Origin of the sequence: Antrihabitans cavernicola (assembly GCF_008297975.1) — a bacterium.
Lineage (GTDB): Bacteria > Actinomycetota > Actinomycetes > Mycobacteriales > Mycobacteriaceae > Antrihabitans > Antrihabitans cavernicola.
On record NZ_VLNY01000002.1, the window covers coordinates 1 to 56229 of the forward strand.

Consider the following 56229-nt stretch of genomic DNA (forward strand, 5'->3'; position numbering starts at 1 on the left):
GCGGCCGAGTCCGAGTCCGCCGTCCCCGATTTCGGTCAAGACCCGCTGATCTACCGCCTCACCGCCGCTTTGCAGCGGTGGGTGCGTGCGCAGGACGGGACGTGCCGTTTCCCGGGGTGCACGGTCCCGGCCGGGTTGACCGATATCGATCATGGTGAACCGTTCGACCACGAATGCCCCGACGCGGGCGGGAAGTCCGTGCGGGAGAATCTGGCGTGTCTGTGTCGGAAACATCATCGGTTGAAAACGTTGGCCGACAACGGGAAATCCGGGTGGCGGGTGCGGTATCTAGCTGGTCGCATCCTGGAATGGACCTCACCGTCCGGGGAGATCCTGTGCACGCATCCGATCGGTGCGGCGTATCTGCATCCTGATGATGACATCGAACCGCATGCACCGATTCCGGTACCGACACCCGAGGTGTCCGGCGGTCTGATCTGCTGCGACGACCCGGAGTTCGCCGAGAAATTCTGGAGCGGACAACTCGACCTCACGTTGGCCGAGCAACAACAACGCTTCCTCGACGAAGTATTCGCAACACCGACACCGCCACGGCGACACAAACAACTAATTGCCGATGAGCCCGTCATCGACCTCGACGAACTCGCACCCTTCTGATTCGCGACGTCGCCAAGTCCGAGCCGACAATTTGCCCAGGCACACTGGTGTTGTGCCCGAACCACAACTGATCGACGTCCTTACACCGGCGAATCCATCCGCCACAGTGCTGGTGCTGCATGGCGGCGCATCCCGCCGCAACGCACCGCCGGTCAGCCCGACCCAACTGTCTGTGCTGCGGATGATTCCGATCGCTCGACGCATCGCTCGGGCGGGCGGCGAGCGCCTTGCAGTGTTTCGCGTGCTCAATACGATCCGCGGTTGGGACCTCGAGCGAACGCCGTTGCAGGACACCGAGTGGGCGATGCGGCGGGTCGTCGAACGGTTTGGGCCGCTGCCGATCGGGTTGGTCGGGCACTCCCTCGGTGGACGGACCGCGTTGCTGGCAGGAGCCGAACCCGGCGTCCGCACCATCGTCGCTCTCAATCCGTGGGTCTACAGCAGCGATACCGCCGACCTGACCGGGCGTCGGGTGTTGATCGTGCACGGTGACCGCGATCGAGTCGCGAGCGGCGCGAAATCGGCACGGATGACCGAGTCGCTACGACGCACGACCGATGTGGACTATGTGACAGTGCCCGGCGGCAAGCACGCGATGCTGCGTCACCACGCTGTGTACGAGCAGCTGGCCACCGACTTCGTCACGTCGACACTGTTGGGCGACGAGGTGCGCGACCACTGACGCCCAGGCGGACCGCATAGGCCACCGCACTGACGCCGAACAACGCTGCGCAGATGAGCAACCAGCGCGCGAAATAGGGCTCCTGCGTGAGACCTGTTGCGGCGAGGTAGGTTTCCTTGCCCTGCTCGATGATTCCCGGCAGGAACATCACACCGGTGAGTGCACACCCGAGCAGCGGTGTCCGGATGTAGTTGAGCGGCGACACCGGTAGCCGCGCGCGGTGGGGTAGTCGGCCGCGCACAGCCCGCAGGCCGACGGTGAGCGACCTATCCGCGATGGCGTAGAGCGGGAACAGCAACAGGTCGTGGCCGATCACTGCTGCCAGAAACCAGACACCGATCGACTGCCACCACTTGTCCGGGTTCCACAGTTCCTTCAGACCCAGCGTGGCGACGATGTAGCCGAACAACGCGAAGCACGCGATCAGCGCCAACAGATGCAGTGGGTGTTCGCCGTAGAACGACCTGGCCTTGGCTACGATTCGTCGCATCTCAGTGATCCTTGAACTCGATGGACGAGACCCACTTGGTGCAGTGCACGCCGGGCAGCGCGGGAACGATGATGCGGGCAGGAAAACCGTGGTCGAGCGACAGATCGGCGCCGTTGACCCTCAGTGCCAGTAAGGAATCCGGGTTGAGTACCTGATTGCGTTGCAGTGACGCCGCGCCGAACGGGCCGTTGCGCTCCAGCGACGTGACGCGTGCCGACTCGGGTTCGCCGCGACCCGACAGGGTGGCGAGATCGCGCAAGCGAACGCCAGTCCACGTTTCGGTGGTGGACCAGCCCTCGACGCATGCGATCGGCAGGTAGGCGGTGTGTTGCTCCATCGCGAGCAGCGCCGCCCGATCGAGCATGACAGGTTCGCCGTTGCCCCGCACCGTCAGCTGCCAACTCTCGGCGGTGTCCTGTGGCTTGATCTGTGCGGCGACGGCCGTTCGGTTGATCTGAAAGTCGTTGGGGCCGGGACCGTATCGTCTGCCGCGCGGAATCAGCAATGCCGCGTCACGCGTGAAGCCGCCGACTGTCTGACCGGCCGTGAGTATTGCCACCAGCAGCGAACCGCCGCCGACCAACGCAAGGGCGCCACGACGACTCACAGTGGGTGGTGCTGGGTCGGTAGCGACCAGTCCGTCGGCGTCGCGAGGCTCGGGCACGGTGTCCGCGAGTGAGGTGCGCATGACTGTTCGCATCGAACGCGACCGCAGGCTGGTCCACATGCGAGGGAACTTGATCGCGACATGGACCAAGAATCCCGCGATGAACACCCAGGCGCCGAAATAGTGTGCGGTGTAGAAGCTGAAGCCGAAGATGTAGTCGTACTGGATGTTCAGGATGCCGGTGACCATCTCGAAGAGGATTCCGCCGACCAGCATCAGCAACGACAGTCGCTCGAGAACCTGCGCAAGCGAGCGCGCGGGTGGCCACGTGAAGAGGCGCGGTACTACCGACCAGAGTTTGGCGAGGACGACGGGAACGATCACGAGCCCCACGCCGACGTGTAGGCCCTCGGTCAAGCGAAACAGCCAGGAAGGCTTTGTGGGCCAATCGAATACGGGAAGATGAAGCCAGCCGACATCGGCGGGGATCGACTGGTTCAGCTCGGGTCCGTATGCGATGTAGTCCAGTAATCCGGTCAGGATCACCACCGGCAGGCTGATCAGCAGAATCGCACCGAAGACCGAGGTGAGCCACGGTCCGCGCAGCGGGCTGCGCCAGGCCTTGGCGCCGTTGGCCACACCGGGCGGCGGCCGATTTTCCAGTGCACGCCACAGTGTTGCCGGAAAGCCGTAGGCGGGTTGGTCGCGAAACTCGGTGACGTCCTCGGGATCGGGCTCGGTGGTCTTGCGATCGACCATCGTGTCCTCCTCGCTTTGCGTCATCCAGTCGTCGGTTTCGGTTCGTTACAACGGTGCGCTGCATGAAATGGACTGTCAAGTCCAGAAATATTACCGATCTGTGGCCATCCGCACGTGCATCGACTTCGAATCACTTATCGGGGCGAGAACAGAACGGCGGCGGTCGCGTGTATGACCTCAGTGCGGGTCGGAAAGCCCCGTTCGTCGTGCCTGCTCGGCGCGGTGGCGCGACTATCTCGATGGACGCGCTCTACCGTCGCGCCGCCGAAGGTCTGCCGTGCTGGATTCGCGATCGTGCAGGCTCGCTCTGGGAGATGCCGCTGAATCGTTGGATCGGTGGCACCGCATCGTCGAAGCAGGATCGTCGCGCGGACGAGCAGATCTTGCTGGCCTGCCCAGGGCCGACGATCGATCTCGGTTGCGGTCCAGGTCGGTTCACCGCCGAACTGGCCAGTCGTGACACGCCCGCGCTCGGCGTCGACATGTCCGCGATGGCGGTCGAGATGACCCTGCGACGTGGCGGCGTCGCGATCCAGGAAGACATATTCATGCCACTACCGCACAGCGGTCGGTGGCAGCAGGTTCTCTTGGCGGACGGCAATATCGGCATCGGTGGTGATCCGGTCCGGGTGTTGCGCCGGGCACGTGAGCTTCTCGCTCCCCATGGCGTGGTCGTCGCAGAGATGGACGCACCAGGGTTCGGGGTGCGTCATGAAATCGTGCGGTGCGAAACCGCTCAGGCTGTCGGCGATTGGTTTCCATGGGCGCGCGTAAGTGCAAGCGCGGCTGTGGATCTCGCGAATGCTGTCGGCCTGCGCGTTGTGAACATCGTCGAGGTGGCGCAACGGAACATCGTCGAAATGGCAACCACCTGAACAGCACGCTCGTTTCGCCGCAGGAGTTGCGGTGAAAGTTTCTTCGAGAGGATCGAACATGCCGGATCTGAAGCCATTCTTCAAGAATGTGCAATCGCACTACGACCTGTCCGACGAGTTCTTCGCGCTGTTCCTCGACCCGTCGCGCACATACAGCTGCGCGTATTTCGAGCGTGAGGACATGTCGTTGGAGGAGGCTCAGCTCGCCAAGATCGATCTCTCGCTCGGCAAGTGCCAGCTGGAACCAGGGATGACGCTCCTGGATGTCGGCTGCGGCTGGGGTGCGACCATGCGACGTGCGGTGGAGAAGTACGACGTCAACGTCATCGGTCTGACGTTGAGCGAACATCAGCAGGAGTACGCCCAGAACATGTTGAACACGTTGCCGGGCAAGCGCACTGCAGAAGTACGGCTGGCAGGCTGGGAACAATTCGACGAGCCGGTCGATCGGATCGTCAGCATCGGTGCTTTCGAGCATTTCCGTAGGGAGCGCTACGTTGCGTTCTTCGAGAAATGTCAGAAGATTCTGCCGGCCGACGGCCGAATGCTGTTGCACACCATCATCGGTTACGGTCGGCTGCTACGTCAGATGGGTATCCCGGTCGGGTTGGAAGACATCCGATTCGCTCGCTTCATACTGACCGAAATCTTCCCGGGCGGGCATCTTCCGCTGCCCTCGGTGGTCCCGGAGCATGCCGTCGCTGCAGGCTTTCAGGTCGAGAAGATTCAAGCGTTGCAACCGCATTACGCACGCACGCTCGACTGTTGGGCTGCGGCACTGGAACAGCACAAGGTGGAAGCTGTCGAGATCACGTCGGAGGAGAACTACGAGCGCTACATGAAGTATCTGACCGGCTGTGCCGATCGATTCCGCAGCGGCCACATCGATGTCATGCAGTTCACCCTCGTCAAGTGACGCGGCCGTAGGTCAGTCGTCGCAGCACCGATTCGGCGGGGCCGCGGATCGAGCGACGATCCATCCAGGCGGCCGCGCCGACCGACACCAGCCAGATCGCCAGTCCGATGACGAGGGCGTTCACGGTGCGACTGCCCCAGCGGTTGCCGAGGTCGAGGGTGTACGGCGCGAGTAGGACAAGCCACGCGATCGATTGAAAGAGATACCCGGACAACGATCTTCGCCCGAGCGACGCGAAGGTTCGCGTGAGTCTGCCGACTGGGCGGCGGCTGATCGCGATCGTGATGAGGCCGAACAGCGCTGCATAGCCCGGACCGGCGAACATGCCGCTTGCGCCGTGCAGACGCAGCATCGCGTCTGCAGTCGACTGGTCCACGTGCAGCGCGCCGGCACTGAGCAGCGCAAGGGGAACGGCGCCGGCAAAACCGATACCGAGTCCCACGGCCGCGATCCACGCAAGAAGTCGCTTGTTGGCTGCGGGGTCTTCGAGCAGACGGCGGCGGGCACCCCACATGCCGAGCCAGACGATGATCACGAAGCCGAACACGGTCACCGTGTGCGGTGGCCATTCGGCGATGCGATCGCCGAACGACGCCCGATACGACTGTGCGGAAAGCGAATTCACCTGCTCGGCCGGCACTCCGGCCGATCCGGAACGGCCGGTCAGGGCGGGCACGGCGAGAACCACAACGTAAACGGTCGATATCACCCACAGCCACAGGACGATTCGGTGCACGCGCTCACTGCGCTGCAGCAGCACGATCGTCGCCACCACCCCCACCACTCCGTATGCGCCGAGGAAGTCGCCGTAGTAGAGCAGTGCGCCGTGCACCGCACCGAACACGATCAGCCAGGCGTTGCGCCGCACAACAATCGAACGGACCTGTGCAGGAGAGGCTCCCGCTTCGGACTGTCGACGTGCCATCTGAACGAGGCCGTAGCCGAACATGATCGCGAACACCGGATACGCGTGGCTGTTCACGAAAACGAACATCGCCGGTTGGATCCAGCGCTCGACGCCGGTCGGGTGTGGTTCGACGCCCGGCTGACTCGCGAACACGACACCGGCGCAGTTGGCCAGTGCGATGAACAGCAGCATGAATCCGCGCGTGAGGTCGGGTGCCAGTGCTCGCTCGGTGCGCCGAACCGGACCGCGACGTGCGCGGAGGTGGTGTGAATCGGATGCGGTCGTCACGGCATCTCCTGATGCGTCGGATTAGTATATGTATAAAACTATATAGCAGACATTAACATCGAGGCATGACCGACGACGCGATCCCGCCCGAGCTGCGCAGGCTGTGGGGGATCGGTGCCGACTCGCGTCTGGGACGGCCTGCCGAACTGGATGTGACTCGAGTGGTGACCGCGGCGGTCGACTTGGCCGATCGGGACGGGCTGGCGGGCGTCACGCTGCCGAAGGTGGCGAAGGAACTCGGCTTCACGGCGATGTCGCTCTATCGGCATGTGGGATCCAAGGACGAGCTTCTGTCACTCATGCGCGAGTACGCGATGGGGCCCGCTCCGACCATCGACGTGTCCCCGTCGGACAGGTTGTCGTGGCGTCGCGGGCTGACGCAGTGGGCGACGGCGGAGCGGCTTGTCTATCACCGTCGACCATGGCTGCCTCGACTGCCGGTGAGCGGGCCGCCGTCCGGTCCCAACCTGATCGCATGGATGGAGATCGGGCTGGCGATCCTTCGGCCGACCGGCCTCGGCTGGCACGAGAAGGTGGGTGTGATGACGCTGACATCCGGCTACGTCCGCCAGATGGCAGTGCTGTTCGACGATCTGGCGCAGGGTCGTGCGGGCACCGGGCTGAATCAATCCGAGGCCGAGCAGCGCTACGGAAGGAGCTTGGCCGCCCTCGTTTCGGCATCGACGTTTCCGGAGACATCAGAGCTGTTCGCGTCCAACACTTTCGACGCCTCCGGCGATCCGACGCGCAACGATCCGATCGCCGGCCACGACTTCGTGTTCGGCTTGAACACGATCCTCGACGGCGTCGAAGCGGCGATCGGACGGCTGGGCAACGAATAGGTCTAGATCCGTCGGCTCTCGACGTTGTCGGCGGGTCGGCACGGGTATGTTCGAAAGCGTCGTCGACCACGTCGGCGCAGCTCGTTCGTGCGGGTGAACAGAAGGGTGCAGATGGTGCGTCGTGTCCATCCACGCGGATTCGTGGCATTTGCCTGCTTGGTGTTGATGCTCTCGATCGGCGGCTGCACAGTCGGAACCGGAAAAGACGCGAGCAGTGGCGCGAAGGCATCGCCGACGAGCAGCGCGCCGCCGAAGAGCACCGCGGAGATCACGCTGACTCCCGGCTCGGACAAGCCCATCAACGTCACCGATCCGGTCTCGGCGAGCGTCACCAGCGGAACGTTCACCAAGGTCACCTTGACCAATCCGGAGGGCGTCGAGGTCAAGAGCGTCACCACCCCGGACGACCTGTCGTGGAAGATCACCGAGCCGCTGGGATACGACAAGACCTACAAGCTGCATGCGGAAGCCGTCGACGCGAAGGGCATAGCAACATCCAAGGACGCCGACGTGACGACCGTGGCGCCGAGCAACCAGACGCAGCTCTACATGGAGGACGCCAGCGGCAACTCCCTGCAGGACGGTGCCACCTACGGCGTCGGAGTCATTCCCGTTGCTCATTTCGACGAGCCGATCACCGACAGGGCCAAGGCGGAGAAGGCGATCACCATCACCACCGATCCGCCGGTGCAGGGTGCGTGGCATTGGTTCTCCGACAACAGTGCGCACTGGCGCCCCGAGAACTATTACGCGCCGGGTACCAAGGTGTCGATATCGGCCAAGTTGTACGGCGTGGATCTGGGTGGCGGCCTGTTCGGCCAATCCGACGTCGATACGTCGTTCGACATCGGTGACTCGCACATCTCCACGGCCGACGACAACACCAAGCAGGTGACCGTCACCAACAACGGCGCGGTGGAGCGGACGATGCCCACATCGATGGGCCAAGGCGGCACCGAAACCGTCAACGGGCAGACGATCTCGTTCTGGACGCCGTCCGGCACCTACACGGTGATGGGCAAGGAAAACCCGGTGATCATGGATTCCTCCACGTACGGACTGCCGATCAATTCCCGGCTGGGGTACAAGGAGAGCATCAACTGGGCGACGCGGATCAGCGGTGACGGCATCTATCTGCACCAGCTGGACTCGACGGTTTGGGCGCAGGGCAACACCGACACCTCGCACGGCTGCCTCAATCTGAACGAGGACAACGCGCAGTGGTTCTACAACTTCTCGCGAATCGGTGACGTGGTCCAGGTGATCAACACCGGCGGACCTCCGCAGGACGTGGGAAACAACGGCGACTGGGCGATGTCCTGGGCCGATTGGCAGGCTCGCGGCTAGTTCGGCTTCGCACTGTTCAGCAACTGTTTGGTTAATATCAGTGCACTGAAACCCCAGGAAGCGCTCGGGGAATTAACAGGAAGTTCGGACAAGTACCTTGTTTCGACCCGGGGGTGGGCAACCTCTTGCCCTGTCACCTCGGGTTCAGGTAACGGCAACCTTCCTCACGGTTCGGCACGGCATGCTGGTGGTCTGACGTGGTAATACGCATTTCTCGATCGGCGTAACGTCCGGCGCGCGGGAAGCGAAATGAAGTCGATGTAAAAATAGTTGAAGACCGCTGGCATGTTGCCCTCATCACCTCTACAGTCTGTTAATGCCGTCAAAAACAAGTTTGAAGTATGTTTATTGCCGGTTACTATCACTACCTGTTCCTGTTTTCTGAAGAGTTGCGCCAAACCGACAGCGTGGTCTGATTAGGCCTGGTCATGTCTTGCGATATGGGGTTGATGCACATGATCGTCGCTAGCGAGCCCGGTCTCGACGACCGAAACAACGACCGCCGTCCACTGTGGAAGGTGGCCGAATGGCCCCTTCGCTGGAAGGTAGCCGCAGTCTTGACGGTGCCGCTGATTCTTGCGGGCACGTTCGGTGGCCTGCGGGTTCAGTCGCAGCTCTCCCAGGCCGCGCAGCTGTCTGCAGCCGCCGACCACGTCGCGATCGTTGCTCCGGCGGTAGCCGTCAGCGACGCCACCGAGGGCCTGGCTCTCGCCGCGGTGTCCGGTACCAACTCCGGTCCTGCTGTTGCTGCGTTCGATGCCGCGACGGCCGCGCTGAACGCGCCGTCGAAGCGACTCGATCCATCGGCAGCCGCTGATCTCGCATCCGCTGTCGGGATGGCTGCCTCGCTGCGCAACGACGTCGGTACCGTCCCGGTTCCTGCCGCCAAGGTCACCGAACGGGTGAACTCGGTTTCCCAGAACATTGCCGCGGCCATCTCGTCGGCCATGTCGGGCATCGACGACCGATCGGTCGACACCCAACTCGACCGTCTGCGTGCCACGTTGGACGCCCGCCGGGCCCTGGAGATGCAGCGCATCCTCATTGCCGCGCCGGATGCGCAGACCGATCCGGTCGCTCGTGCCGGTGTGGTCGCCGCGACGGGTAGTGAGGTCGCGGTCCTCGATCAGCTCGCCGCCATGGACGGCACGAGTCCTGACGACATCAAGGCATTGCGTAACGAGGCAAGCACTCGACGCGCGGCATTCACGGATGCGGTCAACCCAGATCCGGTCGCGAACCTCGATCCGGCAGCGGACGCGCAGAAGTCGCAGGGAGCGAACGCCTCCGGCAAAGCCAGCGCCGATCGTTACCAGCGCATGACCAACGATTTCGTCACCCAGCTCGACGATTCCGTCCATGCGGGCGCAACGAGTCTCCGCTCGTCGGCGCTGCGCGATACGGCAATCGTGCTCGGTGCCGTGCTCGCGGCGTTCGTGCTCGCGCTGTTGGTCGCGGCGTCGCTGATCGATCCGATCCGCAAGCTGCGCCTCGGTGCCCTTCAGGTTGCCCGCCGCGGGCTGCCGCAGGAGATCGAGCGCATCCGCGACGGCAAGCCGCTGTCGCCGATCACCCCGATCGGCGTGCATTCCCACGACGAGATGGGCCAGCTCGCGCGCGCCGTCGACGACATTCACGGTCAGGCCGTTCGCCTTGCCGGTGAACAGGCCTCGCTGCGTGTGCAGATCGGCGACATGTTCGAGACGTTGTCCCGGCGCAGCCGCACCCTCGTCGAGAAGCAGCTCGCGCTGATCGAGAAGCTGGAACTCGACGAGGACGATCCGCAGCGATTGGAAAGCCTCTTCCAGCTCGACCACCTGGCGACGCGCATGCGCCGCAACGGCGACAACCTGCTGGTGCTCTCGGGCACGGCACCGCCGAAGGACTCCTTCGAGCCCATCCCGTTGGCGGACGTACTGCGTGGTGCACTCTCCGAGGTCGAGGACTACCAGCGGGTCGAGATCGGCGGCGCGCCGGACGGTGCGCTGTCCGGGAACGATGCCGCCGACGTCGTCCACCTCGCTGCCGAGCTGATCGACAACGCCCTGCGTTACTCCCCGCCGGAATCGCCGGTCTCTGTCACGGCGGCACGCGCCGTCGACGGCGGGTACCTGATCGACATCGCAGACAGCGGCATCGGCATGCACGACGAGGATCTGCAGGCTGCCAACGGCCGTCTCGCATCCGGTGGCGAGGTCACCCCCGACACCGCCCGGAGAATGGGACTGTTCGTGGTCGGTCGGCTGGCCACCCGGCACGGCATCACGGTTCGCTTGCGTCCCACCAACATCGGGGCCCCGCGTCCCGGTGTGACCGCCAGCGTGCACATCCCGGCGACGTCTATCGTTCCGGTGAAGTCCAAGCTTGCTCGCCCGACCGGTGCAGGCGCAGCGGTCAACGGCTCGTCGGTGAACAGCTCCTCGACGAACGGTTCGGAAGCGACAGACGCGCAGCCATCGGCAGCTCGACCCGCATCCATCGGAACACGGCGCGCGGCGACCCGAAACGGTTCCAGCCCAGTGCGTTCCGCGCCGCAGCCGCAGGACGACCAGCCCGTAGGTGAACCCAAGACCTCGGAGACCACGCCGATCTTCCAGCGCATGGCGTCTGAGTGGCTGCTCGATCCGAACGCCCCCAAGACCGGAGCTGCGAACAATCAGCGCTGGGCCAGTGCCGCGGACGCAGGTTGGAACGCGGCACGGTCGGCGTCTGCCGCCGGGACGGGTCCACGCACGGCGTCGGGGCTCCCGCAACGTAGGCCGGGCGCTCGCCTCGTCCCGGGTGGTGCTGCCTCTGCACCCGGCACTTCGCCGAAGCCGCAGTCGAATCCGGGAGCTGGTAAGCAGTCCGCCTCCCCGATCCGGAATGCGGAGGCGATTCGTGCGGCTCTCAACGATCACGTCAGTGGAGTTCGTGACGGACGCACCCGCGTCGGCGAAAAACGCGACCGCAACGAAGGAGCTCGGTGATGAATACCGTTACGGCAGATTCTGCATCCGACCAGGGGCTCGACTGGCTTGTCTCGAACTTTGCCGACGACGTTGCGGGCGTATCGCATTCGGTACTGGTGTCCAACGACGGACTCCTGATGGCCTCGAGCGCGCATCTTCCGCCCGAGCGCGCGCATCAGTTGGCAGCGGTGACGGCCGGGCTGGCGAGCCTGGCCACCGGCGCCGCGGACCTGCTCTGCGAGGGCGACACCGTGCGCCAGTCGGTCATCCACATGTTCAACGGCTATCTGCTGCTGATGTCGGTGGGTGACGGCTCCTGCCTCGCCGCGCTGGCGACCCGCGGCTGTGACATCCGTCAGATCGGCTACGAGATGGCCGTGCTCGTGGACAGGGTCGGTCGATCCGTGCAGGCTTCGGCCCGCACGGGGGAGAACTCGTGATGACAGATGGCCGCTGAAAAGAAGTTCGTCAAGTCGAAATCAGCTGGACTCGTCAGGCCCTACTCGCTGACGGCGGGTCGGACCAAGCCGTCTGTCGATCTTCCGATGGAAGCGGCCATCGAGGCGCTTCCACACGCGGAGCACGTCGACTGGCCGCAGGGTGATCGTCGTACCGAGATCGTCGCAATCTGCGCCACGCTGCCGTCGGTCGCCGAAGTGTCCGCTCATCTGGCATTGCCGATCGGCGTCACGCGAGTGCTGGTCAGCGATCTGGTGACCGATGGCTACCTGCGCGTCCACGCAACATTGGCCGACACCTCGACGGTGTCCGAACGACGCGAACTGATCGAGCGGGTGCTCGCCGGCCTGCGCTCCATCTAACCGACAGCTTTCTCGAGCCTCACAGACACGAAGGACCTGAAGATGAACGCGCAGACAGTTTCGGTACTGGCCGCACCGATGGACCACGCATCCATGCATCACTTCGACATGGGCATCTGGCTGCTCGGTTTGTCTTTCGTGGTCTCGGTGGTGGGATCGATCGTCGGTCTCGCGTGTACTCGACGATCGGCCGTCGCGGTCACCGACGGTGAGCGCCTTGCCTGGCTCGCCACCGCCGCACTCTCCATCGGTGGCGTCGCGATCTGGTTGATGCACTTCATCGCGATGCTCGGTTTCACCGTCCCGGGCAGTGCCGTTCGCTACGACATCGGGTGGACCATCGCGTCGGCAATCCTGTCGATCGTTGCTGTGTTCATCGGACTGATCATCGCGGGTAGGACGCTGAACTGGCTCCGACTGCTGGCCGGTGGCGTCGTGATGGGTCTTGCAGTGAACCTGATGCACTACACCGGGATGCGCGCCGTTCGGATTCAGGGCGACATCCACTATTCGACGATCCTTGTCATCGCCTCCATCGCCATCGCGGTTGTCGCGGCGACAGCCGCACTCCTGTTCACTCTCGTCCTGCAGTCCGCCATCATGCGTTTCGTCGCAGGCCTCGTGATGGGCGTCGCGGTGGTCGGCATGCACTTCACCGGAATGGCGGCAGTCGACGTCACTCTCGATTCGAGCCGTGCCGTGCCCGCTGGTTCCGAGGTGTTCGACTTCCTGTTTCCCGTCTTCGTCATCGGCTTGCTTGCGCTCGCCGGTCCGATCGCCGCGGTCATGCTGGCGCCGGACCGAAAGTCTGCCCACCTGAACGCCGAGGCCGACCGACTCGCCGCAGAGGCCGAGCGTGCGACGCAAGCGCTCGACCGGAGCCCGCTGAAAGTCTGAACGCTGAAGGTCTGAACGGTCAGACTCCCAGCCGCCAAAGTGACGTGATCTCTGCGGCGCGGGCGGCATGAAGCGGATCCGAGGTGTCGCGTGACTTGCGATGCCTCGGTGCGATATCGGACCTGCCGAGCACCGACAGGCCCGCCGCCGCGAACATCGCGAGCAGTTGGTCGCGGGTGCGCAAGCCGAGATGCTCGGCAAGATCGGACAGAATCAACCAACCCTCGCCGCCCTCGGTCAGATGTTCGGACAGCCCATCGAGGAATCCGAGCAGCATCCGACTGCCAGGGTCGTAAACCGCGAACTCGACAGGAGATGTGGGCTTCGCGGGCAGCCACGGCGGATTGCACACGACAAGGCCTGACCGCCCGGGCGGGAACAGATCGGCTTCGATCACGTCGACACGATCGGCGAAACCCAAGCGTGCCAGGTTCTCTCGCGCACAGTCGAGGGCGCGAACGTCCTGATCCGTTGCGATGACGCGCGGGATTCCCCGCTTGACGAGAACAGCCGCGAGAACTCCTGTGCCGGTACCGATGTCGAAAGCCAGGTCCGTCGACGGCAGGTCCTCCTGCCCAACCAGATCGATGTACTCGCCACGGGCGGGGGAGAAGACCCCGTAGCTCGGAAAGATCCGATCGCCGTCCAGTGCGGGGATGGCGACACCCTTCTTCCGCCACTCGTACGCACCGATCAGACCGAGCAATTCGCGAAGGGCCACAACGGATTCGGTGGTCGTGTCGCCGTACGACTGTCCGATGACTTCGCGAACATCCGGAGCTCGCGATAGAGGAACCGTGCCGTCGGGGGCGAGTGGGACAAGCAGCATTCCCAGGATTCGCGCGCGGTGATTCTGTGCTGCGCGGTGGCGGTGGAAGGTTTGTGCCGGGTCGTCCGATACGGCCTTGGCGGGTCGACGATCGATCCGCCGAGCCATCGCCGCCAAGAGCTGGCGGGCATTGTGGAAGTCACCGCGCCACAGCAGAGCCGTACCCTCGCACGCCAGCCGGTAGGCGTCGTCTGCTCGTGTTCGATCGTCTGCCACGACCACCTTGCGTGGTGGCGGCGTCGCGCTCTCGGACCGCCACAGCGCGGTGCGCTCGACATCGTCTTCGGTCCATTCGATCGTGGTCATGCTCCGAACACCTGCAATGACAACCAGAGTCCGACCACGGCGAGCACCAAGCATGCGGGGACTGTCAGCAGGCCGAGCTTCGTGAATTCGCCGATTCGTGGTTCGGCATCGTGATCACGTAATACGCGTCGCCACAGCAGTGTTGCCAGTGAGCCCGCGTACGTGAGGTTGGGCCCGATGTTGACGCCGATCAGCACCGCAAGTACCTGACCGACACCACCGCCCGCGACAAGCGGCAGCAGGACCAGAACAGCAGGCAGGTTGTTGATGAGGTTGGCGAGCACCGCTGCGACGGCGGCGAGCGCCAGCAATGCCGACAGGCTGGACCCGTCGGGCAGCAGGTGGCCGACCGCGTCGGCCAACCCGTTGTCGACGACGGCCCGCACCACGATGCCGAGGGCGAGCACGAAGAGCAGGAACGGAATCCCCGCTGAGCGCACGATGCCCGCCGGAGTGATCCGTCGTTGCGCCAGCGCTCGGCACGCGAGCACCGCTGCCCCGACCGATGCCGTCCACACCGGCTCGATGCCGACGAACGACGTGAGGACGAAACCGACGAGTGTCAGACCGAGCACGGTGAGCGTGAAGACCGGCACTTCGCGTTGCGTGACGACGGGCGTCTTGTCCGCGCCGGCAGCCAGATCGGCTGCGAAGAAGTATCGGAAGACCAGGTATTCGACCCCGATCGCCACGAACCAGGGCAGGGCCATCAGGGCGGTGAAATGGACGAACGTGATCCCGGCCGTGGTGAACGCGAGCAGGTTCGTCAGGTTGGACACCGGGAACAGCAGGGACGCCGAGTTGGCGAGGTGGGTACTGGCGTAGACGTGCGGCTTCGCCCGCGCGCCCAATCGTGCCGCCGTGGCGAACACGACCGGCGTCAACAGGACCACCGTCGCATCGAGACTGAGGACTGCCGTCGTCGCTGCGGCCGTGCCGAACACCAGTACCAACAGCCGCTGGGGGCTGCCCGCGCAGGTCCGAGCCATCAACGTGCCTGCGGCGTGGAACAGGCCCTCGGCATTGCACAGTTGAGCAAGTACCAGGATCGCGGCCAGGAAGCCGACGACCGGGGCGAGGCGAGTCGTCTCGTCGATCGCATGGCGCAGCGATATGGCTCCGGTAACGATCAGCACGATTGCCGCCGGACCGGCAACCACGATTTCTGGAATCCCGCGCGGACGAAGCACCGCACAGGCGAGCACGGCCACCAACAGCACGACCGACAGGAATTCTGCTGTTGCAGTGCTCAGCTCGAACCGCCCTCGGTCGATCCAGGCATGCACCCTCCTCGAAGGTTTTGTTCGCAAAGAAGGAATCGGCGATATTTCTCAGTGATCAGCGTACTTCCGACCGTGATTGTCCGATCTCGTACCAAATTGTCCTGATAGCCATTCTGAAATTAGCGTGGTTAACAAACTCGTTGGTGGTGTTCGCGTGTACTGGCCAGTATTGTGACGGGTTGCACCCCGCTTGGCGGTGCAGCGGTCGGGCTGGACGAGGGTGGGAAGACATTGGAACGGTTCGTAATGGGCAGCAAGCGAGCTGAGCGTGGCAAGACGGGGCGGATGCGTACCGCAGCGCTGTTGTTCGGGGCCGCCGCAATTGCGCTGGCCACTGCATTGACAGGTGCGCCTGCTTCCGCGACGCCGTTGTACCCCATTCCCGATCCGGACCCGTTCTATGCAGCGCCGCCGGATATCGCGTCGAAGGCCAACGGCACGGTGCTCGAGTATCGGCCGATGCCGCCGCTGCCACTGTTTCCTGCCGTGACGATTCAAGAAGTGAAGTTTCGTTCCACGAATTCCGAGGGACATCCGATTGCCGCCACCACGCTGGTGATGATTCCGGCAAATCAGGTACCGAACGGTCCCCTGCTGTCCTACCAGCACATCATCAATGGACTCAGTCCGAAATGTGCGCCGTCGCGGGCGCTGTACTCGAACGACCCGAACATCGTCATTCGCGAAGCGCCGATCATGAACATCGCGCTACAGCACGGCTGGACGGTCGCGCTGCCGGATCACCTCGGTCCGACCAGTGCGTACGGGGCGGCGAAGCTCGGCGGCCAGATCACCCTCGACGGCATTCGCGCGGTCCAGCACACACCTGGCCTCGGCGTGGAGAAGAGTCCTGTAGCGATGGCCGGCTACTCAGGCGGTGGCATGGCGACTGCTTGGGCAGCCGCATTGGCGCCGACCTACGCACCGGAGTTGAACATCGTCGGTGTCGCCGAGGGCGGTGTTCCGATGAACATCACCAAGATGGGTGAGCAGCTGGGCGACCGTCCGCACCCGGTGTTCGGTCTGGCCATGGCCGCGGCAATCGGGCTCGAACGCGAGTACCCGGATCGTCTTCCCTTGAGCACACAACTCAACGCGAGGGGCCTCGCGATCCGTGACGCGATGGCCAACGGCTGCACCAACGACATCCTCGCCGCCGGAGCGGGCCACAGTGCACCGGAGCTGGCGACGTCGATGCAGATGACCAAGGATCCGGCCGTGATCGCCGTCGGCAACGAGAACAGCCTGGAGCTCTACCCCGGGGTGCCCAAGGCGCCGATCTTCGAATGGCACGCACCCACCGATGCGTTGATTCCGGTGGATTCCATCGTCAACACCATTCGTCGCTATTGCGCGGCGGGCGCCACCGTGCAATCGGACCTCTTTCCGAGTCCCGATCACCTGACGACAGCAGTGTTGGGTGCGCCGACGGCCTACCAATATCTCGACGACAGGTTCAAAGGCGTTCCCGCACCCAACAACTGCTGATCCGCTTACAGGACGATCGCGGGACTGTAAGCGGCGAACACGTCGTCGGAGTCCTTGGTGGACGCCGTCCACTGCGAGTACGTCCTGATCGACGTCGCACCGAGCGCGCCGTTGATCTGGAAGTGCACGTTGTCGAGTGAGATGGTGCCCGACGGCCCGGTCAGCGCCTTCTTGTTCAGCGAGACGCTGGTGATCTGCCCGGGCCGAAGCGGGAACGAGAAGTTGCCCGCCAGCGGGGTGCTGAAGGTGACGGTGGGCGGTGTCGGTCCGAGCGGGATTCCGAGCTGCGGCGTGATGCCTGCTGAACCGCCGAGGCTGACACCGTTGCTCACGTCCACCTGGTAACCGATCTCGATGCCGACATCCACGCTGCCCGCGGTGATAGGAGCGCCGCCTGCCGATTTCACAGTGGTTTTGCCGCCGAAGAAGATGTCCCGGTCGAACGGGGTGCCATTGAGCGGTGGCACGTCGTTGACCCACTGGCCGGACTGGGTGATGTCGAGAGCCGCGCCGCCTACCGCGGTGCGATGGGCACCGCTGTCGGCGATGGTGATGGTGCCTGCCTCGGCGGTACCGGAGCCGACGGCGACGGCGAGGACGGCAAGTCCTGCGACGGCCACGGTGCGGGCGGGGGTAAGGGCATGGCGCAGCGAAACACGGGTGTTGATCATGAATTCCTCGTCAGGTGTGAAAGATCCCGAAGCTGTCGGGAGATGGGTGCGCGAGAGCGCGCTACTCAGCGATGTGTCGAATCGCCGGTGCTACAAGATGTTCGGTGCATGTGTCATTACCTCTGTTCGGTCTCGCCAGACGGTAATGAGCGTCCAAGGACCGAGCAATCGATCCGCTCACCGCGATTTCTAACTGTCGAGCAGAGCTCGCAGGCTGCGCATTCCGACGTGCAACCGCTGCAACGCGGCGGCGTCGGTTTCCGGGTTGTTCGGACCGTAGAAGGTCCGCACCAAGGTACGACGATGGTGGTCCGGTAGCGCAGCAAGTGCGTCGATCACCGCGCGGGCATCCGGCCTGGTGACTCCATGTGTCGATGCTCGTCCGGGTCGGCTCCCTCGGGGGTGCTCGATCGGGTCGGTCATGGTTGCGTCCCTGCGTGCTGAATTCACTGTTCTTCAAGTCTGTCGGACGTGGCAACCGCCGGGTAGGCACCCAAGGGTGTGCGGAACCACACCCCCGGCAGCTGTAGCCCGAAGGTAAATCGGCAAGGCAATACCGGGTAAAGGTTGCGAAATGATCACGAAGTTGTAGTCTTCATTGCGACGTATACCGATTTGTTACCAAATGCCCGGCTGACACCGAGGAACACACTGTGCACAAGACCAAACAGCTCGCCCGCGGCGCATCGATCGCGGCCCACGGTCGCCATCGCGCCGAATCCGATCTGACGAAGCGCGCAGGCATTGCCGGTGCCGCCGTTGCCGCAGGCGCACTGTTGGCGGGTGGCACGCAGCTCGTCACACCTGCGACCGCCGACGCAGCTCCGCTGCAGATCCCCGGCGCACCTGCCGAGGTGCAGCAGTTCGCGAGCCAGATTCAGCTGCCAGAGCTGCCGCCCGTCCCCGACCTGAACACGCTCGGTGAGCAGATCCAGGCACAGATCACGGGTCACGCCCTGACGGTCAAGCCGGTCAACGGCCCCATCACATCGGGCTTCGGCGCCCGCTGGGGTGCCATGCACGCCGGGCTGGACTTCGCGGGCCCGATCGGTGCACCGATCCACTCGGTCTCCAACGGCACCGTCATCGAGGCAGGCCCCGCATCCGGTTTCGGGCTGTGGGTTCGCGTCAAGCAGGACGACGGCACAACGGCGGTCTACGGCCACGTAAACGACATGCTGGTCCGTGCGGGGCAGCGCGTCAACGCAGGCGATGTCATCGCAACCGTCGGTAACCGCGGCAATTCGACCGGTCCGCATCTGCATCTCGAGATCTGGCAGCCGAACGGCCAGAAGTCCGATCCGGCGATCTACTTGATCCGCCACGGCGTTTCGCTGCCGAGCACCGACGCCTGATCGCGGTTCCGTACCCTGTCGGTTCTGGGCGTGTCAGCGCCCTTACGGCTGCGGAGGTATCGGGTGAGCAAGACGGTTCGGCGCAACGTTCTGATCACCGGCGCCAGTTCGGGTCTCGGTGAGGGTATGGCCCGACTGTTCGCCGCCGACGGTCGCAACCTCGCACTGTGCGCGCGGCGCGGCGACAACTTGGAATCGATCGCCGCCGAACTGCGCAGTGAGTATCCCGAGATCACCGTCGTGGTGCGGCAATTGGACGTCAACGATCACGACGCCGTCTTCCGGGTCTTCGACGAATGTGACGCCGAGCTGGGCGGGTTGGATCGCATCGTCGCGAACGCCGGCCTCGGCAAGGGACAGCCCATCGGTACCGGACACTTCCACGCCAACAAGCAAACGGCCGAGACCAATTTCATCGGCCTGCTCGCGCAATGCGAGGCAGCGATGGGAATCTTTCTGCGCCGCAACGCAGGCCATCTGGTGGTCGTGTCCTCGATGAGCGCGATGCGTGGAATGAAGGGCAACGTCACGACGTACGCCGCATCCAAGGCCGCTGCGGCGCATCTCGCAGAAGGTATTCGACTGTCGGTGGCAGACAAGCCGATTGCCGTGACCACACTCTTTCCCGGCTACATCGAATCCGAGATGACGGCACAGGCCAAGGGCAAGCAGCCGATGTTGACCGACGCGGCGCAAGGCCACAGAGCCATGGTGGACGCCATCGAAGGCGAGCCGGACAACGCGTGCGTTCCGTGGTGGCCGTGGACGCCGATGTCGTTGTTGATGCAGGTGTCGCCGTTGGCGCTGCTGAAGCGGTTGTCCTAGTAGATCTTCGGCTCCACTTGCCAATGGGTCCGCAGGGCCTCGGTGATCGGGGCAGGCACCGACACGGGTACCTCCTTGACGGACAGCAGTAGGTAGAGCTCCTTGAGCTGCTCGCGTTTACGCATGTCGTACGGGTTGGTGACGGCGCCGACGACCGGTGGGAGCGCGACCAGCATCACTTCGTCGGATCTGGCGGCGGCCCCCTTCAGTGCGAGGGTCAGGCACCAGCGCCCTGCCTCCGGGTAGTCGGTGAAGCGGGCTCCGCGAACTCGCTCCCAGCCGATCGACCTGCTGCTCCACGGTTTACGGATCGCAATTCCGGAATCGTCGAGCAGCACGGCGTCACGCGCGAAGAGCCACGCACCGACCCCGACGCCGACGATCGCGCCGACCAGCAACCCGGTGAAGAACCGCCCACCGCCGAACGCCACCACGACGGCAGTCCCCACCACTGCACCCGCGAGTAGGGCGCCGAGGACGTACAGCGCTGCGCGGGGAATGGTGACCGCGCCCGCTCGTACCGTCACGAAAGCTCGAGGGCCACCGCTGCCTCGGCGGTATAGACCAGGAAGGTCAGCGACTCCTGGAAGTAAAGTTGCACGTTCTCGGCGTCGTGCGAGAGGTAACCGATCGAAAGATCCTGGCCCAGTTGCAGATCGAAGTCACCTCCGCGCGTGGTGAGCACGTACGCACCGGTGATCGCGGGTGCCCAGATGATGTCGCCCTCGATCAGCCGCTTGATGTGTTCGCGGATAGGGTAGCCGTGATCGGAGGTCTCGCTGACCTCGGTGTATTCCTCGGCGCTGAGCAGCACCGAGTACGGTCCGTCCACGCCCGCGAGGCGAAGTGCGCTGAGCGCCTGGGTGATTGCCTCGGGTACCAGCTTGGGATCCGACGGCAGCGGTACCGGTTTATTCGACGAGCCCGCCTTTATGCCGTCGATGTCGGCTGCCTTGTAGCCTTCGAAGATCGCGCGGTCCTCTGCGAACGCCATCTGCTTGGCGGCGTCCTTCACGGGGTCGAGATCGGCGTCCTGAGCACCCCGCTCGATGTTGTCGAGTTCGTTGCGGGACAACGTGAACGGAACACGCAACTCCACCAATGGCGCTACCGCTCGGCGTCGAGCCTGGACGCCGTCGGCCGGTGGCACCACCTCGGTGGTGTGGCCGAGGCCGACCGCGTCGAAATCCGAACCGTGCGGACCGGATACGTCGACGACGCGTCGACCGGCGATGTGCCGCTTGAAGGTTCGAGAGGCCTCTTCCTCGATCGCTGCCCACGCCGAATCGGTGATCGGCGCGAGTTCTCTGTGCAGATTGCTCATTGCTTGGTGCTCCTTTTCAGACTGCCGATTCCGAGTGATCCGTCGGATGCGCGAGGTGTTTCCGGTGGCGGTGCCGCTGACGATGTTTCGCCGGGTGGTGGTGGCAGGTCGTCGAGAAACTCGACCGTCGGCGCGAAGAACAGGGTTCCGGTCCGGGCGACGGAGAAGTCCAGGATGCGATCGTGGTGGGCGGTCCCGTCGCCGAGGAACATCCGCTCCAGCATGCGTTCGGTGACGGTCGGCGTCGACGAGTAGCCGATGAAGTAGGTGCCGAACACGCCGTCCTTGACGTTGCCGAACGGCATGTTCTGCCTGGTGATCTGCCGTTCGGTGCCATCCGGATCGACGATCGTGGTCAGCGCTACATGTGAGTCGACAGGTTTCGTTTCGTCGCTCAGCTCGATGTCGTCGAGCTTGGTCCGTCCGATCACGCGCTCTTGCTGCTCGGTCGATTGCGACTTCCAATCGGCCATCGTGTGCACGTACTTCTGCACGATCACGTAACTGCCACCGGCGAACGCGGCGTCGTCCTCGCCCACCAGAGTGGCTGGCGGTGCCGCATAGCCGACCGGGTTCTCGGTGCCGTCGACGAATCCCAGCAGATCGCGCTGCTCGAAGTAGCGAAATCCGTTGGTGTCGTCGACAACCGTTGCCGCACCTGCGAGTCGTTCGGTGATCTTCGTCGCCACCTCGAAGCACACGTCGAGTGCGTTGGCACGGATATGGAACAGCACGTCGCCGGGAGTGGCCGGGGCGTGGTGCCTACCGCCGTCGAGGGCGCGGAATTCGTGGAGTTCGGCCGGTCGTGGGCCGGAGAACAGTCGATCCCATGCCGCCGAACCGATGCTGGTCACGCACACCAATCCGGATGCGGGAACGCGGAATCCGATGGAGCGCACGAGGCCGGAGACGTCTTCGAGTACGTCTCGTACGACCGCATCACCGCCGTCGTCGATCGTCACGATCAAGAAGATCGCCGCTGGGGTGAGCGGGGTGAGAATCGGCTGCGGTTCGCCCATTGCTCGAGCCTATCGCCCGGTTGGTGTCGCCCGGTGCCGGTGCGGCTAGTTTGAAAGGGATCGGGAAGAAACGGAAGGACGACCAATGCGCATCGGACTTGGAATCAATTACGCGGGTGGGTTCGCCGAAGCGGCGGCGGAGGTCGCCGACCTCGAGCGGGCGGGCCTCGATGTGGTGTTCGTGCCCGAGGCCTACTCCTACGACGCGGTCAGCGCACTCGGCTTCTTGGCCGCGAAGACATCGACCATCGGGCTGGCGTCCGGCATTCTGCAGATCTACACCCGCACGCCGTCGTTGACGGCCATGACAGCCGCCGGACTGGACTTCGTCTCCGACGGTCGATTCACGCTGGGGCTCGGTGCGTCCGGGCCGCATGTGATCGAGGGATTTCACGGTGTCCCGTACGACGCCCCGATCGGTCGGACCCGGGAGATCGTCGAGATCTGTCGCACGGTGTGGCGTCGCGAGAAGCTCGAGTACCAGGGCCGCTACTACCAGATCCCGCTGCCTGCCGAGCAGGGCACCGGCCTGGGCAAGCCGTTGAAGCTGATCAATCATCCTGTGCGCGAGAACATCCCGATTCTCATTGCCGCACTGGGGCCGAAGAACGTCGAACTCGCGGCTGAGGTTGCGCAGGGTTGGCAGCCCATCTTCTTCTACCCGGAGAAAGCCTCCGACATCTGGGGCGATGCGCTGGCCGAGGGCAAGTCGAAGCGGGACCCCGCACTGGGCGAACTCGACGTGTACGCCGGGCCTGCCCTCGCTATCGGCGACGATGTCGAGCCGCTGCTGCAGTTCGTGAAGCCGCATCTCGCGCTCTACATCGGTGGCATGGGCGCACGGGGCAAGAACTTCTATCACACCCTAGCCACGCGTTACGGCTATGGCGCAGAGGCGGATCGGATTCAGGAGCTCTACCTCGCGGGCAAGAAGGACGAGGCCGCGACCGTGGTGCCGGACGATCTGGCGCGTGCCGTTTCGCTGATCGGACCCGCAGGCTTCGTGAAGGAGCGAGTCGCAGCGTTCGCCGAAGCGGGAGTCACAGTGTTGAACGTGTTGCCGATGGGTGCCGACGCGGGCGCGCGGGTTCGGCTGATCGAGCAGCTGCGGGGATTGGTCGACTGACTACTTGGTGGCGACTGTCAGCAGGAACGCCACGTCTTCAAGGGCCTCGACGCTGTGTCGTGCATTCGGTACCACCAGCAGGTCGCCGGTGGAGCCTTTCCATTTGTTCTCACCACTGACCAACTGCAGCTTTCCGCTGAGAATCAGCAGCGTCGACTCGCCGTAGTTGTCGTGCTCGGAGAGGCTCTGACCGGCGCTGAGTCCGACAACGGTCTGCCGAAGACTGCGCGAGTGGCCGCCATAGATTGTCTGCGAGCTGCGGCCGCTCGTGGCCGAGGAAGCAAGCTTGAGTTGCTGACGAGCGACAGCGGTCAACGATTTCTTGTCCACGCTTCGAGTATGCCCCGTGCGGCGGTCTAGCGTTGTCGATTTTCGCGGTCGTATCGGCGGAACCGGTAGCGGGTGCATTGGTGCGTCGACACCTGCCAGTCGCCGTCGTCGGTCAGCGTCCAGTCGTCGGTGATGGTGGGTGCGAGGCTCTGGCCGCCGACGTCGAGGTCCACCTCGGTCACGATCAACCGATCGGCAAAAGGCATTGCCGCACGGTAGATTTCGCTGCCGCCGATCACCCAGAGGTCCGCTGTGTGCTGGAGTGCGTCCTGGAGTGTCGCAGCGCGTTCGGCACCGTCGGCGCTCCAATCCTGTTGGCGCGTCACCACGATGTTGCGTCGGCCAGGAAGCGGACGAAAACGCTCCGGCAGCGAGTCCCACGTCTTGCGACCCATCACCACCGGATGCCGCATCGTCACGGCTTTGAAGTGCGCCGTGTCTTCGGGCACGCGCCAAGGAATCGTGTTGTCCTGGCCGATCACGCCTGCGGGCGTCTGTGCCCAGATCATGCCGATCACGAACGTCAGACCGCCACCGGTGCCTTGATGGCCGGATGATGCTGGTAATCCACGATTTCGACGTCGTCGAAGGAGTAGTCGAACAGCGATTCGGCCTTACGAAGCTTCAACGTAGGGAACGGGTGCGGGTCGCGGCTGAGCTGTTCGGCGACCTGCTCGACGTGGTTGTCGTAGATGTGGCAGTCGCCGCCGGTCCAGATGAAGTCGCCCAACTCCAGCCCGGTCTGCTGCGCAACCATGTGCGTCAGCAGCGCGTAGCTTGCGATGTTGAACGGGACGCCGAGGAACAGGTCGGCGCTGCGCTGATACAGCTGGCACGACAGTTTGCCGTCGGCGACGTAGAACTGGAAGAACGCGTGGCACGGGGCGAGTGCCATCGACGGAATATCGGCAACGTTCCACGCGGAGACGATGATTCGACGCGAATCGGGATTGCTGCGCAGCGTGTCGAGCACCTGCGTGATCTGGTCGATGTGCTCGCCGCTCGGCGTCGGCCACGAGCGCCACTGCACGCCGTAGACCGGACCGAGCTCACCGTTCTCGTCGGCCCACTCGTCCCAGATGGTGACCCCGTTGTCCTGCAACCACTTGACGTTCGACTCGCCGCGCAGGAACCACAGCAGTTCGAACACGATGGATCGCAGATGCACCTTCTTGGTGGTGATCAGCGGAAAGCCCTCGGCCAAGTCGTACCGGAGCTGATGTCCGAACACGCTCCGCGTTCCGGTACCGGTGCGATCGGCCTTCACAGCCCCGCCCTCGCGCACCTGTCGGAGCAGATCCTCGTACTGGGTATCGGTTGCCACGGGAGTCAGCTTAGTCGGCCGCCGCTTGTGAAGGATTTTGCTCGGTATCCGATCAGAATCCTTCACTGACGGCTCAGCGCAGCGCGGATTTGGTCGAGGACGGCAGTAGGTGAGTCGTGCAATTGATGCCAGGTGAATCGGAGTACGCGCCAGCCGGCGTTGACCAGGGTGTTCTGGCGGATGCGATCACTATTGAATCGGTCGACCCGGTGGTGCCACGCCCAGCCGTCGACTTCGATCGCAACCCTGTGGGCGATGAACGCCACGTCTATTTCGTAGCCGCAGCTGCGCACATGGGCCGCCCAGCCTGTCAGCCTGCCTCGGCGCAGCAACCGATGCAGCAGGCGCTCGGCTTCCGATGCCCCACCTTCTCCAGCCGCCGTGAGCAGCCGCGTCGCAGCAGCGCTGCCCCGACGACCGATATTGCGTTCGTGGGTGGCTTGCAGGATGGGAAGGCTTGTGTGGCGCTGCAAGGCCCTGTCCATCAGCGCTGCTCCCTGCGGCAGCACGACGGCTGCTTCGAGAACCGTGAGCGGCAGGTCGGTCACCTGAAGTCCGCGATGAGACGCGAGATCGGACCAATGGAGGTCGCGCCGTCGAATTCGGACTCCAGCCGGCCGGGCGATCGATCGGCGCAGCGGAATCGTGACCCACAGTTCACGCGGTGGCCGATCGATCAATCCGTGCCACCACGCCGCGCTCGGTCCGCATGCCGCCGCACCCTCACCCGCGGCGAGCACTGCGGCGCGCAGATCGACTCCGCCGGTCTGAGCGTGGTCGCAACGGAGGTAGACACCCGAGCGGAGGCGACGCCAGTCACCGCCCGATACTCGCCGTTGTACCGCCGCGTTCGTCATCCCCGCTCGGAGGGCTTGTTCGACACTGATCACGCCGTCCTGGCGGGCCATGATGCGGTGGATCTCGCGCGGCGTCATGACTTGTTGGACGTGCTGGCGCGGGCCCTGGTTCCCCTTCGCGATAGTGAAGGAATTTGATCGGAATGCGAGCAAGATCCTTCACAAACAGGTGGGAGATAGGCTGCCCCGCATGCGCAAGCTCTTCGTGATCGGTATCGGTGCCGGTGATCCCGACCAGATCACGGTGCAGGCGATCAAGGCGATGAATCAGGTGGACGTGTACTTCGTGATCGGGAAAGGCGCGGAGAAGCAGGAGTTGGTCGACCTGCGGACCGCCATTCTCGACGAGCACATGCGCAGACCGTATCGAATCGTCGAGGTGCCCGACCCGCCGCGCGATCGCACCCCCGACGACTACCAGGGCGTCGTCGACGACTGGCACGACCGCCGGGCGCAGGTCCTCCAAGAACTCTTCGCCGAGACCGACGGCGCCGGCGCGATCCTGGTCTGGGGTGATCCGTCGCTCTACGACAGCACCCTGCGCACCGTCGAGCGCGTGTTGGCGCGCGGCGAGCTGAGCTTCGACTACGACGTGATTCCAGGGATCACGAGTGTGCAGGCTTTGGCCGCGCAGCATCGGATCGTGCTCAATCGGATCGGGGAGCCGGTGCACATCACCACGGGACGGCAGCTGCGGGCAGAGCCCGTGCCCGATGCGCTTGTCATGCTCGACTCCGAGTGCAGCTTCACTGGCGTTGCGGGCAACGATGTCCACATCTGGTGGGGCGCTTACCTCGGCATGCCCGACGAGACGCTGATCGAAGGCCCGCTACGCGAGGTCGAGGCAGAGATCCAGCGGGTTCGCGCGGAGCTGCGTGGGCGCAAGGGCTGGATCATGGACACGTACCTCTTGCGCAGCGGCGGCGCGTAACCTGCTGATATGCCCGAGCTTCCCGAGGTAGCAGCCCTCGCGCAGTTCCTGAAGGAGCACGCCGTCGGTTCGGTGGTCGGCCGCGTCGACATCGCCGCGCTGAGCGTGCTCAAGACCTTCGACCCACCTGTGACGTCGTTGCAAGGGCGCGATGTGACCGACGTCGGGCGGTGGGGAAAGCACGTCGGCCTCAACTGCGACGGCACCTGGCTGATCACGCATCTGTCGCGCGCGGGGTGGTTGCGGTGGATCGACAATCCCAACCCTGCTCCACCCAAACCCGGTGGCAAGAGCCCACTTGCGTTGCGGGTGCATCTCTTCACCCCGGACGGCGACACCCCCGCCTTCGATCTGACCGAAGCCGGAACCAAGAAGCGGCTCGCTGTATGGGTAGTGCGTGATCCCAAGGAAATTGCGAGCATCGAGAAGCTGGGTCCCGACGCGCTCGCGGTCACCGAAATCGAGTTCGCGGCCATTCTGAAGAGCACGTCGCAACGCATCAAGACGGCTCTGACGGATCAGTGGCTGCTTGCCGGCATCGGCAACGCCTACTCCGACGAGATTCTGCACACCGCGAAGCTGTCACCGTTCGCATCGTCGAGTGCACTGACCGCAGACAAGGTGACCAACCTGTACGAGACGATGCGGACCGTGCTGCTCGACGCGGTTGCCCGCTCCGTCGGTCAGGATGCCGCACGACTCAAAGGCGAGAAGCGTTCCGGCATGCGCGTTCACGCTCGCACCGGTCTGCCATGCCCGGTGTGCGGCGACACGGTGCGAGAGGTGTCGTTCGCGGAGAAGTCGTTTCAGTACTGCGCTACCTGCCAAACCGGTGGCAAGGTGTTGGCGGACCGTCGCATGTCCCGCCTATTGAAGTGATTTCGTTACCTTTCTCGGTGTAACGCTCCCACGAACGCGCACGTCAGCGAATTGCGTTAAGCCTGAGGTCAATTCGTTACCTTGCGGACGTAACGGATATCCCGTCTCGATGCGAATCCCTAGTTGAGCGACGGCAATTGGCTGTCGCCCGGCGGTCGGGAGGACCGAGGGGATGATGAAAACACTTGTACGCGCAGGCATAGCTGCGGCTGCGGTTCTGGCATTGGCGACCGGATGCTCCGACGACGGCAGCGGGGGGGCGGCCGCGAGCAGCGCTGTCGCCGCGGTGAAGTCGCAGGTATCGGCTCCGGCTCCGGCCGATTCCCCGGCTGCGGCGCCCGCTGCACCCGCTCCAGAAGCCGCCGCGAACACGGACGAGGCGCCATCGGCACGCGACCCGGCACCGTCGACCGACGTGTCCAACGACGCGCCGTCGATCAGCACGGTCGCACCGGAGACGACGGCGACGGTGGAGCCCAAGCCCGTCGACGACCAGGGCGGGCCGTGCCTCGATCCCAATTCGGAAGCCGTGCAGACGGCGCTGAACAGCATCGGCGGGTTCGTTGCAGGCGCGGTCTCGGCTGGCTCTCAGCCGAACTGCCCGGACCTCGAGTTCGTGTCAGCAGAGACACGCGGGGGGACAGGCAGTTCGAGCGACAACATCCTGTTCTTCCACGCCGGCAACTTCATTCGGCCTGCGACTCCGCGCCCGACCGCGTTCACCGAGATTCTCGGTAGCGACAGCGATTCGGTGACGGTGAAGTACTCGTGGCTGGTCGGCGACGAACCGCTGTGCTGCCCGCAGGGCAGTGCCGTGATCAAGTTCATGTGGGACGGCAGGACTGTGGTGTCCGACAACCAGATTCCCGCAGAGGCGATGCCCTGACACCTATCACCCGAGGAGGGATGATGAATACTCTTGCACGCGTGACGGTAGGCGCAGTTGCGGTCCTGGCACTCGCGACCGGATGCTCCGATGACAACAGCATCGGCGCAACCGCGTCCAGCGCGATCGACTCGGTGACGGCGCAGTTGCCGACTCGGGCGTCGGAACAGCAAGCACCGGAACAGCAAGCGCCCCAGCAAGAAGCGTCGAGCGACGAACCGTCGACCGAGCAGGAGGTGACGCCGGTGAGCGAACCGGTCGATCCGCTGCCGTCGGACCAGGGCGATGCATGCCTGGATCCGAGTTCGGCCGTCGTGCAGAACGCACTCGCGAGCGTGGGCACCGCACCGCGCGGCGATGCGTTCGTCCCGGGACAGAGTTCGGTCGGTACCAAGCCGAATTGCCCTGAACTCGAATGGATCATGGCATCGACGCCGGGAGCGACGGGCAGTTCGCCGGAGAACTTGATGCTCTTCCACGACGGCAAGTTCGTTCAGCTCGGAACGCCCAAACCGTCCGCATTCGGGTACGTCACGGGCAGCACCGATGATTCGGTGACGGTGCACTATTCGTGGCTTGTCGGCGACGAGCCGAACTGCTGCCCGCAGGGCAACGCCGATGTGACGTTCACCTGGGACGGCTCAGGCGTGGTATCCGATATTCCGGTTCCTGACAAGGCCTGGAACTTCCACGAATAACTAGCGCCTGTGGTGGTAGCCGAGCCAGGCCTGCCGCCGATCACCCAGCGGATCGGATTCGACGCGAGAATGCTGATCGATGATCAGCGTCTCGCGTCGTTCCGTTGTATATGCGGGCCAAGAAGATTCGGGAACTCCGCGCTGTGCGAAGCTCAGCCAGTGCTCCTGCACCGTGTCGGTGACTGCCCGCAGCCCGGCTCGTCCGCCGAGAAGTGTTGCGGCACGACCGAGTAGATCGTCGACGGCGCCGAATACTGCGAGCAGTTCGGTGCCGTGCGTTGCATGAAATCCAGTGAGGTGCAACAGACGCGGCGCGTAGTCGTAGCGGTAGCAGTACGTCGGCGCATGTTCGGCATGACTCTGCGCGCACAGCACGGTCGGTTCCCAGAAGACGACGTCGCCGCCGAGATCTGCCGCCGCATGTTTCCCCGGGTAGTCGGGATAGGCTGCCAGCGCACGAGCCTTCACCCGTGGTTCCGTCTCGGCGAACATCAGCTCGATGCGATCGTGGTTGGTTGGAATGATGTTCAGAAAGCGCGGAAAGAACCGGCCCTCATGGGAATTGGTTCCGATGATCAGCGGAACCTGTGCGGCCGAGCCATTCGCGAACGCATCGAGCGGGTGCTGCGGTAGGTAGTCGCCATCGACGACGGGTGCGGTTGCGCGCAGTCCAGGCTGCTCGTCGGCCCACCGCGTGGTGAGGTCGTGCGTCACGTCCACCAAGCGCTGCGCCGGCACCGACGCCAAGACGTCGGCCGCGTCCGATCCGGTCGCGCCGATTGCCTCGGCAACGTCTGCCGCCCAGCCCTGCGAGCGTTTGGCGCTGTATACCGAAGCCACGGGCGGGCTTTCGGCTATTCCACGGGCGAAGAGACCGGCGGCGGCAGGTGTGCACATCAGCGTCGTGACTGCGTTGCCACCGGAGGACTCGCCGAAGATCGTGACGTTGGTCGGATCGCCGCCGAACGCCGCGATGTTGTCGTGCACCCACTGCAGGGCGGCAACCTGATCTCGCAAACCCAGGTTCGATTGGAACCCGTCGGAGAACTCGGTGAAGTCGATGTAGCCGAGCGCGCCGAGGCGGTAGTTGATGGAGACGAAGACGACGTTGCCGCGTCGAACGAGGTGGTCGCCGCGATAGAGCGGATCCGACGAAGATCCGCTGACGTACGCGCCACCGTGGATGTACACCATGACCGGACGCGGACCGGATTCCTGTTCCGGTGCAAGAACGTTGAGTGTCAGACAGTCTTCGCTGTTGTTCTTGCCGCGCTTCTGGGATGCGCGTGATCCGAATCGCGTGGCATCGCGACTACCCGACCACGCCGCAGCCGGCTGCGGCGCGCGGAACCGTGCCGATCCGATCGGCGGTGCGGCATAGGGGATTCCGCGCCAGGCCCGCAGGCCGTCGGACCGGACGCCGTGCAGGGTGCCGCTACGTGTCGTGACGTCGATCGGACCGTCGTTCACGCTACGGAGTTGGTGGTCGCGGCGATCGTTGCCGGATCGGCGTCGTATTGGCCGACGGCGCTTTGCCAGGCGAGTCGCCGATCGGCGTTCACATCCGATACGACGCGCGAGGTGGCGTCGATGACCAGCGTCCGACGCAATTCGGTGGTGTACGCCGGCCATGACGTCAGTGGCGCACCGTATTTCGCGAAGCTGAGCCAGTGCCCCTGCATCGTTTCGGTCGCCGCACGCAGACCTCGCCGACCGCCCAGTGCCGTGAGCGACCGGCCGAACGCAGTATTGCCGAACCCGAACACCGCGAACATCTCGGTTGCGTGTGCGGCCCCCAAACCGATCCGATTCAGCAGCCTGGGTGCGAAATCGTACCGGTAGTTGTAGGTCGGCGCATGCGCACTGTGCGCGTCGCACACTGCCAACGTGGGGCGCAGGAACAGGTAGTCGCCGCCGATTCGGATGGCATCGTCCACCGCCGGGTAGCCGGGGTACGCGGCAACGATTCGTTCCTTGACGCCGGGTTCCGGATTGGTCTGCTTCAACAGCAGGTCGACGCGTTCAGGGTTGGTAGGTAGCACGTCGAGATACTTCGCCCACAACGTGCCTTCGTCGTGATTGGATCCGCAAATCAGCGGAACAGCGGTGGCGTTGCCGTTGGCGTATGCGGAAATCGGCGACTCCGGAAGGAAATCGCCATCCACGACGGGAACCATGGCAAGCATGCCCGGCCGTTCTTTCAGACACAGGTTCGCGACGCGGTTGCCTGCGCGCCGGAAGTCCTGTGCGTCCACCGACGCCAATGCGTTCGCGGGGTCATCGGTAACGCCGAGGATGGCGACGAATTCTCGAGCCCAGTGGGCCGCCTCCTCGCGACTGATTGCCCAATCAGCGGGTGAACTCTGCGCAATTGCCCTCTGGAACAGACCCTTTGCGGCAGGGGTGGCAAGGAGCGTTGTAACGGCGGCACCGCCCGCGGACTCGCCCATGATCGTCACGTTGTCCGGGTCGCCGCCGAACGCGGAGATGTTGTGCTGCACCCAGTCCAGCGCCGCGACCTGATCACGCAGGCCGAGGTTGGAGTCGAATTGCCGCTCCGGCGTGGAGAATTGAGTGAAGTCCAGATAGCCCAGAGCGCCGAGGCGGTAGTTGACGGAGACGTAGACGATGTCGCCGCGCCGGACCAGGCCGACACCCGAATACAGTTCCAGCGCAGACGTTCCGAAGGTGTAGCCGCCGCCGTGGATGAAGACGAGTACCGGACGCGGCGCGGCGCTCGGCTCACGCGGAGCCACCACGTTGAGAGTCAGGCAATCTTCGTCGGTCGGTTGGTAGACGCGTGGACGCAGAAACGCGCCTTTGCGGCCCTGAACGGACGCATTCGCATACTGCGTCGCATCACGGACGCCCGTCCACTTCGCTACTGGCTGTGGTGCACGCAAGCGTAAATCGCCCACCGGGGGAGCGGCGTACGGAATGGCACGCCAGCGGACCACATCGCGTTCGACGCGCCCACGAACTGTGCCTGCTGCCGTCTGTACCTCTGTCTGCGCTGACATCTCTAGATCTTATCCACGCTTACGACTTGCTGGTTCGATGCGCTTCCAGTAGGCGCAGCCAGACCTCGCTGACCGTGGGATACGACGGAACCGCGTGCCACAACGTGTCGAGCGGCACCGCTCCCACCACGGCGACGGTGCCCGCATGGATCAACTCGCCGACACCGGGGCCGACAAAGGTGGCGCCGAGGAGGGTGTCGGTCGCCTTGTCGATCACCAACTTGGCGCGGCCGGCGTAGTCGTCGCGTGCCAACGACGATCCGGCGACCGCGATGTCGAGTTCGACCGTCGCGACGTCGTACCCGTCGGTTTCGGCGGTGCGCTGGGTGCGTCCTACCCACGCCACTTCGGGTGCGGTGAACACGACCTGCGGGACCTGCCCGTGATCGGCGGTCGCCGAGTATCGCGGCGCGTCCACCGACCCGCCGGTCGCTCGCGCCGCGATCACATCGCCCGCGACCCGCGCCTGGTATTTGCCCATGTGCGTCAGCGGGGCGCGTCCGTTGATGTCGCCGACCGCGTAGAGCCAATCGCCGGACACGCCGAGGGCGGTCAGCTGATCGTCGGTCTCGATCGACTTACCTGGCTCGAGGCCGACCGTGTCGAGACCGAGATCCGCGCTGGCCGGTCGACGCCCGGCAGCAACCACGATCTCGTCGGCGGTCAGAGTTTCGCCGTCGACGGTCGATGTGACTGCGCCGCCGTGCACGTGTCCTTCGCCGGTGTCCTTGGTATCGGGCCGCTCGACACGAGTCAAGCTGGCGCCGAACATGATTCGCGCGCCTTGCGCGCGGAGTGCCTCTGCAACTCGTTCGCCCGCGAATGGCTCCGCCGATTCCAACAGCGACTGACCGCGCACCACCATTGTCAGTTCGTCGACCCCGAGTTGCAGTAGCCAGGTGGCGCTTTCGACCGCAACGACGCCACCACCGACCACGACGACGCGGCGCGGCACCTCGTGCAGATTCGTCACGTCGCGAGACGTCCACGGGAGCGCGCTACGTAGTCCGTCGGTGTCCGGCACCGATGCTGTTGTGCCCGTGGCGAGTATCACGGCGAGCCTGGCTCGAAGGGTCCGAGTTCCGTCGGTGCCAGTCACCTCGACCGTCCGTTCGCCTGCGATTCGACCGTGGCCGCGAACCACGTCGATCTTGTTCTCACGCGCCCACTTCACCTGCGACGAATCGTCGTGTTTGTGGGTGAACTTGTCGCGCCGGGCGAGGACGGCGGCGGCATCCAATCGACTCTGGCCGACGATCTCCTTGACACCGGGCAGGTTGCGCGCGTTGTCGAGTAGATGTCCCGGTCCGAGGAGGGCCTTGCTCGGCATGCACGCCCAATACGAGCATTCGCCGCCGACCAGCTCGTGCTCGACGATCACCGCCGTCCGATCGCTGTCTGCGATTGCGTAACCCGCGGCATTTTCGCCCGCCGGTCCGCCACCGATGACGACTATGTCGTACTCGTCGAGTGCCATGTCGCCACGGTACGCACGTCCGGGCAACCAAGCCTACGTACGGGATCGAACCAGCGCCGCCACCGGCGGCATCGCCGACGCGAGCTCGATGCTCGAGCATGCCGTGTATCCCAGTGCGATTCCGTGGCGATAGGGCGGACTGCTGTGAAAGTGCCGAGCGAGTCCGTCCAGACTCAAACCTAGGTCGGCGCCGCGCTCGACGACGTCGTCCTCCGCTGTCGCCGATGGCAACGGAATCACCACGTGCGCGCCGGCGTCGTCGCCGATCACCGAGATCGACGCCGCACGCAACGCATCGACCACCGTTGCTCTCCGCACGGCAACCTGGCGTCTGATCCGACGCAGATGTCGCGCCAGATCACCGCCGCGGGCGAACTCGGCGAGGATCGCCTGTCCGGCGATCGCGGGCCCGGTTCCTGTCCGGCTGCGATGCGCCAGCACAGCGTCGATCACCTCCGCGGGCGCCGCCAGCCAACCGACTCCCAGTGTGGGCGTGAGGATTTTGCTTGTGGTCCCAAGATGGGCCACCACATCCGGCCCGAGTGCGGCGAGGAGCGGCAAAGGTGCGGAGTCGTAGCGCAATTCGCTGTCGTAGTCGTCTTCGATGATCAGCCACCCGTCGCGTCGGGCTCGCTCTATCAGCGCGACTCGACGACCTGCAGGCATTCGTGCGCCCATCGGAAACTGATGCGCGGGGGTGCAAAACACCGCGCGCACGCCGTCCGGTATGGCGTCGATGCACAGCCCGTCGCCGTCGACCGGCACCGGAAGTACCCGCATTCCGGCAGCCGTCAATGCGCCGACCGCTCGGCCGTACCCCGGGTTCTCCACCGCCACCAGATCGCCCGGTGCGAGCACCGCCATCGCTAATTCGCCTGTGGCCGAGCTTGTTCCGGCCGAAGCCAGCACGGAGTCACCGGCGACAAGACCACGATGACGCAGCAGATGTTCGGCAACGGCAGCGCGGTATTCGGGGATGCCTCCGCGCTGCGGCCTGCGCTCCGGTGGTCGATCCGCCGCTGCGCGCCACGCTCGCCGCCATGCCGCCGGATCGATGGCGTCGATCGAGGGGGTGCGGGCAACGAGGTCGATGCGTTCGGGCAGCGCGGGATCGGATCGCGCGACATCGAATCCGGACAGGACGCGAGCGGGGGCCGCGGTGACGTACGTTCCCGAGCCATGTCTGCCCGCGATCCACCCTTCGGAGTGAAGCTGATCGTAGGCGGCAGCCGTCACCGTGCGGCTCACGCCGAGCCGGGTTGCGAGGGCACGTGACGATGGCAATCGATCACCGGTGCGCACACCGCCGTGAGTAGCGGCGTCGCGAAGAGCGCGTGCGACCTGCACCGCCAGCGGAATCGGCGAGGTTCGGTCGATGACGACGGGGAGTTCGTCGGCGCTCATGAAAGTGGCCTCTCGACATTCATGGAGAGTGGCCATTTTCTAAGACCACTTCGTCGATCAGGCTATACCTGTGAACACTCGTATCTCGCCAACCGCTCCTTCGCCAACACCGCTTTCATCAACACCGCTTTCATCAACACCGCGCAGCACAATCAAGCGCGGCAAGGATCGCGCCCAGTCGGACCGATCTGCGCTGTATGCCGTCCTCGATGCCGGACTCGTGTGCAACCTTGCCGTGGTGATCGACGGAGCACCTGTCGTGTTGCCGACCGCGTATGGGCGGGTCGACGACACCCTGTATCTGCACGGCTCGACAGGCGCTCTGAGCCTGCGGACGGCGAGTACCGACGAGGTGTCGGTCTCCGTCACACTGCTCGACGGAGTTGTATACGCGCGGTCCGTCTTTCACTTCTCGATGAACTATCGATCTGCCGTCGTCCACGGTCGGCCTCGGGTGGTCACCACCGACGAGGAGCGCACGATCGGACTCCGCGCAGTCGTGGAGCACCTCGCACCCGGCTCGTGGGACTACGCGCGCGAACCGAATGCCAAAGAGCTGGCCAAAACCAGCGTCGTCGCACTCGACCTCGCCGAGGCCGCGGTCAAGGTTCGCGGCGGCGATCCAGTGGACGAGCCGGACGACGTTGTCGCAGGCGGGGTTTGGGCTGGTGTGTTACCGCTGCGGCAGAGCTGGGGCGAACCGGTGGCCGCCGCCGATCTCGACGCCCTCGATGTGCCAGATCACCTGCGCAGTCGGCAGGTCACCACTCCTGGGCGGTGAGTCCCCACGTGTCGAGTTCGCGGTGGGCCAGATCGGCCAGTGCGTGGTCGGATCCGATGTGCGACGGGTCCAGACCGATCAGCGCCAGCGTGTAGCGCTCGCCATTGCGGCACAGGTAGCCGGAGAGCCGAGTGCGGAGCCGGCTCAGGTGCGTCGGCGTCAAGCCGGGGTGCACCGCACGGGCGGCAACACCGGTGGCGCGATGCGGTCCGAGCGCATCGAGGGACGGCGGGACGGTTCCGATGTTGGAGCACAGCACATCTCGCTCGCCCGACCCGCGCGCCATCAGGTAGGCGAGTCGATCCGGAACGACATGAAGCAGCTCGTCGGGGATTCCTGGTGGTGCGGACATCGGCTGCAGGTACGCCCGGCGGGCGTGGGATCGAATGTCTGCGAGCGAGTCGTCGGGGCCTACCGACACCTCGGACATCGTCATGGCGTTGCCGATCTCGGCGGTCGAGCGTGTGTCGATCGGGATCGCGACGCTCACGTCGGCATCGGCGGCTACCGCTCCGCTGCGGCGCAAGGTCCCGGTGATGATCGCGACGAAGAGGCTGTTCGACGATCCGCTGTGCAGTGCTGCGGTGGAATCCCACTGTGCTGCAGGAATATCGAGGATCGTGCTGGAAACACGTGCGCTCGGTTCGTGCCGATCCGGTACCGGTTCTCGGCGCGGTAGCGAGCGTGGTCGCAACCGAGCTGCGACGATCGACCACGTCCGCGCGGCGTCTACCCAATCCGAGACGTGGTCGAGCGCCTCGTTCGGTTCCTGATCCGTCAGCGCCTGATCGACAGCGAGAATCAGCCCGCGCGCATCGGTCAACACGTGCGAGCACACGATCGACACCACCGAGCCGCCGTCGGGCAGTCGGGCAGCCGACAATCGCCAGCCTGGTCCACGACTCGGATCGAGATTCGACGTCTGCGCATCTGCCCACTCGACTATGCCCCCGGCGGTGTCGAGATAGGTCAGCGGATACGACTCGCTCTCCAGTCGCCACCGCGGTCGCGCGCCGGGTATCGACGAGCGAATCACCCTACGGCCCAACGGGCCTGCCGCAAGGTGCTCGTGCACGGAGCGGAGCAGGTCCGCGTCGACGTGCTCGGCGAATCGCCAGAGTCCTTGCATCGCAATCGGTGTGCCCAGGCCACGATGCGAGCGTAGGAACATCTCATCGACGACGGAGAGTCGATGCTCAGCGGTCACGCAGGCGAACCGTGCCTGCCCGCACCCTCTGCGAAGCGCCGGGCGCCGTCGAGCGCGCCGCTGGCGAGAGCGACCATGCCGTGGCGGAATTCGCCGCGCATCGCCTCGTCGTGGGGACGGCCGTCCTGCTCGAGCAGCGACAGCCGGTCGCTCTGCAGACATGCTTGCGGTAACGCCGCAATCTCCGCGGCGAGCGCTTCGGCGGCGCGCCGGGCATCGCCCGCAGGCACCACGCGATTGACAAGGCCGATCGAGAGTGCCTCGTCGGCGTCGACAGATCGGCCCGTGAGAACCAGGTCCATCGCGCGGCTGGTGCCGATCAGGCGTGGCAGCCGTACCGTGCCGCCGTCGATCAGGGGTACGCCCCAGCGCCGACAGAAGACGCCGAAGACGGCGTCCTGTTCTGCCACCCGCAGATCGCACCAGAGTGCGAGCTCCAGACCGCCTGCGACGGCATATCCGGAGACTGCGGCGATCACCGGCTTCGACAGCGTCATTCGGGTCGGGCCGAGCGGACCGTCGCCCTCTTCGGTGAGCTGAATCGATGCCGGTGTGCCCAGAGCCTTCAGATCCGCACCGGCACAGAATGTTCCGCCATCGCCCCACAGCACAGCGATCGACGAATCGGGATCGTCCTCGAATTCACGGAACGCGTCTGCGAGTGCGGCGGACGTAGGACCGTCGATCGCATTGCGAGATTCCGGACGAGACATGATCACGGTGGTCACCGCTCCGACGCGGTCGATTCGTACGGTCATTTCCGAAAACCTACGCTGTTCGGCTCTCTTGCGTGAAGGACTGAATCAATGCTTCACTTTTTTGTGCCGTATCGACGAACATCGGCAATTCAGGAACGGCTGGACGCCAAACAGTCGGCGATTCTTCGTGCCGCCACGACGCTGCTGGCCGAGCGCGGCTATCAAGGATTGTCGATGGCGTCCGTCGCCGCCGCAGCCGGGATCGCGACCGGATCGGTCTACAGCCATTTCGCGGACAAGTCGGCGTTGGTCACAGCGATCTTTCGCGTTGCCGTCGATCGAGAACTGACTGCCGTGACCGACGCGGCAAGCCAGTCCGCAACGCAGGCCGAGCGCGTGACGGCGATCGTCGAGACCTTTGCCGGGCGCGCGATGAAGAACCCGAAGTTGGCCTACGCGTTGCTGGCTGAACCTGTGGACGCCGAAGTGGAGGCCGAGCGGCTGATCTTTCGACGGACGTTCGCAGAGATATTCGAGGGTGCGATTGCCGGTGGAATTGCGGCGGGCAGGATCGTTCCGCAAGATCCACGCGTGACGGCCGCGGCGTTGGTCGGCGCGATCGCCGAGGTGCTGATCGGCCCGCTCTCGGCACGGCCCTACAGCGATTCGGTGATTCCGGAACTCGTCGCCTTCACGCTGCGATCACTGGGAGTCGCCGGTGTCGATCCGCAGCGATAGCGTGTGCACAACAGTGCAATTCGGGCGTAACCGCGATCTCGCCTAGACGGGCCGACCGCGCTCCGTGCGATACCAGCGGACCAACGCATCTGTGGACGAATCGGACTGCTGCGCAGGAGCTTCCGCATCGGTGAGCACAGGCCCAAGTGCAAGAGCCTGTTGCTTGCCCAACTCGACGCCCCATTGATCGAACGGATCGATGCCCCAAATGGTGCCTTCGACGAACACTTCGTGCTCGTAGAGCGCGATCAACTGGCCGACGACGGACGGCGTCAGCTTCGGTGCGAGGATAGTGGTGGTGGGCCGGTTGCCCGGCATCACCTTGTGCGGCACCACATCTGCCGCCGTTCCCTCGGCCGCGATCTCCTCCGCCGTCTTGCCGAACGCCAGCACCTTGGTCTGCGCGAACAGATTGCTCATCAAGATGTCGTGCATGCTGCCGGTGCCGTCGATGGTCGGCAGGTCGTCGGTCGGATCGGCGAACCCGATGAAGTCGGCAGGAATGAGCCGTGTGCCCTGATGCAGCAACTGATAGAAGGCGTGCTGGCCGTTGGTTCCTGGTTCGCCCCAGAAGATTTCGCCTGTCGACGTGGTGACCGGCGTGCCGTCGGCCTGCACGGACTTGCCGTTGGATTCCATCGTCAACTGCTGTAGGTAGGCGGCGAAGCGGGCGAGATCGTTGGAATACGGCAGCACGGCGCGAGATTCGGCGCCGAAGAAGTTGGAATACCAGACGCCGAGCAGTCCGAGGATGGCCGGCACGTTCTGCTCGAGTGGCGTTGTCGCGAAGTGCTGGTCGATGGCGTGCATGCCCGCGAGGAACTCGCCGAAGCGCTCCTTGCCGATCGTTGCCATCACCGACAAGCCGATCGCCGAGTCCACCGAGTAACGGCCGCCGACCCAGTCCCAGAACCCGAACATGTTGGCAGTGTCGATTCCGAATTTCGCGACACGATCGGCGTTGGTCGACACAGCAACGAAATGTTTTGCTACAGCGTCCTTTTGATCCACGCCATCACCGAGCTGAGCGAGGAGCCAGCGCCGCGCCGCCGTCGCGTTGGTCAGCGTTTCCAACGTTGAGAAGGTCTTGGAGGCGATGATGAACAGCGTGGTCTCGGGGTCGAGGCCTGCCAACTTCGCCACCAGATCGGCGGGATCGACATTGGAGACGAATCGGGCGGAGATGCCGGCATCGGCGTAGTGACGCAGTGCTTGGTAGACCATCACCGGGCCCAGGTCCGAGCCGCCGATGCCGATGTTGACCACCGTGGCGATGCGCTTGCCGGTGACGCCGACCCACTTCCCCGAACGCACATCGTCGGTGAAGCTACCCATCCTGGTCAGGACCTCGTGCACGTCCGCGACGGCATCTTGGCCGTCGACCGTCAGCGTCGCGTCGGACGGCAGTCGCAGAGCGGTGTGCAAGACCGCACGATCTTCCGAGGTGTTGATATGCGCGCCCGAGAACATGGCGTCGCGACGTTCTTCGACACCGGCCGCCCTCGCCAAATCGATGAGCAGCCTTACGGTTTCACGATCGATGCGGTGCTTGCTGTAGTCGACGTACAGGTCTGCCGCAGTGCCCGTCAGCTCGGTGCCACGAGCGGGGTCTGATTCGAACAGGTCCCGGATGTGCTTGCCGGAGATTGCCGCGTAGTGGTCTTGCAGGTTCTTCCACGCCGGGGTGCCGGTGATGTCGCTGCTCATATCGACAGAGCCTAATGCCCGAACTAGATGTGTGTCGGGGTTCGACAAGTGCATGCTGGATGAATGGATCAACGTGAGCTTCTGGATTCGATTCCCACACAACTATGGATCGGCGGTGAGCCGATCGATGCCGAGGGTGGCGCCACTTTCCCGGTTCGCGACCCCGCGACCGGTGACACCCTTGTCGAGGTAGCCGACGCCACGCCGGCGGATGCGATGCGCGCGCTCGATGCCGCCGTTGCGGCACAACGCGACTGGGCCGCGACGCCAGCGCGTGAGCGAGGCGAGATTCTGCGCGCCGTGTTCGAAGCCATCACCGCGCGTGCTGACGACATGGCCTTGCTCATGACCTTGGAGATGGGCAAAGCCATCGCCGAGAGCAAGGCCGAGATCAAGTACGGCGCCGAGTTCTTTCGCTGGTTCTCGGAGGAGGCTGTCCGTATCGCTGGGCGCTACCAGCCCGCTCCTGCAGGCAACGGCCGCATTCTCGTCACCCGGCAGCCGGTCGGTCCCTGCTTGGCGATCACGCCGTGGAACTTTCCGCTGGCCATGGGGACTCGCAAGATCGGGCCCGCGTTGGCTGCCGGCTGCACGATGATCGTCAAGCCTGCGTCGGAGACACCGCTGACCATGCTGCTGCTGGCGCAGCTGTGTGCCGAGGCGGGGCTGCCGAAGGGGGTGCTGTCGGTCGTGACCACCAGCAAGTCGGGGGCGGTGACCGCACCGCTGATCGACGATCCGCGGTTGCGCAAACTGACGTTCACCGGTTCGACCGGGGTCGGCAAGAAACTCGTCGAGAGTTCGGCCAAGGGATTGCTGCGGACATCGATGGAATTGGGCGGCAATGCGCCGTTCGTCGTATTCGACGATGCCGACATCGACAAGGCGGTCGAGGGCGCCATGTTGGCGAAGCTTCGCAACGGCGGCGAGGCGTGCACCGCGGCCAATCGGTTCCACGTGCAGCGGTCTGTGCTCGCAGAGTTCACGTCGAAGCTGGTCGAGAAGATGTCGAGCATGAAGCTCGGTCTCGGAACGGATCCGGAAACCAAGCTGGGGCCGCTGGTCAACGCCGACCAACTCGAGACCGTCACCGAACTGGTGGACGACGCGGTAGCCGCAGGGGCGACGCTGAGCCTCGGCGGGTCGGCACCCGGGGGTGCCGGCTATTTCTATCCCGCGACCGTTCTCACGGACGTGCCGGACACGGCTCGGATTCTGAAGGAAGAGGTGTTCGGTCCCGTCGCGCCGATAGTCGGTTTCGACACCGAGGACGACGGCATAGCGGCTGCCAACGACACCGAGTTCGGGCTGGTCGCCTACATCTACACAGAAAACCTCGACCGCGCGCTACGCGTGGCCGAGGCTCTGGAAACTGGAATGGTGGGTGTCAATCGCGGCGTGATCTCCGATGCGGCCGCCCCGTTCGGCGGAGTGAAGCAGTCGGGGTTCGGCCGCGAAGGAGGGTTCGAAGGCATCAACGAGTACCTGGAAACCAAGTACATTGCGTTGACCTAGAACCGGGCGCGGGGCGCCCGGTCGCACGTGATCAGTGACCGAGGCGCCCGCGGCCGAGTCGAAGCAGGAGCATGGCCAGCGTGTGACCCTCCTGGCCGAGTTCGCTGAACCGCTCCAGCACCTTCATTTCGCGGCTGTGCACCAGCCGGGTGCCGCCCGATGCCATGCGAGTTCGCCCGATGATTCGGGAGACCTCGGTGCGCCGCTTGATGGCAGCGAGGATCTCCGCGTCGAGCTTGTCGATCTCCTTACGAAGTTTCTCGATCTCGGCTTCGCTTTGAGGCAGTGAAGAATCCGAGTCGGTTGTCTTGGTAGGGCTGCTCATATCATCTCCTCATGTCAGAACGTGGATCGCTGATCAACGTCGAGTCGTTACCGATCCACGTTCCAAGTCCATAACCGACCGCGAGCCCTGCTCTGGACCCCCGACGGGTGGACGTGTCTGATCCCTAACGGCAGCTGGCATCTCCGGTCTGGAGCGCAGGCGCTGTTGCGGGTCGGACGCTGATCATGAAAAACAGTCTGCCACGGGTGTGTACTCCGTCAAAACATAATGAGAGTGTGAATTGTCGCAATATTGATGTCTCGCTCCTTTGTGTTGTTGACCTGGGACTCTTAATCCAGTCGTGATTGGGTTGTTATCTGGACGCGTGACCGGCAGGTGCTGGAATGGAGTGTCGGTACGCGCCGGTAGCGTTGAAGGACGATGAACACAGTGATGAAGGCCAAGACCAGGAACGGGGCGGCAAGCGACGCCGAGTCGGCCGCTGCTGCGCTGCTCGACGGGCTCAACCCCCAGCAACGCGAAGCCGTCGTTCACGAGGGCGCTCCGTTGCTGATAGTCGCGGGGGCGGGGTCGGGCAAAACGGCGGTCCTGACCAAGCGGATCGCCTATTTACTCGCGGCCCGGAGCGTAACTCCAGGTCAGGTTCTCGCCATCACGTTCACCAACAAGGCCGCAGCGGAGATGCGCGAGCGCGTGATCGAGCTGGTCGGGCCGCGGGCCCGCAACATGTGGGTGTCCACCTTCCACTCGAGCTGCGTGCGCATCCTGCGGATGCAAGCTGCCTTGCTGCCCGGACTGACGTCGAACTTCTCGATCTACGACGCCGACGACTCCCGGCGCCTGCTGACGATGATCTCCAAGGATCTGGAGATCGACACCAAGAAGTTCACGGCCCGGTTGCTCGCCACCAGCATCTCGAACCTGAAGAACGAGCTGATCGGCCCCGAGCAGGCAGTCACCGACGCCGAGTCGGAGACAACGGAGATGCCGAGGCTGGTCGCGAAGGTCTACACCCAGTACCAACGCAGGCTGCGCGCCGCGAATGCCATGGATTTCGACGACCTGATCGGCGAAACGGTCGCCTTGTTGCAGAACTTCCCGCAGGTCGCAGAGTACTACCGCAGGCGGTTCCGCCACGTGCTCGTCGACGAGTACCAGGACACCAACCATGCGCAATACGTGCTGATCCGGGAGATTTCCGGGGCGAGCGCAGCGACGGGGGGAGATCCGGTCGAGCGAGAACCGAACGGTCCGGCACCTGCAGAGTTGTGTGTCGTCGGTGACGCCGACCAGTCGATCTACGCCTTCCGCGGTGCGACCATTCGCAACATCGAGGAATTCGAGCGCGACTACCCCGATGCTCGAACCATCCTGCTCGAGCAGAACTACCGCTCGACGCAGCACATTCTGTCGGCCGCCAATTCGCTGATCTCGCGCAATGCGGGTCGACGGGAGAAGCGGCTGTGGACCGATTCCGGAGACGGCGACCTGATCACCGGGTACGTCGCAGACAACGAACACGACGAGGCATCGTTCGTCGCACGCGAGATCGACAAGCTGGTCGACGATGGCGAGACCAAGTTCAGCGACGTCGCGGTGTTCTACCGGACCAACAACTCCTCCCGTGCGCTGGAGGAGATCTTCATCCGGCTCGGCCTGCCGTACAAGGTGGTCGGCGGGGTGCGCTTCTACGAGCGCAAGGAGGTCCGCGACGCCGTTGCGTACCTGCGCGTCATCGACAATCCGGAGGACACCGTCAGCTTGCGGCGAATCCTCAACACGCCGCGTCGTGGCATCGGTGACCGCGCCGAGGCGTGCGTTGCCGTGCACTCGGAACAGCGCGGAATCAGCTTCTCGGCGGCGTTGCGCGACGCAGGCGAGGGCAGGGTGCCGCTGCTCAACACGCGTTCGGAACGCGCCATCGCGTCGTTCCTGGAGTTGATGGATGGCATTCGATCGGTCGGGACGCTGGCGGACGGCTTCTTCGACGTCGGCGAGGTCGTCGAGGCAATCCTCGACCGCACCGGGTATCGCGCCGACCTGGAAGCCAGCAGCGATCCGCAGGACGGCGCCCGCCTGGACAACTTGAACGAATTGGTCAGCGTTGCGCGCGAGTTCAGCTCGGAGGCGCGCAACGCGTTGGGTCAGGAGGAGATCGAGGCAGCGATCGCCGATTCCGCGCCACCTGCCATCGAATCCGGCGAACCGGATGCCACTGAAGGCGAACCCGATCCGGGCTCGCTTGCGGCGTTCCTCGAACGGGTGTCACTCGTTGCCGACACCGACCAGATTCCCGACAACGGTGACGGCGTCGTCACGATGATGACGCTGCACACGGCGAAAGGCCTCGAGTTTCCCGTCGTCTTCGTGACCGGCTGGGAGGACGGCCAGTTTCCGCACATGCGGGCACTCGGAGATCCGAACGAACTGTCCGAAGAACGGCGCCTCGCTTACGTCGGCATCACGCGTGCGCGACGCAGGCTCTACCTGTCTCGAGCAGTCGTCCGTTCGGCATGGGGTCAGCCCATCGCCAACCCGGAATCGCGTTTCCTGCAAGAGATTCCGGGTGAACTCATCGATTGGCGTCGGCTCGATCCCGGTGCCTCGTTCGGCGGTGGTCGATCGTCCGGCGGGTACTCGCAAGGCGGGGGAGCTGGGCGCGATTGGAGTCGGCGCGAACGGCCAGGCTGGCAGTCGGAGAGCTTCGGCAGCAGTAGGACTTCGATTCCCGCGGCTAAGAGTCGCAACACGATGGGCCTTGTGCTCGATGTCGGAGACCGTGTCAGTCACGACAAATACGGGCTCGGCAGTGTCATCGCGTCCGACGGTGTCGGCACTCGCGCCACGGTGACCATCGACTTCGGAACGGCGGGCAAGGTGCGGTTGATGCTGATCGGCGGTGTGCCGATGGTGAAGCTCTGAGGTTGGTTAGTCGACCTCGGGGCCGAGGCTGATGCCGCGCGATGCGAGCCAAGGCAGCGGATCGACCTTGTCCTTGCCGTTGAGCCAGACTTCGAAGTGGCAGTGCGGGCCGGTGGAGAAGCCTCGGTTGCCCATCTTCGCGATCTCGTCGCCTGCCATGACGTGTTGACCGACATGAGCGGTCGCCGAGTCGATGTGGCCATAGACTGTGATGGTGCCGTCCGCGTGCTTGAGGCGGATCCACATTCCGAATCCGGACGCCGGACCTGCATCGATCACTTCACCGTCTTCGACGGCGAGGATCGGAGTGCCGATCGCGTTGGCGAGGTCGACGCCGAGATGCTGTGTGCCCCAACGCCCTCCGAAGCCGGACGTGAACGTGCCGTGGCTGAAGGTCGAGAACAGCGGGCGCATCTTCGCGGCCTCGGCGGCTGCGCGCTCCTGGGCGAATTTCTGGCCCTTGGAAAGCAGGTTGCTGAACTGGCCGAGGTCGGCGGGTGCCGCGACGTTGAGAACCTGTGGCGCGGAAGACTTGCTGTCCTGAGCGGCGGCCGGCTTTGCGGCACCGTTCGTGTTGCCGACGAACTGCACGGCCTGCGGAACGGCAGTGGAGCCTACCGCGGTGCCCTGTGCGGCGTCGAGGCTGATTTCCGACGTCGAGGTGTCCGTGTTCGGCGCGTCGGTGAGAGCTGCCTGACCCGCTGCGACGACAGCACCCGCAGCGACGGCCACAACGGCCGCACGGCCCTTGAGGGCGGTGGGAGGTGCCGGCAGTCGGTGAGCGCCGCCGCGCCGCGCAGGAGCGCTCTGAGTGCGCTCCGCGGGGGCGGGCTCTGCGAACCAGTCGTAGTCGTTGAGTGCCGCGCTGCGATCGGGCCACGTGTAACGCGACTCGGGCTGCTGCGGATATTCGTGCAGATCCTCGTCGGCGGAATGATCCAACATCACGGACGGCGAGCCGTACTCGCTGCGACCCTGGTAGCGGAACTCGAAGTTCCCACCCGATTCGTACGCTGCGGGATTCGTCACGAAGCTTCGATCGTTGAACCGCTGGTGGCCAAGCGGAGTGCGGTGTTGCGACAAGGCGGGCCGTCCTCCTCCGTGACCTGGCTGTGACTTATGACTGGCCGACGGTAACGAAATGATTGCAACGAACGCAAGTTATCCACGGATTGGATTCGAATATGTGAGATGCATCACAGATCGAGCTGGCAAAATGTAAGAACCCTCCAATCGGTCCGTTGCACTCTCGAAACACCTGTTGCAATCCCGAGATATCGACGTTGCGCGTCGGGTAGCGGCGGAGACGCTAGCGTCACAGTTGTGTCGGCACCCTCAGACTCCGAATCGGACAGCTCCACCGGCCTCATCGGCTGGATCGCGGTGGGGTGCGGACTGCTCGCGGGGCTGGTTCTCGCTCTGGCTCCGGTGTTGCGCGTCGTTCGCTCGCAAGAGGGTGTCGCGGCGAACGCGATCGGCACCGCGGCAGTTGTCGCGGGTGTTGCGGCACTGGCCGGGCCGATCGCGGCCGCGGCTGCCCACGCGATGCGCAGAAGCGCGCTCGCCGGCGGCTTGCTGGTAGGCGGCGGCGTGCTCGCCGCCCCCATGATCGCGCTCGACATCCAGCTCTTCCGCGATCCCATCGACGCCAACCGATTCGAGCTCTTCCGGCCGGAGACGGCGTCGCCGCTGACCGCTGGGCCGGGTGCTTACCTCGTGATCGGTGCGCACAGCTTGGCCGTAGTCGCCGCGATACTCGGCGCGATGACGATCGCGCGGGCAGCGCTGGACGACGGTTACGGCCAGTCCGCTCACCAGGAACTCTCCGGCCGTGTCGTGACGGTCCGGGCGGGCGCCGTCGCTTCGGCCTCGGTAATTCTGGTGGCCGCGGTGTGGGCGGTGCTGCAGTTCGTGCCTGCATGGACCTCGACCGATTCGGTGATCGTCGTTCCGCTCATCGTCACGTCCGGTGTCGTCACGCTTGCCGGCACCATCGCGCTCGCCGTTGCGATCGTCGCCGTCGTTGCCGGAGCGCTTGCCGCCACGTCGCCCGACGTAGCTGCGGGCGCGATCGCAAGCGTTGGGGTCGGCGCGCTGGGTATAGCCGGCGCCCGTTTTGCGGCAGGCATCGCCGACGACTCGCTCGACACCACGACGGCGACCGTCGTTGCGACCGCCGCAGCCGCCGTGCTGGTGATCGTGGGCGCGGCGATCCCCGCGATCGTCGACCTGCGAGACGGCAGAGACGCTCGACGCTCGACGGTAGCTGCAGCGGGCGATCGAGCCGCGTCTTCGTTGGCGCTCGCCACAGTCGCCAAGTGGCACGTGGCCGCAGGAGCAGCTGGTATTGCAGCCTCACTGCTGGTCGGCGCAGGGGCGCTGTTGCCTGTGCTCGCAATCCCCGACGGGCACGACGCCCCACAGATATATGCGACGCGGTTGGCCATCGTGGGTGCGGCGGTATTGCTCGTTGGATCTGTTTTTCTGTTTCTCTCCGAATTCGCTGCCGTCGTACGGCCTGCGATCGGGCCGCTGGTCCTCGCCGTCGTTGTGGCAGCAGGCGGTGTTCTGCAGGCGACCGTCGAGGGAATGCGAATCCCCGGCGTCGGAATCGGCGCGGGCTCGGTAGCCATGATTCTGGGCGTTGTCGCGGCAGCAGCGACAGGTTTGCTCGTGTGGTGCGCGGGCTCGGCCGAGCGGGACGACATCGATCGTTCGACGGAGCCGGTGATAGATCGCACCGCGGTGATCGTAGGTGCGGCGGGCGCACTGGCAGCGGTGCTTGCTCTGGGATTGCCGCTCTACCGCGGTACCGATGTCGACGCGGCGTCGTTCGTGCTGCCGTGGGGATTCGATTCGTGGGCGCAGGCGTCACTCGGTGCCGGAATCGTCGTGATCGTGGCGATAGCGCCCCGAGCACGGCCTGCTCGCGCGCTGTCGATGCTGACGGGTGCCGCGATCGCGATGGTTGTCTATCTCGTCGGGTGGCCGTTGACCGTGGGTCGCGCAGACGGTGCGGGCGTCGGGCTCGGCGTGCCCTTCGCCGTGATCGCCATCGGCCTGCTGATTGCTCAAGCGCTGGTGATCGCACGGTCCACGAAGTCGGCCATACCGACCTCCAGGTGATCTGGGCCACATAGCATGTATGCGGACGATTACCCGCTGATCGCAGTAGCTAAAGTCCGAAGCTGACCCGCTCCTACCCCTCGAGCGGGTGTCAACGTAGACGAGACGGTGAGCATATGGATCTCTTCGAATACCAGGCGAAAGAGCTCTTCGAAAAGCATGGAGTTCCTTCGTCCAAAGGCCGCGTGACAGACACGGCGGACGGTGCCCGACAGATTGCCGAAGAAATCGGCAAGCCGGTCATGGTCAAGGCCCAGGTCAAGGTCGGTGGCCGCGGTAAGGCGGGCGGCGTCAAGTTCGCGAACAACGCGGACGAAGCTTTCGAACACGCTCAGAACATTCTCGGACTCGACATCAAGGGTCACGTCGTGAAGAAGCTTCTGATCGCAGAAGCCAAAGACATTGCGGAGGAGTACTACATCTCCTTCCTCCTCGATCGCACCAACCGCACCTACCTGGCCATGTGTTCGGTCGAAGGCGGCATGGAAATCGAGGAAGTTGCAGCAACCAAGCCCGAGCGGCTTGCCAAGGTTCCGGTGGACGCCGTCAAGGGTGTCGACGTCGCGTTCGCCCGCAGCATCGCCGAGCAGGGCCACCTGCCCGCCGAGGTGCTGGACGCCGCGGCCGTCACCATCGCCAAACTCTGGGAGGTCTTCGTCAAGGAAGACACCCTCCTCGTCGAGGTCAACCCGCTGGTGCGTACGCCCGACGATCAGATCCTTGCTCTCGACGGCAAGGTCACGCTCGACGGCAACGCCGACTTTCGACAGCCGGGCCACGAAGAGTTCGAGGACAAGGACGCCACGGACCCGCTCGAGCTCAAGGCCAAGGCGAACGACCTCAACTACGTCAAGCTCGACGGCCAGGTCGGCGTCATCGGCAACGGTGCCGGTCTCGTGATGTCCACGCTGGACGTCGTCGCCTACGCAGGCGAGAAGCACGGTGGCGTCAAGCCCGCCAACTTCCTCGACATCGGTGGCGGTGCCTCGGCGGAGGTCATGGCGGCCGGACTCGACGTGATCCTCGGTGACGAGCAGGTCAAGAGCGTGTTCGTCAACGTCTTCGGTGGCATCACCGCATGCGACGCCGTCGCGAACGGCATTGTCGGCGCATTGAAAGTACTCGACGACGCGGCAGCATCTTCTGGTCACTCCGCAGGCTCCGCTCCCGGCAAGCCGTTGGTTGTCCGCCTCGACGGCAACAAGGTCGACGAGGGTCGCAAGATTCTCGAAGACGCCGCACATCCGCTGGTGACGCTGGCCCAGACCATGGACGAAGGCGCCGACAAGGCCGCCGAGTTGGCCTCGAAGTAAGGACTGAAGCACACATGTCTATTTTCCTGAACAAGGATTCCAAGGTCATCGTCCAGGGCATCACCGGCGGCGAGGGCACCAAGCACACCGCGCTGATGCTCAAGGCGGGTACGCAGGTCGTCGGTGGTGTGAACGCGCGCAAGGCAGGCACCACGGTCACCCATGCCGCCCAGGACGACTCAGCCGTCGAGTTGCCTGTGTTCGCTTCTGTCTCGGAGGCCATCGAGAAGACCGGTGCCGACGTATCGATCGCGTTCGTGCCGCCGAAGTTCGCCAAGGACGCCATCATCGAGGCCATCGACGCGGAGATCCCGCTGCTGGTGGTCATCACCGAGGGCATTCCGGTGCAGGACAGCGCGTATGCCTGGGCCTACAACGAGTCCAAGGGCGAGAAGACCCGCATCATCGGGCCCAACTGCCCCGGCATCATCACCCCCGGCGAGTCGCTGGTCGGCATCACGCCCGCCAACATCACCGGCAAGGGCCCCATCGGCTTGGTCTCCAAGTCCGGCACCCTGACCTACCAGATGATGTACGAGCTGCGTGACCTCGGCTTCTCCACCGCCATCGGCATCGGTGGCGACCCGGTCATCGGCACCACCCACATCGATGCCATCGAGGCATTCGAGAAGGATCCCGAGACAAAGCTGATCGTGATGATCGGTGAGATCGGCGGCGACGCCGAAGAGCGGGCAGCCGATTACATCAAGGCGAACGTGACCAAGCCGGTCGTCGGCTACGTCGCAGGCTTCACCGCACCCGAGGGCAAGACGATGGGCCACGCAGGCGCGATCGTCTCCGGTTCCTCGGGCACGGCGCAGGCCAAGCAGGATGCGTTGGAAGCCGCAGGTGTCAAGGTCGGCAAGACGCCGTCCGCGACCGCAGCGCTCGCCCGTGAAATTCTGCAGAACGCCGCAGTCACAGCCTGACAGTTGGACTCGAGAGGGCCTCCAGGTAGCCGCGAACGGCTACTCGGAGGCCCTTTCTCGCGTGTGGAACCGGTTCGCACAGCCAGCGCTGATGTTCGTGCAGTAGCGTCGGGGTGTTCAGTCGACCGCGTAGAGGAGAAGACATGTCAATCCCGACCGGGGGATCAGGATTGGGCGGCGCAGCTGCGCCTACCGAATCGAATTCGAAGAGCCTTCCGCAACTGCTGGGCCTCGGCACCGCAGCGTTGGGCGTGCTCAACTTCCTGCTCGGTTTCACGGCCTTCGCGAAGATCGAAGGTATCGAAGCATTGGGCGGCACAGCCGATTCCGCGCGCAACTACTTCGAGATCGGCACCCCGGTCATCGCCTTGGCGTTCCTGCTGTTCGGTGGCCTGTTGGCCGCGGCGGCGCTGTTGCCGAAACAGGATTGGGACGGCGCTGCCGCGGTCGCGTCGATCGTCGGGTTCGTGACGCTGCTCTTCCTCGCCTTCAGCCTCACCGAGGGACTTGCACTTGCCTACGGCGGTTACCTGGTCTTGGCGCTCGGTTTCGTGCAGGCGTTGGTCGCGGTGGGCGTGTTGCTGCTGAAGACCGGTGTCGTCAAGGCGCCCGAGAAGAAGCCGGCGACCGCGTTCGGCGGCAGTTTCCCCGGCGCAGGTCAGAGTGGTGCGCCCGGGCAGTCGTACGGACAGCCGCAGGGCGGTCAATACGGACAACCGCAGCAGCAGAGTTGGGGACAGCCGCAGAGCTACGGCGCTCCCGCACAGGGTCAGGGTCAGCAGGGACAGGGTCAGCAGGGACAGGGCCAGCACGCTCAGGGTCAGCCTGCTCAGCCGCAGCCGGCTCAGCCGCAGGGTTGGGGTGGTCAGCAGACTCCGGGCTATGCCAGCCCGTACGGTCAGCAGCCGACCTACGGTCGCCCCGACCAGCAGTACCCGCGCCAGGATCAGTCGTCCGGTCAGTTCGGTGGCTACACACCGCCTGCTGCTCCGTACCAGGGTGGCCAGCCGCAGACACCCCAAGTTCCGACGCCCCACGCTTCGACACCGCCTGCCGAGGCGCCCACGCAGCAGTATCAGGCGCCGAGCCAGGGATCGCAGGCCTTCGGTGCGCCGAAGCCACCGGAAGCCACACCCCCGCAGGATGCGACTCAGGCATTCCGGGCGGGCAAGGACGACGAGGACTGACGTGGCGTTGATGTGACTTCCGCTGTCGTCGGCGCGCCTTCGCGACCGACGGCAGCGGAACTGTCACGCTCGGAGGGATGAGCGCCCTGCTGGACAACGAAACCCGTAGCGAGAGCGGACCTGTCGTCGGCGAACCGTCTCCCTCGCTGACGCCGGAACGCGCGAAAGCTCTGCTCGTCGTCGCCTTCCGACCGGTGATCGTCGCGCTGGTCCTGATCGCGACCGCGACCGTCGTGACCTTGGTGATCGCGAACAGCGAGCTCACCGGAACCTCCGGCGCAATCGCGGCCGGCTGGCTCGCGGTGCACCAGGTACAGCTGACGATCGGGTCGGCATCGTTGGGCGTGCTTCCGCTTCTTCCGACGCTGGGCCTCGTCTGGCTGGTCGCGCGCACCACGGCTCGTGCCGTGACGGACAGCAGCACCCGACGCGAGATCGGCTGGGTCGTCGGTGCCGCGGTCGGCGGTCCGCTGGTCGTCACAATCGTCGGTCTTGCCGTGATCAAGGACGCCTCAGGCGTCATCGCGTTGGCACCGCCGAACACGCTGGCATCGTTCGCGTGGGTGTTGGCCTTGCATCTATTCGGCGCCGGCTTAGGAATCGGGTTCCGGCTGCGCAGTCAGGTCATGCAGCTGGTCGAACTTCCGCCCTGGGTAGGCGCCGTCGGCACTCTCGCGTTGCAGGCCGGCCGCCGACTGGCCATCGGAGCGACCGTTGTCACCGTGGTCTCGCTGTTTGCGCATTGGTCGAATCTGACGTCGTCGCTCGACACCGCCGACGGCTTCGTCGGCGGCCTCGGCATGACCGTTCTTTCGCTGCTCTACCTGCCGAACGTGGTGGTTGGCGCCGGCGCGGTCGTGACGGGATCCGCCTTCCATGTCGGTGCAGGATCGGTCGGATTGTTCTCGGTGGTCGGGGGCCCGGTGCCCGGACTGCCGGTGCTCGCCGCGGTTCCTGCAGGCCCGGCCGCACCGTGGTGGCCCGCGCTCCTGGTGCTCCCTGCTGTCGTGGGCGTCGCACTCGGTCGCGAAAGCGCGCGGGTCTGTGCTGATCGGATCTCGGCGGCTCAGGCTGCTGCTGCCGCTGCCGGGATCGTCGGTGTCGCAATGGCGTTGCTCGGGCTGATCGGGGGCGGCAACCTCGGGGTCTTCGGGCATGTCGGAGCCGATGCCTTCCTGTTCGGCCTGTTGTCCTTCGCATGGCTTGCCCTGCTCGGTGCGGGGGCGGCCATGGTGCTGGGTCACCGCGCGTCGGTGGAGGTCGACGAGGATGAGCCGGAGGTCGCCGACGAGGTCTTCGCGGTTGCCGACGACGCCGAAGACTCCAGCGAGGCCGACCTGCCCGAAGAGTCACAAAAAGGTGACGACTAGTCTTTAGGCGGGTCGATCCCTTCGGGGCGCCCGTCCGTTTCCGTCACACGTCGCCAGGAGTAGAGCGCTGAGTGCCCTGCGTGAACCCAGCACCACGTTCCGGCCCGCTTCGGTGCCGGCCCGGGTTGTCGTACTGGCTTCCGGTGCGGGAACGCTACTCAGGTCGTTGATCGATGCAACGTTCGTCGACGGCTATCCCGCTCGGATCGTGGCCGTTGGCGTCGACCGCGATTGTCCGGCGACCGATCATGCGGACGATGCCGGTATCGCACACTTCCGAGTTTCCTTGCGCGACTTCGCCGACCGCGCCGATTGGGACACGGCCGTTGCCGACGCCGTCGCGGCCCACGAGCCGGATCTCGTTGTCTCCGCGGGCTTCATGAAGATCCTCGGCCCCAACTTCCTGCAGCGTTTCGGCGGTCGGATCATCAATACCCACCCCGCCCTGCTGCCCTCGTTCCCCGGCGCTCACGCCGTACCTGATGCGCTCGCCTACGGGGTCAAGCTCTCGGGATCGACTGTGCACCTGGTGGATGCGGGCGTCGATACCGGACCGGTGCTTGCGCAGGAGTCAGTTCCCGTGCTCGATGACGACGACGAGTCGACGTTGCACGAGCGCATCAAGGTCGTCGAACGACGGCTGCTGGCGGAAGTCGTTGCCGCCATTTCCACGTCAGGTGTCATCTCCGATGGACGAAAGGCCGTGATTCCCAGTGAGTGACCGCAAAGCCGTATCCCGTGCGCTGGTCAGTGTGTACGACAAGACCGGTCTGATCGAGCTCGCGACCGGATTGCACAGCGCCGGAGTGGAACTCGTGTCCACGGGTTCCACCGCGTCGAAGATCGCCGACGCGGGCATCCCGGTCACCAAAGTCGAGGACCTCACCGGCTTTCCCGAGACTCTCGACGGCCGCGTCAAGACGCTGCACCCTCGCGTGCATGCAGGCATCCTCGCCGACACGCGGAAGTCGGAGCACCTCGACCAGCTCACCGAGTTGGGCGTCGAGGCGTTTCAACTCGTGGTCGTGAACCTGTACCCGTTCACCGAAACCGTTGCCTCCGGGGCGACTCCGGACGAATGCGTGGAGCAGATCGACATCGGCGGACCGTCGATGGTGCGTGCGGCGGCGAAGAACCATCCCTCGGTTGCCGTCGTGGTCGATCCAGCCAGGTACGACGATGTGCTTGCCGCCGTCGCAGGTGGCGGTTTCACCCTCGCGGAGCGCACAGCGCTTGCGGCACAGGCGTTTCAGCACACCGCCGCATACGACGTCGCGGTCGCCAGCTGGATGACCAGCGTGCTGTCGCCGGATACCGAGAGCAACTTCCCGACGTGGGTCGGCGCGACGTGGTCGCGGGGTGCGGTCCTGCGCTACGGCGAAAACCCGCACCAGTCGGCCGCGCTGTACCGCAACGCGGGCACAGCCCCCGGCTTGGCGCAGGCCGAACAGTTGCACGGCAAGGAGATGTCGTACAACAACTACACCGACGCCGACGCGGCCTGGCGTGCCGCCTTCGATCACGCGGCCCCCGCTGTTGCCGTCGTCAAGCATGCGAATCCGTGTGGCATCGCGGTCGGCGCCGACATCGCAGAGGCGCATCGCAAGGCGCACGCCTGCGATCCGGTCAGCGCCTACGGTGGCGTGATCGCCGCGAACCGCGAAGTGACGGTCGAGATGGCGGAGCAGGTCGCCGAGATCTTCACCGAGGTGATCATCGCGCCGTCCTATGCCGACGGTGCACTCGGCGTGCTGCAGCGCAAGAAGAACGTTCGGGTGTTGCTGGCGCAGCCACCGACCCCGAGCGGTGTGGAGCTGCGACCGATCTCCGGTGGCACGTTGTTGCAGCAGCGCGACGTGATCGATGCCGAGGGTGACGACCCGAAGAACTGGACGCTCGCCGTCGGTGAACCGGCAGATGCCGCCACCCTCGCCGATCTCGAATTCGCCTGGCGCGCATGCCGAGCCGTGAAGTCGAATGCCATTCTGCTGGCGAACGACGGTGCGTCGGTCGGCGTCGGGATGGGTCAGGTCAACCGCGTCGACGCAGCCCATCTCGCAGTCAACCGTGCGGGTGATCGGGCCAAGGGCTCGGTCGGCGCATCGGATGCCTTCTTCCCGTTCCCCGACGGCTTGCAGGTCCTCTGCGCTGCGGGCGTTCGTGCGATCGTGCAGCCGGGTGGTTCGGTGCGCGACAACGAGGTCATCGAAGCCGCCCGCGACGCCGGCGTGACGCTCTACCTCACCGGCGCGAGGCATTTCGCTCACTGAGTTGCCGCCGAGTGCGCACTTGCTGTCACAAACGTCGAGAAGACTCGACAACAAGTGCGCATTCGGCTAGACCGGGGCACCCGCAGCGCGGAGAGCAACGCGCGCACGGGAGACGATCGTGTGCGGTTGCCTCAGCTGCTGTGCGTTCACCCGGATGACGGCCCAACCGAGTCGATCGAGTTGCTCGTAGCGTTCGATGTCACGGGTCCGCTGCCGCTCGTCGAGCCAGTGCTGCGTCCCTTCGTATTCGACGATCACCTTCCAGCGCTCCCATCCAATGTCCGCCCGGGCGACAACCTGGCCGAACGTGTCGCGAATCTGGATTTGCGTCGATGGGATCGGTAGATCGCCACGGATCATCTCCAGTCGAGTCCGCGTCTCCTGTGGTGACTCAGCACCGGGGTCGACGAGTTCGAGGACATTGCGTAGCTGCACTATTCCGCGTGCGCCTCGATGCCGGTCCGCCAACTGCCCGACTTCGCTGACCTTCAGATCGGTCGCCCGACACAACGCGTCGAGTCGGGCGACCGCAGTGTCGAAAGGTCGACGTCGACCCAGATCGAACGCTGTTCGCGCCGGCGTTGACGCCAGCAGCCCGCAGATCGGTTCGAACTCGTCGGACTCGAGCGAATCGGCATGGACGCGAATGCCGGCCGCGCTACGTCGACTGCCGGTCCGGAAAAGCTCGGCCGGTGAATCAGCATCGATCCATTTCGATCCGTGCATCGCAGCAGCCGAGAGGCCGGCGAGGATACCGTCGTCCAGCGCCCACAACGCCGCGGCGTACGCACGAGCACGAGCGTCGAGCTCGACGCCCTTGCGGACGTAGACATCTCGGTGAATGCGGTAGAAGTCCATCCGCAATTGCCGAACAGACAACTCCCCGTCTGCGGTCGCGGCGCTGCCGAGAAACGGCCGATCGAATTCCCCCATCGACCGACCATGGCGCACAAATCATCCCAATAGCGGGCCGATTTCCAATCTGTGGATGGATATCTGGTTATCCACAGCGACGAAAGCGCACTTGCTGTCGCAAACGTCGCGAGGACACGTCAACAAGTGCGCACTCGGCAGCTACACCGCCGCAGTCCGCCGTCGAAAGCGCTGGTAACCCCGCCACGCAACCCAGCCGATCGCGCCGAGCACGA

Annotated in this window: 54 protein-coding genes (1 of these 54 only partly in view); 29 read left to right on the forward strand and 25 right to left on the reverse strand. The window is 64.8% G+C overall.

Translation table 11 applies throughout. From position 1 onward, the window contains the following. Positions 1 to 618: HNH endonuclease signature motif containing protein (locus FOY51_RS27090; protein ID WP_187776169.1), on the forward strand; the 618-nt coding region annotated here is incomplete at its 5' end. Positions 619 to 670: 52 nt separating this feature from the next. Then, positions 671 to 1300, forward strand: a complete 630-nt coding sequence (locus FOY51_RS03685) for an alpha/beta hydrolase (RefSeq protein WP_149428882.1) — start codon at positions 671 to 673, stop codon at positions 1298 to 1300. Here FOY51_RS03685 and FOY51_RS03690 read toward each other — a convergent pair. Next, positions 1260 to 1790 (reverse strand): hypothetical protein, encoded by a 531-nt coding sequence (locus tag FOY51_RS03690; protein ID WP_149428883.1) that lies wholly within the window; start codon positions 1788 to 1790, stop codon positions 1260 to 1262. The genes FOY51_RS03685 and FOY51_RS03690 overlap by 41 nt on opposite strands. Before the next feature lies 1 nt (position 1791). Continuing rightward, positions 1792 to 3156: a molybdopterin-dependent oxidoreductase gene (locus FOY51_RS03695; RefSeq protein WP_149428884.1), complete on the reverse strand. Its 1365-nt coding sequence runs from the start codon at positions 3154 to 3156 to the stop codon at positions 1792 to 1794. 167 nt (positions 3157 to 3323) lie between these two features. Between FOY51_RS03695 and FOY51_RS03700 the strand changes: the two genes are divergently transcribed. Both FOY51_RS03700 and FOY51_RS03705 read left to right on the forward strand, forming a co-directional pair. Continuing rightward, entirely contained in the window at positions 3324 to 4031 is a 708-nt protein-coding gene (locus FOY51_RS03700; RefSeq protein ID WP_353961351.1) for a methyltransferase domain-containing protein, read from the forward strand. A 58-nt stretch (positions 4032 to 4089) separates the two neighbouring features. After that, positions 4090 to 4947 carry a cyclopropane mycolic acid synthase family methyltransferase gene (locus tag FOY51_RS03705; protein ID WP_149428885.1) on the forward strand — a complete coding sequence of 286 codons (858 nt, stop codon included), beginning with the start codon at positions 4090 to 4092 and terminating at the stop codon, positions 4945 to 4947. Here the strand turns inward: FOY51_RS03705 and FOY51_RS03710 are convergent. Then, a complete protein-coding gene (locus FOY51_RS03710; RefSeq protein ID WP_214633058.1) occupies positions 4940 to 6142 on the reverse strand; it encodes a DUF418 domain-containing protein in 1203 nt (400 codons plus the stop codon). The two genes, FOY51_RS03705 and FOY51_RS03710, sit on opposite strands and share 8 nt — an antisense overlap. A gap of 65 nt (positions 6143 to 6207) precedes the next feature. Here FOY51_RS03710 and FOY51_RS03715 point away from each other — a divergent pair, with 65 nt between their 5' ends. From FOY51_RS03715 to FOY51_RS03740, 6 genes are all read left to right on the forward strand, one after another. Next, entirely contained in the window at positions 6208 to 6984 is a 777-nt protein-coding gene (locus FOY51_RS03715) for a TetR/AcrR family transcriptional regulator (protein WP_149428886.1), read from the forward strand. A 111-nt stretch (positions 6985 to 7095) separates the two neighbouring features. Further along, the gene (locus FOY51_RS03720; protein ID WP_149428887.1) at positions 7096 to 8331 is read left to right on the forward strand and encodes a L,D-transpeptidase; all 1236 of its coding nucleotides are present in this window, start codon (positions 7096 to 7098) and stop codon (positions 8329 to 8331) included. Between the two features lie 455 nt (positions 8332 to 8786). Beyond that, the gene (locus FOY51_RS03725; RefSeq protein WP_187776170.1) at positions 8787 to 11300 is read left to right on the forward strand and encodes a sensor histidine kinase; all 2514 of its coding nucleotides are present in this window, start codon (positions 8787 to 8789) and stop codon (positions 11298 to 11300) included. Continuing rightward, complete coding sequence (locus tag FOY51_RS03730; RefSeq protein ID WP_149428889.1) at positions 11300 to 11722, forward strand: roadblock/LC7 domain-containing protein; 423 nt, start codon at positions 11300 to 11302, stop codon at positions 11720 to 11722. The genes FOY51_RS03725 and FOY51_RS03730 overlap by 1 nt, the downstream gene beginning before the upstream one ends. 6 nt (positions 11723 to 11728) lie before the next feature. Then, on the forward strand, positions 11729 to 12103 hold the full coding sequence (locus FOY51_RS03735; RefSeq protein WP_149428890.1) for a DUF742 domain-containing protein: 375 nt from the start codon (positions 11729 to 11731) through the stop codon (positions 12101 to 12103). A gap of 78 nt (positions 12104 to 12181) precedes the next feature. Next, positions 12182 to 13000, forward strand: a complete 819-nt coding sequence (locus tag FOY51_RS03740) for an MHYT domain-containing protein (protein ID WP_149429465.1) — start codon at positions 12182 to 12184, stop codon at positions 12998 to 13000. 19 nt (positions 13001 to 13019) lie between these two features. Here the strand turns inward: FOY51_RS03740 and FOY51_RS03745 are convergent, their stop codons facing one another. Together FOY51_RS03745 and FOY51_RS03750 are read right to left on the reverse strand one after the other, a co-directional pair. Continuing rightward, a complete protein-coding gene (locus FOY51_RS03745) occupies positions 13020 to 14135 on the reverse strand; it encodes a methyltransferase (RefSeq protein ID WP_149428891.1) in 1116 nt (371 codons plus the stop codon). Then, entirely contained in the window at positions 14132 to 15421 is a 1290-nt protein-coding gene (locus FOY51_RS03750; protein ID WP_235916101.1) for an ArsB/NhaD family transporter, read from the reverse strand. The genes FOY51_RS03745 and FOY51_RS03750 overlap by 4 nt, the downstream gene beginning before the upstream one ends. Positions 15422 to 15703: 282 nt before the next feature. Between FOY51_RS03750 and FOY51_RS03755 the strand changes: the two genes are divergently transcribed. After that, positions 15704 to 16906 carry a lipase family protein gene (locus FOY51_RS03755; RefSeq protein WP_371830415.1) on the forward strand — a complete coding sequence of 401 codons (1203 nt, stop codon included), beginning with the start codon at positions 15704 to 15706 and terminating at the stop codon, positions 16904 to 16906. A 5-nt stretch (positions 16907 to 16911) separates the two neighbouring features. Here the strand turns inward: FOY51_RS03755 and FOY51_RS03760 are convergent, their stop codons facing one another. Both FOY51_RS03760 and FOY51_RS03765 read right to left on the reverse strand, forming a co-directional pair. Beyond that, complete coding sequence (locus FOY51_RS03760; RefSeq protein WP_149428893.1) at positions 16912 to 17577, reverse strand: MspA family porin; 666 nt, start codon at positions 17575 to 17577, stop codon at positions 16912 to 16914. A 189-nt stretch (positions 17578 to 17766) separates the two neighbouring features. Then, entirely contained in the window at positions 17767 to 18000 is a 234-nt protein-coding gene (locus FOY51_RS03765; RefSeq protein WP_149428894.1) for a hypothetical protein, read from the reverse strand. Between the two features lie 230 nt (positions 18001 to 18230). Between FOY51_RS03765 and FOY51_RS27095 the strand changes: the two genes are divergently transcribed. Both FOY51_RS27095 and FOY51_RS03775 read left to right on the forward strand, forming a co-directional pair. After that, on the forward strand, positions 18231 to 18932 hold the full coding sequence (locus FOY51_RS27095) for a M23 family metallopeptidase (protein WP_235916103.1): 702 nt from the start codon (positions 18231 to 18233) through the stop codon (positions 18930 to 18932). Positions 18933 to 18995: 63 nt separating this feature from the next. Further along, positions 18996 to 19757 carry an SDR family oxidoreductase gene (locus FOY51_RS03775; protein ID WP_149428895.1) on the forward strand — a complete coding sequence of 254 codons (762 nt, stop codon included), beginning with the start codon at positions 18996 to 18998 and terminating at the stop codon, positions 19755 to 19757. Here FOY51_RS03775 and FOY51_RS03780 read toward each other — a convergent pair. From FOY51_RS03780 to FOY51_RS03790, 3 genes are read right to left on the reverse strand one after another with little or no spacing between them, the layout of a single operon-like run. Continuing rightward, complete coding sequence (locus FOY51_RS03780; RefSeq protein ID WP_149428896.1) at positions 19754 to 20284, reverse strand: PH domain-containing protein; 531 nt, start codon at positions 20282 to 20284, stop codon at positions 19754 to 19756. The genes FOY51_RS03775 and FOY51_RS03780 overlap by 4 nt on opposite strands. Next, entirely contained in the window at positions 20281 to 21081 is an 801-nt protein-coding gene (locus FOY51_RS03785; RefSeq protein ID WP_149428897.1) for a family 1 encapsulin nanocompartment shell protein, read from the reverse strand. The genes FOY51_RS03780 and FOY51_RS03785 overlap by 4 nt, the downstream gene beginning before the upstream one ends. After that, positions 21078 to 22100, reverse strand: coding sequence for a Dyp-type peroxidase (locus tag FOY51_RS03790; RefSeq protein WP_149428898.1), 1023 nt, complete (start codon positions 22098 to 22100; stop codon positions 21078 to 21080). The genes FOY51_RS03785 and FOY51_RS03790 overlap by 4 nt, the downstream gene beginning before the upstream one ends. Positions 22101 to 22185: 85 nt before the next feature. On the opposite strand from FOY51_RS03790, the gene FOY51_RS03795 reads away from it, so the two are divergent. After that, positions 22186 to 23226: an LLM class F420-dependent oxidoreductase gene (locus tag FOY51_RS03795; RefSeq protein ID WP_149428899.1), complete on the forward strand. Its 1041-nt coding sequence runs from the start codon at positions 22186 to 22188 to the stop codon at positions 23224 to 23226. Here the strand turns inward: FOY51_RS03795 and FOY51_RS03800 are convergent, their stop codons facing one another. The 4 genes from FOY51_RS03800 to FOY51_RS03815 form a co-directional block, all read right to left on the reverse strand. Further along, positions 23227 to 23556 (reverse strand): cupin domain-containing protein, encoded by a 330-nt coding sequence (locus tag FOY51_RS03800; RefSeq protein ID WP_149428900.1) that lies wholly within the window; start codon positions 23554 to 23556, stop codon positions 23227 to 23229. It lies immediately after the preceding gene. Positions 23557 to 23582: 26 nt separating this feature from the next. Further along, positions 23583 to 24065, reverse strand: a complete 483-nt coding sequence (locus tag FOY51_RS03805; protein WP_290367873.1) for a dihydrofolate reductase — start codon at positions 24063 to 24065, stop codon at positions 23583 to 23585. Between the two features lie 14 nt (positions 24066 to 24079). Continuing rightward, on the reverse strand, positions 24080 to 24880 hold the full coding sequence (locus tag FOY51_RS03810) for a thymidylate synthase (RefSeq protein WP_149428902.1): 801 nt from the start codon (positions 24878 to 24880) through the stop codon (positions 24080 to 24082). A gap of 62 nt (positions 24881 to 24942) precedes the next feature. Further along, the gene (locus FOY51_RS03815; protein ID WP_149428903.1) at positions 24943 to 25815 is read right to left on the reverse strand and encodes a type IV toxin-antitoxin system AbiEi family antitoxin domain-containing protein; all 873 of its coding nucleotides are present in this window, start codon (positions 25813 to 25815) and stop codon (positions 24943 to 24945) included. A gap of 112 nt (positions 25816 to 25927) precedes the next feature. Here FOY51_RS03815 and cobF point away from each other — a divergent pair, with 112 nt between their 5' ends. From cobF to FOY51_RS03835, 4 genes are all read left to right on the forward strand, one after another. Beyond that, on the forward strand, positions 25928 to 26668 hold the full coding sequence (cobF, locus tag FOY51_RS03820) for a precorrin-6A synthase (deacetylating) (RefSeq protein WP_149428904.1): 741 nt from the start codon (positions 25928 to 25930) through the stop codon (positions 26666 to 26668). Between the two features lie 9 nt (positions 26669 to 26677). Next, positions 26678 to 27547 (forward strand): DNA-formamidopyrimidine glycosylase family protein, encoded by an 870-nt coding sequence (locus FOY51_RS03825; protein WP_149428905.1) that lies wholly within the window; start codon positions 26678 to 26680, stop codon positions 27545 to 27547. A 175-nt stretch (positions 27548 to 27722) separates the two neighbouring features. Next, a complete protein-coding gene (locus FOY51_RS03830; protein ID WP_149428906.1) occupies positions 27723 to 28433 on the forward strand; it encodes an LppP/LprE family lipoprotein in 711 nt (236 codons plus the stop codon). Between the two features lie 23 nt (positions 28434 to 28456). Continuing rightward, on the forward strand, positions 28457 to 29131 hold the full coding sequence (locus tag FOY51_RS03835) for an LppP/LprE family lipoprotein (protein ID WP_187776171.1): 675 nt from the start codon (positions 28457 to 28459) through the stop codon (positions 29129 to 29131). Here the strand turns inward: FOY51_RS03835 and FOY51_RS03840 are convergent, their stop codons facing one another. Genes FOY51_RS03840 through pdxR form a run of 4 tightly spaced genes read right to left on the reverse strand, consistent with a single transcriptional unit; the run spans position 29132 to position 35032 of the window. After that, positions 29132 to 30601: a carboxylesterase/lipase family protein gene (locus FOY51_RS03840; protein ID WP_149428908.1), complete on the reverse strand. Its 1470-nt coding sequence runs from the start codon at positions 30599 to 30601 to the stop codon at positions 29132 to 29134. Next, on the reverse strand, positions 30598 to 32151 hold the full coding sequence (locus tag FOY51_RS03845) for a carboxylesterase/lipase family protein (protein ID WP_149428909.1): 1554 nt from the start codon (positions 32149 to 32151) through the stop codon (positions 30598 to 30600). The genes FOY51_RS03840 and FOY51_RS03845 overlap by 4 nt, the downstream gene beginning before the upstream one ends. Before the next feature lie 19 nt (positions 32152 to 32170). Continuing rightward, the gene (locus FOY51_RS03850) at positions 32171 to 33628 is read right to left on the reverse strand and encodes a dihydrolipoyl dehydrogenase family protein (RefSeq protein WP_149428910.1); all 1458 of its coding nucleotides are present in this window, start codon (positions 33626 to 33628) and stop codon (positions 32171 to 32173) included. Positions 33629 to 33661: 33 nt separating this feature from the next. Next, complete coding sequence (gene pdxR / locus FOY51_RS03855; RefSeq protein WP_149428911.1) at positions 33662 to 35032, reverse strand: MocR-like pyridoxine biosynthesis transcription factor PdxR; 1371 nt, start codon at positions 35030 to 35032, stop codon at positions 33662 to 33664. A gap of 70 nt (positions 35033 to 35102) precedes the next feature. Here pdxR and FOY51_RS03860 point away from each other — a divergent pair, with 70 nt between their 5' ends. Beyond that, a complete protein-coding gene (locus FOY51_RS03860; RefSeq protein WP_353961352.1) occupies positions 35103 to 35813 on the forward strand; it encodes a pyridoxamine 5'-phosphate oxidase family protein in 711 nt (236 codons plus the stop codon). On the opposite strand, the gene FOY51_RS03865 is transcribed toward FOY51_RS03860, so the two are convergent. Together FOY51_RS03865 and FOY51_RS03870 are read right to left on the reverse strand one after the other, a co-directional pair. Then, the gene (locus FOY51_RS03865) at positions 35794 to 37020 is read right to left on the reverse strand and encodes a hypothetical protein (RefSeq protein ID WP_149428912.1); all 1227 of its coding nucleotides are present in this window, start codon (positions 37018 to 37020) and stop codon (positions 35794 to 35796) included. The two genes, FOY51_RS03860 and FOY51_RS03865, sit on opposite strands and share 20 nt — an antisense overlap. Further along, positions 37017 to 37778, reverse strand: a complete 762-nt coding sequence (locus tag FOY51_RS03870; RefSeq protein ID WP_149428913.1) for a crotonase/enoyl-CoA hydratase family protein — start codon at positions 37776 to 37778, stop codon at positions 37017 to 37019. The genes FOY51_RS03865 and FOY51_RS03870 overlap by 4 nt, the downstream gene beginning before the upstream one ends. Before the next feature lie 48 nt (positions 37779 to 37826). On the opposite strand from FOY51_RS03870, the gene FOY51_RS03875 reads away from it, so the two are divergent. Continuing rightward, positions 37827 to 38456: a TetR/AcrR family transcriptional regulator gene (locus FOY51_RS03875; protein ID WP_442862199.1), complete on the forward strand. Its 630-nt coding sequence runs from the start codon at positions 37827 to 37829 to the stop codon at positions 38454 to 38456. Positions 38457 to 38498: 42 nt separating this feature from the next. On the opposite strand, the gene pgi is transcribed toward FOY51_RS03875, so the two are convergent. Next, complete coding sequence (pgi, locus tag FOY51_RS03880; protein ID WP_149428914.1) at positions 38499 to 40163, reverse strand: glucose-6-phosphate isomerase; 1665 nt, start codon at positions 40161 to 40163, stop codon at positions 38499 to 38501. Between the two features lie 63 nt (positions 40164 to 40226). On the opposite strand from pgi, the gene FOY51_RS03885 reads away from it, so the two are divergent. Then, on the forward strand, positions 40227 to 41678 hold the full coding sequence (locus FOY51_RS03885; protein ID WP_149428915.1) for an NAD-dependent succinate-semialdehyde dehydrogenase: 1452 nt from the start codon (positions 40227 to 40229) through the stop codon (positions 41676 to 41678). Between the two features lie 31 nt (positions 41679 to 41709). Here FOY51_RS03885 and FOY51_RS03890 read toward each other — a convergent pair whose 3' ends face one another. After that, entirely contained in the window at positions 41710 to 42003 is a 294-nt protein-coding gene (locus FOY51_RS03890; RefSeq protein ID WP_149428916.1) for a chorismate mutase, read from the reverse strand. 381 nt (positions 42004 to 42384) lie between these two features. On the opposite strand from FOY51_RS03890, the gene FOY51_RS03895 reads away from it, so the two are divergent. Then, entirely contained in the window at positions 42385 to 44886 is a 2502-nt protein-coding gene (locus FOY51_RS03895; protein ID WP_149428917.1) for a UvrD-helicase domain-containing protein, read from the forward strand. 6 nt (positions 44887 to 44892) lie between these two features. Here the strand turns inward: FOY51_RS03895 and FOY51_RS03900 are convergent, their stop codons facing one another. Further along, on the reverse strand, positions 44893 to 45915 hold the full coding sequence (locus FOY51_RS03900; RefSeq protein WP_235916104.1) for a M23 family metallopeptidase: 1023 nt from the start codon (positions 45913 to 45915) through the stop codon (positions 44893 to 44895). 294 nt (positions 45916 to 46209) lie between these two features. Here FOY51_RS03900 and FOY51_RS03905 point away from each other — a divergent pair, with 294 nt between their 5' ends. The 7 genes from FOY51_RS03905 to purH all read left to right on the forward strand — a co-directional run bounded on the left by FOY51_RS03905 (position 46210) and on the right by purH (position 55081). Next, a complete protein-coding gene (locus FOY51_RS03905; protein ID WP_149428918.1) occupies positions 46210 to 48012 on the forward strand; it encodes a hypothetical protein in 1803 nt (600 codons plus the stop codon). A 116-nt stretch (positions 48013 to 48128) separates the two neighbouring features. Continuing rightward, complete coding sequence (gene sucC, locus FOY51_RS03910) at positions 48129 to 49325, forward strand: ADP-forming succinate--CoA ligase subunit beta (RefSeq protein WP_149428919.1); 1197 nt, start codon at positions 48129 to 48131, stop codon at positions 49323 to 49325. Positions 49326 to 49339: 14 nt separating this feature from the next. Continuing rightward, a complete protein-coding gene (gene sucD / locus FOY51_RS03915) occupies positions 49340 to 50254 on the forward strand; it encodes a succinate--CoA ligase subunit alpha (RefSeq protein WP_149428920.1) in 915 nt (304 codons plus the stop codon). A 143-nt stretch (positions 50255 to 50397) separates the two neighbouring features. Then, entirely contained in the window at positions 50398 to 51441 is a 1044-nt protein-coding gene (locus tag FOY51_RS03920; protein ID WP_149428921.1) for a DUF5336 domain-containing protein, read from the forward strand. 77 nt (positions 51442 to 51518) lie between these two features. After that, on the forward strand, positions 51519 to 52811 hold the full coding sequence (locus tag FOY51_RS03925) for a cell division protein PerM (RefSeq protein WP_149428922.1): 1293 nt from the start codon (positions 51519 to 51521) through the stop codon (positions 52809 to 52811). 67 nt (positions 52812 to 52878) lie between these two features. Next, on the forward strand, positions 52879 to 53532 hold the full coding sequence (gene purN, locus FOY51_RS03930; protein ID WP_187776213.1) for a phosphoribosylglycinamide formyltransferase: 654 nt from the start codon (positions 52879 to 52881) through the stop codon (positions 53530 to 53532). Next, positions 53525 to 55081, forward strand: coding sequence for a bifunctional phosphoribosylaminoimidazolecarboxamide formyltransferase/IMP cyclohydrolase (gene purH, locus FOY51_RS03935; protein WP_149428924.1), 1557 nt, complete (start codon positions 53525 to 53527; stop codon positions 55079 to 55081). Before purN ends, purH begins: the two co-directional genes overlap by 8 nt. A gap of 66 nt (positions 55082 to 55147) precedes the next feature. Here purH and FOY51_RS03940 read toward each other — a convergent pair whose 3' ends face one another. Together FOY51_RS03940 and FOY51_RS03945 are read right to left on the reverse strand one after the other, a co-directional pair. After that, positions 55148 to 56014 (reverse strand): DUF559 domain-containing protein, encoded by an 867-nt coding sequence (locus tag FOY51_RS03940; RefSeq protein WP_149428925.1) that lies wholly within the window; start codon positions 56012 to 56014, stop codon positions 55148 to 55150. Between the two features lie 141 nt (positions 56015 to 56155). Beyond that, a protein-coding gene (locus FOY51_RS03945) for a DUF4126 domain-containing protein (RefSeq protein WP_149428926.1) crosses the window boundary here: on the reverse strand, positions 56156 to 56229 show its final stretch. The gene runs 502 nt beyond the window's last position; the window shows 74 of its 576 coding nt (coding positions 503-576); the start codon falls outside the window, past its right edge; it ends in the stop codon at positions 56156 to 56158.

What these genes read in the sequence shown, in the direction of transcription:
- FOY51_RS03690 (WP_149428883.1), bottom strand. Translation starts at nt 1,790, where the DNA reads ATGCGACGAATCGTAGCCAAGGCCAGGTCGTTCTACGGCGAACACCCA.
- FOY51_RS03695 (WP_149428884.1), bottom strand. Translation starts at nt 3,156, where the DNA reads ATGGTCGATCGCAAGACCACCGAGCCCGATCCCGAGGACGTCACCGAG.
- FOY51_RS03705 (WP_149428885.1), top strand. Translation starts at nt 4,090, where the DNA reads ATGCCGGATCTGAAGCCATTCTTCAAGAATGTGCAATCGCACTACGAC.
- FOY51_RS03715 (WP_149428886.1), top strand. Translation starts at nt 6,208, where the DNA reads ATGACCGACGACGCGATCCCGCCCGAGCTGCGCAGGCTGTGGGGGATC.
- FOY51_RS03720 (WP_149428887.1), top strand. Translation starts at nt 7,096, where the DNA reads ATGGTGCGTCGTGTCCATCCACGCGGATTCGTGGCATTTGCCTGCTTG.
- FOY51_RS03725 (WP_187776170.1), top strand. Translation starts at nt 8,787, where the DNA reads ATGATCGTCGCTAGCGAGCCCGGTCTCGACGACCGAAACAACGACCGC.
- FOY51_RS03730 (WP_149428889.1), top strand. Translation starts at nt 11,300, where the DNA reads ATGAATACCGTTACGGCAGATTCTGCATCCGACCAGGGGCTCGACTGG.
- FOY51_RS03735 (WP_149428890.1), top strand. Translation starts at nt 11,729, where the DNA reads ATGGCCGCTGAAAAGAAGTTCGTCAAGTCGAAATCAGCTGGACTCGTC.
- FOY51_RS03740 (WP_149429465.1), top strand. Translation starts at nt 12,182, where the DNA reads ATGGACCACGCATCCATGCATCACTTCGACATGGGCATCTGGCTGCTC.
- FOY51_RS03745 (WP_149428891.1), bottom strand. Translation starts at nt 14,135, where the DNA reads ATGACCACGATCGAATGGACCGAAGACGATGTCGAGCGCACCGCGCTG.
- FOY51_RS03755 (WP_371830415.1), top strand. Translation starts at nt 15,704, where the DNA reads ATGCGTACCGCAGCGCTGTTGTTCGGGGCCGCCGCAATTGCGCTGGCC.
- FOY51_RS03760 (WP_149428893.1), bottom strand. Translation starts at nt 17,577, where the DNA reads ATGATCAACACCCGTGTTTCGCTGCGCCATGCCCTTACCCCCGCCCGC.
- FOY51_RS03765 (WP_149428894.1), bottom strand. Translation starts at nt 18,000, where the DNA reads ATGACCGACCCGATCGAGCACCCCCGAGGGAGCCGACCCGGACGAGCA.
- FOY51_RS03785 (WP_149428897.1), bottom strand. Translation starts at nt 21,081, where the DNA reads ATGAGCAATCTGCACAGAGAACTCGCGCCGATCACCGATTCGGCGTGG.
- FOY51_RS03790 (WP_149428898.1), bottom strand. Translation starts at nt 22,100, where the DNA reads ATGGGCGAACCGCAGCCGATTCTCACCCCGCTCACCCCAGCGGCGATC.
- FOY51_RS03795 (WP_149428899.1), top strand. Translation starts at nt 22,186, where the DNA reads ATGCGCATCGGACTTGGAATCAATTACGCGGGTGGGTTCGCCGAAGCG.
- FOY51_RS03805 (WP_290367873.1), bottom strand. Translation starts at nt 24,065, where the DNA reads ATGATCTGGGCACAGACGCCCGCAGGCGTGATCGGCCAGGACAACACG.
- FOY51_RS03815 (WP_149428903.1), bottom strand. Translation starts at nt 25,815, where the DNA reads ATGACGCCGCGCGAGATCCACCGCATCATGGCCCGCCAGGACGGCGTG.
- cobF (WP_149428904.1), top strand. Translation starts at nt 25,928, where the DNA reads ATGCGCAAGCTCTTCGTGATCGGTATCGGTGCCGGTGATCCCGACCAG.
- FOY51_RS03825 (WP_149428905.1), top strand. Translation starts at nt 26,678, where the DNA reads ATGCCCGAGCTTCCCGAGGTAGCAGCCCTCGCGCAGTTCCTGAAGGAG.
- FOY51_RS03830 (WP_149428906.1), top strand. Translation starts at nt 27,723, where the DNA reads ATGAAAACACTTGTACGCGCAGGCATAGCTGCGGCTGCGGTTCTGGCA.
- FOY51_RS03835 (WP_187776171.1), top strand. Translation starts at nt 28,457, where the DNA reads ATGAATACTCTTGCACGCGTGACGGTAGGCGCAGTTGCGGTCCTGGCA.
- FOY51_RS03845 (WP_149428909.1), bottom strand. Translation starts at nt 32,151, where the DNA reads ATGTCAGCGCAGACAGAGGTACAGACGGCAGCAGGCACAGTTCGTGGG.
- FOY51_RS03850 (WP_149428910.1), bottom strand. Translation starts at nt 33,628, where the DNA reads ATGGCACTCGACGAGTACGACATAGTCGTCATCGGTGGCGGACCGGCG.
- pdxR (WP_149428911.1), bottom strand. Translation starts at nt 35,032, where the DNA reads ATGAGCGCCGACGAACTCCCCGTCGTCATCGACCGAACCTCGCCGATT.
- FOY51_RS03870 (WP_149428913.1), bottom strand. Translation starts at nt 37,778, where the DNA reads ATGACCGTACGAATCGACCGCGTCGGAGCGGTGACCACCGTGATCATG.
- FOY51_RS03875 (WP_442862199.1), top strand. Translation starts at nt 37,827, where the DNA reads ATGCTTCACTTTTTTGTGCCGTATCGACGAACATCGGCAATTCAGGAA.
- pgi (WP_149428914.1), bottom strand. Translation starts at nt 40,163, where the DNA reads ATGAGCAGCGACATCACCGGCACCCCGGCGTGGAAGAACCTGCAAGAC.
- FOY51_RS03885 (WP_149428915.1), top strand. Translation starts at nt 40,227, where the DNA reads ATGGATCAACGTGAGCTTCTGGATTCGATTCCCACACAACTATGGATC.
- FOY51_RS03890 (WP_149428916.1), bottom strand. Translation starts at nt 42,003, where the DNA reads ATGAGCAGCCCTACCAAGACAACCGACTCGGATTCTTCACTGCCTCAA.
- FOY51_RS03895 (WP_149428917.1), top strand. Translation starts at nt 42,385, where the DNA reads ATGAACACAGTGATGAAGGCCAAGACCAGGAACGGGGCGGCAAGCGAC.
- sucC (WP_149428919.1), top strand. Translation starts at nt 48,129, where the DNA reads ATGGATCTCTTCGAATACCAGGCGAAAGAGCTCTTCGAAAAGCATGGA.
- sucD (WP_149428920.1), top strand. Translation starts at nt 49,340, where the DNA reads ATGTCTATTTTCCTGAACAAGGATTCCAAGGTCATCGTCCAGGGCATC.
- FOY51_RS03920 (WP_149428921.1), top strand. Translation starts at nt 50,398, where the DNA reads ATGTCAATCCCGACCGGGGGATCAGGATTGGGCGGCGCAGCTGCGCCT.
- FOY51_RS03925 (WP_149428922.1), top strand. Translation starts at nt 51,519, where the DNA reads ATGAGCGCCCTGCTGGACAACGAAACCCGTAGCGAGAGCGGACCTGTC.
- FOY51_RS03940 (WP_149428925.1), bottom strand. Translation starts at nt 56,014, where the DNA reads ATGGGGGAATTCGATCGGCCGTTTCTCGGCAGCGCCGCGACCGCAGAC.